This window comes from Streptomyces sp. NPDC091272, from assembly GCF_044757485.1.
Classification (GTDB): domain Bacteria; phylum Actinomycetota; class Actinomycetes; order Streptomycetales; family Streptomycetaceae; genus Streptomyces.
Genome location: NZ_JBIVVC010000009.1, coordinates 1 through 57671 on the forward strand (window position 1 = coordinate 1; position 57671 = coordinate 57671).

General features: G+C 71.1%; 47 protein-coding genes and 1 riboswitch (1 of these 48 running past the window's edge). Of the genes, 34 read left to right on the top strand and 13 right to left on the bottom strand.

Features of this window, described 5'->3' with window-relative positions:
- Positions 1-104: 104 nt before the first annotated feature.
- From ACIQM4_RS23835 to gcvT, 6 genes are all read right to left on the bottom strand, one after another.
- Positions 105-803 (bottom strand): DUF5701 family protein, encoded by a 699-nt coding sequence (locus ACIQM4_RS23835; RefSeq protein WP_401595077.1) that lies wholly within the window; start codon positions 801-803, stop codon positions 105-107.
- 117 nt (positions 804-920) lie between these two features.
- Positions 921-1781 carry a SigB/SigF/SigG family RNA polymerase sigma factor gene (locus ACIQM4_RS23840; RefSeq protein ID WP_401595080.1) on the bottom strand — a complete coding sequence of 287 codons (861 nt, stop codon included), beginning with the start codon at positions 1779-1781 and terminating at the stop codon, positions 921-923.
- Positions 1782-1962: 181 nt separating this feature from the next.
- Positions 1963-3348 carry an L-serine ammonia-lyase gene (locus ACIQM4_RS23845; RefSeq protein WP_401595083.1) on the bottom strand — a complete coding sequence of 462 codons (1386 nt, stop codon included), beginning with the start codon at positions 3346-3348 and terminating at the stop codon, positions 1963-1965.
- A 181-nt stretch (positions 3349-3529) separates the two neighbouring features.
- Positions 3530-4789: a serine hydroxymethyltransferase gene (gene glyA / locus ACIQM4_RS23850; RefSeq protein ID WP_401595086.1), complete on the bottom strand. Its 1260-nt coding sequence runs from the start codon at positions 4787-4789 to the stop codon at positions 3530-3532.
- Between the two features lie 62 nt (positions 4790-4851).
- Positions 4852-5229, bottom strand: coding sequence for a glycine cleavage system protein GcvH (gene gcvH, locus ACIQM4_RS23855; RefSeq protein ID WP_401595088.1), 378 nt, complete (start codon positions 5227-5229; stop codon positions 4852-4854).
- Between the two features lie 88 nt (positions 5230-5317).
- On the bottom strand, positions 5318-6433 hold the full coding sequence (gene gcvT / locus ACIQM4_RS23860) for a glycine cleavage system aminomethyltransferase GcvT (RefSeq protein WP_401595090.1): 1116 nt from the start codon (positions 6431-6433) through the stop codon (positions 5318-5320).
- Positions 6434-6582: 149 nt separating this feature from the next.
- Positions 6583-6679, bottom strand: a riboswitch (glycine riboswitch).
- A gap of 209 nt (positions 6680-6888) precedes the next feature.
- Here gcvT and ACIQM4_RS23865 point away from each other — a divergent pair.
- Positions 6889-7506, top strand: a complete 618-nt coding sequence (locus ACIQM4_RS23865; RefSeq protein ID WP_401595658.1) for an AAA family ATPase — start codon at positions 6889-6891, stop codon at positions 7504-7506.
- A 180-nt stretch (positions 7507-7686) separates the two neighbouring features.
- Here ACIQM4_RS23865 and ACIQM4_RS23870 read toward each other — a convergent pair whose 3' ends face one another.
- Positions 7687-8253 carry a hypothetical protein gene (locus ACIQM4_RS23870; RefSeq protein ID WP_401595092.1) on the bottom strand — a complete coding sequence of 189 codons (567 nt, stop codon included), beginning with the start codon at positions 8251-8253 and terminating at the stop codon, positions 7687-7689.
- 193 nt (positions 8254-8446) lie between these two features.
- Here ACIQM4_RS23870 and ACIQM4_RS23875 point away from each other — a divergent pair, with 193 nt between their 5' ends.
- The 9 genes from ACIQM4_RS23875 (at position 8447) to ACIQM4_RS23915 (ending at position 18471) form a co-directional block, all read left to right on the top strand.
- Positions 8447-9232 (top strand): enhanced serine sensitivity protein SseB, encoded by a 786-nt coding sequence (locus ACIQM4_RS23875; protein WP_401595094.1) that lies wholly within the window; start codon positions 8447-8449, stop codon positions 9230-9232.
- 130 nt (positions 9233-9362) lie between these two features.
- On the top strand, positions 9363-10145 hold the full coding sequence (locus tag ACIQM4_RS23880) for an enhanced serine sensitivity protein SseB C-terminal domain-containing protein (protein ID WP_401595096.1): 783 nt from the start codon (positions 9363-9365) through the stop codon (positions 10143-10145).
- A 376-nt stretch (positions 10146-10521) separates the two neighbouring features.
- Positions 10522-11520, top strand: coding sequence for an ABC transporter permease (locus ACIQM4_RS23885; protein ID WP_401595099.1), 999 nt, complete (start codon positions 10522-10524; stop codon positions 11518-11520).
- A gap of 98 nt (positions 11521-11618) precedes the next feature.
- Positions 11619-13370, top strand: coding sequence for an ABC transporter substrate-binding protein (locus ACIQM4_RS23890; protein ID WP_401595102.1), 1752 nt, complete (start codon positions 11619-11621; stop codon positions 13368-13370).
- Positions 13371-13468: 98 nt separating this feature from the next.
- Positions 13469-14467, top strand: a complete 999-nt coding sequence (locus tag ACIQM4_RS23895) for an ABC transporter permease (RefSeq protein ID WP_401595105.1) — start codon at positions 13469-13471, stop codon at positions 14465-14467.
- Complete coding sequence (locus ACIQM4_RS23900) at positions 14464-15558, top strand: ABC transporter ATP-binding protein (protein ID WP_401595108.1); 1095 nt, start codon at positions 14464-14466, stop codon at positions 15556-15558. Before ACIQM4_RS23895 ends, ACIQM4_RS23900 begins: the two co-directional genes overlap by 4 nt.
- A 20-nt stretch (positions 15559-15578) precedes the next feature.
- Positions 15579-16667: an ABC transporter ATP-binding protein gene (locus ACIQM4_RS23905; RefSeq protein ID WP_401595111.1), complete on the top strand. Its 1089-nt coding sequence runs from the start codon at positions 15579-15581 to the stop codon at positions 16665-16667.
- Between the two features lie 191 nt (positions 16668-16858).
- Positions 16859-17530 (top strand): trimeric intracellular cation channel family protein, encoded by a 672-nt coding sequence (locus ACIQM4_RS23910; RefSeq protein WP_401595113.1) that lies wholly within the window; start codon positions 16859-16861, stop codon positions 17528-17530.
- A gap of 71 nt (positions 17531-17601) precedes the next feature.
- The gene (locus ACIQM4_RS23915; RefSeq protein ID WP_401595116.1) at positions 17602-18471 is read left to right on the top strand and encodes a thioesterase family protein; all 870 of its coding nucleotides are present in this window, start codon (positions 17602-17604) and stop codon (positions 18469-18471) included.
- A gap of 68 nt (positions 18472-18539) precedes the next feature.
- Here the strand turns inward: ACIQM4_RS23915 and ACIQM4_RS23920 are convergent, their stop codons facing one another.
- A complete protein-coding gene (locus ACIQM4_RS23920; RefSeq protein ID WP_401595118.1) occupies positions 18540-18719 on the bottom strand; it encodes a hypothetical protein in 180 nt (59 codons plus the stop codon).
- A 236-nt stretch (positions 18720-18955) separates the two neighbouring features.
- Here ACIQM4_RS23920 and ACIQM4_RS23925 point away from each other — a divergent pair, with 236 nt between their 5' ends.
- Positions 18956-20125 carry a cysteine desulfurase family protein gene (locus tag ACIQM4_RS23925; RefSeq protein WP_401595121.1) on the top strand — a complete coding sequence of 390 codons (1170 nt, stop codon included), beginning with the start codon at positions 18956-18958 and terminating at the stop codon, positions 20123-20125.
- A gap of 220 nt (positions 20126-20345) precedes the next feature.
- Positions 20346-21587 carry a cytochrome P450 gene (locus ACIQM4_RS23930; RefSeq protein ID WP_401595124.1) on the top strand — a complete coding sequence of 414 codons (1242 nt, stop codon included), beginning with the start codon at positions 20346-20348 and terminating at the stop codon, positions 21585-21587.
- 44 nt (positions 21588-21631) lie between these two features.
- Here the strand turns inward: ACIQM4_RS23930 and ACIQM4_RS23935 are convergent, their stop codons facing one another.
- A complete protein-coding gene (locus tag ACIQM4_RS23935) occupies positions 21632-22306 on the bottom strand; it encodes an N-acetylmuramoyl-L-alanine amidase (RefSeq protein ID WP_401595126.1) in 675 nt (224 codons plus the stop codon).
- 75 nt (positions 22307-22381) lie between these two features.
- On the opposite strand from ACIQM4_RS23935, the gene mnmA reads away from it, so the two are divergent.
- Entirely contained in the window at positions 22382-23521 is a 1140-nt protein-coding gene (gene mnmA, locus ACIQM4_RS23940) for a tRNA 2-thiouridine(34) synthase MnmA (RefSeq protein ID WP_401595129.1), read from the top strand.
- A 51-nt stretch (positions 23522-23572) separates the two neighbouring features.
- On the opposite strand, the gene ACIQM4_RS23945 is transcribed toward mnmA, so the two are convergent.
- Positions 23573-24355 (bottom strand): alpha/beta fold hydrolase, encoded by a 783-nt coding sequence (locus ACIQM4_RS23945; RefSeq protein ID WP_401595132.1) that lies wholly within the window; start codon positions 24353-24355, stop codon positions 23573-23575.
- A 166-nt stretch (positions 24356-24521) separates the two neighbouring features.
- On the opposite strand from ACIQM4_RS23945, the gene ACIQM4_RS23950 reads away from it, so the two are divergent.
- The 14 genes from ACIQM4_RS23950 (at position 24522) to ACIQM4_RS24015 (ending at position 43611) form a co-directional block, all read left to right on the top strand.
- Positions 24522-25061: a TIGR00730 family Rossman fold protein gene (locus ACIQM4_RS23950; protein WP_401595135.1), complete on the top strand. Its 540-nt coding sequence runs from the start codon at positions 24522-24524 to the stop codon at positions 25059-25061.
- Between the two features lie 40 nt (positions 25062-25101).
- On the top strand, positions 25102-25791 hold the full coding sequence (locus tag ACIQM4_RS23955; RefSeq protein WP_401595137.1) for an SDR family oxidoreductase: 690 nt from the start codon (positions 25102-25104) through the stop codon (positions 25789-25791).
- Complete coding sequence (locus ACIQM4_RS23960) at positions 25788-26798, top strand: methionine synthase (protein WP_401595139.1); 1011 nt, start codon at positions 25788-25790, stop codon at positions 26796-26798. Before ACIQM4_RS23955 ends, ACIQM4_RS23960 begins: the two co-directional genes overlap by 4 nt.
- Before the next feature lie 78 nt (positions 26799-26876).
- A complete protein-coding gene (ligA, locus tag ACIQM4_RS23965; RefSeq protein WP_401595141.1) occupies positions 26877-29069 on the top strand; it encodes an NAD-dependent DNA ligase LigA in 2193 nt (730 codons plus the stop codon).
- A 354-nt stretch (positions 29070-29423) separates the two neighbouring features.
- Positions 29424-31688 (top strand): putative bifunctional diguanylate cyclase/phosphodiesterase, encoded by a 2265-nt coding sequence (locus ACIQM4_RS23970; RefSeq protein WP_401595143.1) that lies wholly within the window; start codon positions 29424-29426, stop codon positions 31686-31688.
- A 374-nt stretch (positions 31689-32062) separates the two neighbouring features.
- The gene (gene gatC / locus ACIQM4_RS23975; RefSeq protein ID WP_007384860.1) at positions 32063-32359 is read left to right on the top strand and encodes an Asp-tRNA(Asn)/Glu-tRNA(Gln) amidotransferase subunit GatC; all 297 of its coding nucleotides are present in this window, start codon (positions 32063-32065) and stop codon (positions 32357-32359) included.
- Between the two features lie 6 nt (positions 32360-32365).
- The gene (gatA, locus tag ACIQM4_RS23980; RefSeq protein ID WP_401595145.1) at positions 32366-33859 is read left to right on the top strand and encodes an Asp-tRNA(Asn)/Glu-tRNA(Gln) amidotransferase subunit GatA; all 1494 of its coding nucleotides are present in this window, start codon (positions 32366-32368) and stop codon (positions 33857-33859) included.
- The gene (locus tag ACIQM4_RS23985; RefSeq protein WP_362416023.1) at positions 33856-34098 is read left to right on the top strand and encodes a hypothetical protein; all 243 of its coding nucleotides are present in this window, start codon (positions 33856-33858) and stop codon (positions 34096-34098) included. Before gatA ends, ACIQM4_RS23985 begins: the two co-directional genes overlap by 4 nt.
- Positions 34099-34114: 16 nt before the next feature.
- Positions 34115-35626, top strand: a complete 1512-nt coding sequence (gatB, locus tag ACIQM4_RS23990; protein WP_401595148.1) for an Asp-tRNA(Asn)/Glu-tRNA(Gln) amidotransferase subunit GatB — start codon at positions 34115-34117, stop codon at positions 35624-35626.
- Between the two features lie 269 nt (positions 35627-35895).
- Positions 35896-38001 (top strand): phosphocholine-specific phospholipase C, encoded by a 2106-nt coding sequence (locus tag ACIQM4_RS23995; protein WP_401595150.1) that lies wholly within the window; start codon positions 35896-35898, stop codon positions 37999-38001.
- Positions 38002-38121: 120 nt separating this feature from the next.
- Entirely contained in the window at positions 38122-38712 is a 591-nt protein-coding gene (locus tag ACIQM4_RS24000; protein ID WP_401595153.1) for a GNAT family N-acetyltransferase, read from the top strand.
- A 35-nt stretch (positions 38713-38747) separates the two neighbouring features.
- On the top strand, positions 38748-39500 hold the full coding sequence (locus ACIQM4_RS24005) for a hypothetical protein (RefSeq protein WP_401595155.1): 753 nt from the start codon (positions 38748-38750) through the stop codon (positions 39498-39500).
- 234 nt (positions 39501-39734) lie between these two features.
- A complete protein-coding gene (locus ACIQM4_RS24010) occupies positions 39735-39941 on the top strand; it encodes a hypothetical protein (protein WP_401595158.1) in 207 nt (68 codons plus the stop codon).
- A gap of 64 nt (positions 39942-40005) precedes the next feature.
- Positions 40006-43611 carry an AAA family ATPase gene (locus ACIQM4_RS24015; RefSeq protein ID WP_401595161.1) on the top strand — a complete coding sequence of 1202 codons (3606 nt, stop codon included), beginning with the start codon at positions 40006-40008 and terminating at the stop codon, positions 43609-43611.
- 21 nt (positions 43612-43632) lie between these two features.
- Here ACIQM4_RS24015 and ACIQM4_RS24020 read toward each other — a convergent pair whose 3' ends face one another.
- Positions 43633-44805 carry a PQQ-dependent sugar dehydrogenase gene (locus ACIQM4_RS24020; RefSeq protein ID WP_401595164.1) on the bottom strand — a complete coding sequence of 391 codons (1173 nt, stop codon included), beginning with the start codon at positions 44803-44805 and terminating at the stop codon, positions 43633-43635.
- 108 nt (positions 44806-44913) lie between these two features.
- A complete protein-coding gene (locus tag ACIQM4_RS24025; protein ID WP_401595166.1) occupies positions 44914-45936 on the bottom strand; it encodes an aldo/keto reductase in 1023 nt (340 codons plus the stop codon).
- Between the two features lie 76 nt (positions 45937-46012).
- Here ACIQM4_RS24025 and ACIQM4_RS24030 point away from each other — a divergent pair, with 76 nt between their 5' ends.
- The 6 genes from ACIQM4_RS24030 (at position 46013) to serA (ending at position 55929) form a co-directional block, all read left to right on the top strand.
- A complete protein-coding gene (locus ACIQM4_RS24030) occupies positions 46013-46990 on the top strand; it encodes a 2-hydroxyacid dehydrogenase (protein ID WP_401595168.1) in 978 nt (325 codons plus the stop codon).
- 371 nt (positions 46991-47361) lie between these two features.
- Positions 47362-50355, top strand: coding sequence for a putative bifunctional diguanylate cyclase/phosphodiesterase (locus ACIQM4_RS24035; RefSeq protein WP_401595171.1), 2994 nt, complete (start codon positions 47362-47364; stop codon positions 50353-50355).
- 235 nt (positions 50356-50590) lie between these two features.
- Positions 50591-52441 carry an acetolactate synthase large subunit gene (locus tag ACIQM4_RS24040; protein ID WP_401595174.1) on the top strand — a complete coding sequence of 617 codons (1851 nt, stop codon included), beginning with the start codon at positions 50591-50593 and terminating at the stop codon, positions 52439-52441.
- 27 nt (positions 52442-52468) lie between these two features.
- The gene (gene ilvN, locus ACIQM4_RS24045; protein ID WP_401595176.1) at positions 52469-52996 is read left to right on the top strand and encodes an acetolactate synthase small subunit; all 528 of its coding nucleotides are present in this window, start codon (positions 52469-52471) and stop codon (positions 52994-52996) included.
- Between the two features lie 94 nt (positions 52997-53090).
- Positions 53091-54092 (top strand): ketol-acid reductoisomerase, encoded by a 1002-nt coding sequence (gene ilvC / locus ACIQM4_RS24050; protein ID WP_401595178.1) that lies wholly within the window; start codon positions 53091-53093, stop codon positions 54090-54092.
- 241 nt (positions 54093-54333) lie between these two features.
- Positions 54334-55929: a phosphoglycerate dehydrogenase gene (gene serA, locus ACIQM4_RS24055; protein ID WP_401595180.1), complete on the top strand. Its 1596-nt coding sequence runs from the start codon at positions 54334-54336 to the stop codon at positions 55927-55929.
- A 107-nt stretch (positions 55930-56036) separates the two neighbouring features.
- Here serA and ACIQM4_RS24060 read toward each other — a convergent pair whose 3' ends face one another.
- Positions 56037-57230, bottom strand: coding sequence for a PucR family transcriptional regulator (locus tag ACIQM4_RS24060; RefSeq protein WP_401595183.1), 1194 nt, complete (start codon positions 57228-57230; stop codon positions 56037-56039).
- A gap of 211 nt (positions 57231-57441) precedes the next feature.
- Between ACIQM4_RS24060 and ACIQM4_RS24065 the strand changes: the two genes are divergently transcribed.
- Positions 57442-57671, top strand: partial view of a proline dehydrogenase family protein gene (locus ACIQM4_RS24065; protein WP_401595186.1) — the beginning only. It continues 697 nt past the right edge of the window; only the first 230 of its 927 coding nucleotides appear in the window; it begins with the start codon at positions 57442-57444; its stop codon lies beyond the right edge, outside the window.

Genomic DNA, 57671 nt, shown 5'->3' on the forward strand with positions numbered 1-57671 from the left:
CTGCAGGGGGGACCCTGTGGGAGAGTAGGACGCCGCCGAACAATTATTGTGAGAGTGCCCCGTACCGGGAAACCGGTACGGGGCATTTTTGCGTTCGGGTGTTTTTAGGCGGCCTGGCCTTCAGTGGGCTGTTCTTCAGCGGCCTGGCCGGCGCCCGCTCGCTGGCCCGCCGAGGCCAGGCCGAGCCAGGTGTGGGGGTTCCCCTCCCAGCACCAGCCGAGTTTCGGGGCGCCCTTGCTGATCCAGAGGGCAGGTACGCGTTTGTCCTTGTCGCCGAGGCGGGTCCCGGCGAGGGAGTAGCAGTTGTTCTTGGCGAGCGTTTCCGGGAAGAGGGTGAGCAAGGCGATGCCTTCCTCCATCGTGAGATCCGTCCGGCCGCGGGACGCCACCGTGGCCATGGCGTCCAACGGCACCACGCCGCAGAACTCCTCGCCGCGCTCCACGTCGAAGACGACGTACGCCTCCCCTTCGGGCAGGCGCAGGGACTTCAGCGAGACGAACTGCTCCAGTTCGCCCGGCTTGTAGAAGCGCTCGATGACTCCGGGCTTGTCCTTGCCGGCCAGCGTGGTCAGCGGCACGGACTCCTCGACGGGTATGAGCGACCGGGTGACGACCAGCAGGAACGGGACCCGGCTCGCCGACGGTGCGGGCATCGACGGCGCGTGCTCCAGCACCGGCTCGCGCAGCGGTTCGAGCAGTTCGCGGAACTCGGCTTCCGTCTTGCCGGCCAGGGCCGGGTACCCCTTGTCCAGCAGGGTCTGGATCTGGCGCTCGAACTCGGTACCGGCGTCGAATGCGTTCACGTACAGCCTCTCCTCGGCAGACTTGCTGTTGCCGGACATGCTCGCACGCCCCCGGAGAAGTCCGGGGGCGTGCGGATGTGTTCAGGGAGAGGCGAGCATGCCCGTGGCGGAGCGTGTTCAGGAAGCGGCGAGCATGCCCGTGCGGAGCTGGCCGATGATGCGGGTGAGCAGGCGGGAGACCTGCATCTGCGAGACGCCCAGGTTCTCGCCGATCTCGGCCTGGGTGAGTTCCTGGCCGAAGCGCATCGACAGGATGTGCCGGTCGCGCTCCGAGAGCTGGGAGAGCAGCGGGGCCAGGGTGTGCAGGTCCTCGAAGAGTTCCATGCCGGGGTCGCAGGCGCCCATGAAGTCCGCGTACGAGACGGAGGACTTGGCGCTGTTGCTGTCGCCGGTGTCGGCGGGGAGGTCGAGGGAGCCGGCGGTGTAGCCGTTCGAGGCGACCAGGCCGTCGATGACCTCGTCCTGGGACAGGTCGAGGAGCTCGGCGAGTTCGGGGACGGTGGGGTCGCGGTCCAGGACGGAGGCGAGCTGTTCCTTGGCCTTCGCCAGCTCGGTACGGAGTTCCTGGAGGCGGCGCGGCACGTGGACGGCCCAGGTGGTGTCGCGGAAGAACCGCTTGATCTCGCCGGTGATGTAAGGGATCGCGAAGGAGGTGAACTCGACCTCGCGGGACAGGTCGAAGCGGTCGATGGCCTTGATCAGGCCGATCGTGCCGACCTGGATGATGTCCTCCATGTCGCCCGAGCCGCGGTTGCGGAAGCGGCGGGCGGCGAACTTCACCAGGGACAGGTTCATCTCGATGAGGGTGTTGCGGGCGTAGGCGTACTCGTGGGTGCCCTCCTCGAGTACGTTCAGCCGGTCCAGGAACAGCCGGGTCAGCTCCCGGGCGTTCTTCGGGGCCACCGTGGACGGGTCGTCGATCTGCGGCAGCACCTCCGGAGTGACGTTCGTCTTCGCTATGTCCTGCACTGCCGACATCGTCCCAGCCCCTTTAATCCTTGAGCCCCCGCTCTTCTGACCTTGCGTCACGCCTGCCCTCGAACAGCGGTGGCATGCACGCGCGGATGCGGGGAAACCGAAGACCCCGCACAAGCTCGACGAAACGGACGGCGCGAAGGGGCCGCCCTGCGGCGCACCGGCGTGCGCCGCAGGGCGTCTCTCAGCACTCGATGACGTTGACGGCCAGGCCGCCGCGGGCCGTCTCCTTGTACTTGACCTTCATGTCGGCGCCCGTCTCCTTCATGGTCTTGATGACCTTGTCGAGGGAGACCTTGTGGCTGCCGTCGCCGCGCATCGCCATCTTCGCGGCGGTGACGGCCTTGACGCCCGCCATGCCGTTGCGCTCGATGCACGGGATCTGGACGAGGCCGCCGACGGGGTCGCAGGTCAGGCCCAGGTTGTGTTCCATGCCGATCTCGGCCGCGTTCTCGACCTGCTCCGGGGTGCCGCCGAGGACCTCGGCGAGTGCGCCCGCCGCCATGGAGCACGCGGAGCCGACCTCGCCCTGGCAGCCGACCTCGGCGCCCGAGATGGAGGCGTTCTCCTTGAAGAGCATGCCGATCGCGCCGGCCGCGAGCAGGAAGCGGACGACACCGTCCTCGTCGGCGTTCGGCACGAAGTTCATGTAGAAGTGCAGCACGGCGGGGATGATGCCGGCGGCGCCGTTGGTGGGGGCGGTGACGACGCGGCCGCCCGCGGCGTTCTCCTCGTTGACCGCCATCGCGTAGAGGGTGACCCACTCCATCGCGTGCGCCTTGGGGTCGCCGTCGGCGCGCAGCTGGCGGGCCGAGTTCGCGGCGCGCCTGCGGACCTTCAGGCCGCCGGGCAGGATGCCCTCGCGGGACATGCCGCGTGAGACACAGGCCTGCATGACGCGCCAGATCTCCAGCAGGCCCTCGCGGATCTCCTCCTCGGTGCGCCAGGACTTCTCGTTCTCCAGCATCAGGGAGGAGATGGAGAGGCCGGTCTCGCGGGCGAGGCGCAGGAGCTCGTCGCCGGTGCGGAACGGGTACTTGAGGACGGTGTCGTCCGGGACGATCGGGTTGTCGCCCGCCACGGCGTCCTCGTCGACGACGAACCCGCCGCCGACCGAGTAGTAGGTCTTCTCCAGGAGCGGCGTGCCCTGGGCGTCGTACGCGAAGAGGGTCATTCCGTTCGCGTGGTAGGGCAGCGAGCGGCGGCGGTGCAGGATCAGCTCGTTGGGCTCGTCGAAGTCGATCTCGTGGGCGGCGCCGATCTCGGTGCCCAGCAGGCGCAGCCGGCCGGTGGCGCGGATGCGCTCCACCTCCGCGTCGGCGGTCTCGACGTTGACCGTGCGGGGGGAGTGGCCTTCCAGGCCGAGCAGGACCGCCTTGGGGGTGCCGTGGCCGTGGCCGGTGGCGCCGAGGGAGCCGAACAGCTCGGCGCGGACGGCGCTCGTCTGGGCGAGCAGGCCGTCCTTCTTGAGGCGTCCCACGAACATCCGGGCGGCCCGCATCGGGCCGACCGTGTGGGAGCTGGACGGGCCTATGCCGATCGAGAACAGGTCGAAGACCGAGATGGCCACAGCAGAACTCCTCAGAAGGGTGGCGGACGCCGTTGTCCGTCGGGCAGAACAGGTGCGGGTCCTTGCCGGGCAAGGGGCGGGGCACCGCACTCACTGTCCAGTGTGCGCGGTGCCCCGTTTTTACGTATTGCTGCCGACTGTACGAAATCCGCACGCCGACATCCAGATGAAGCGTACGGAACTACTTCAGGCCGGGGTAAAGCGGGTGCTTGTCGGCGAGGGCCGAGACGCGCTCCGAGAGGGCCTTGACGTTGTACGAGGGCTTCAGTGCGGCCGCGATGATGTCGGCGACCTCGGTGAAGTCCTCGGTCTGGAAACCGCGGGTGGCGAGGGCCGGCGTGCCGATCCGCAGACCGGAGGTCACCATGGGGGGCCGCGGGTCGTTCGGGACGGCGTTGCGGTTGACCGTGATGCCGACCTCGTGCAGGCGGTCCTCGGCCTGCTGGCCGTCCAGCTCCGAGTTGCGCAGGTCCACCAGGACCAGGTGCACGTCGGTGCCGCCGGAGAGCACGGAGACGCCGTGCTCGGTGACGTCCGGCTGGACCAGGCGCTCGGCCAGGATGCGGGCGCCGTCCAGGGTGCGCTGCTGGCGCTCCTTGAACTCGGGCGACGCGGCGACCTTGAAGGACACGGCCTTGGCCGCGATCACGTGCTCCAGCGGACCGCCCTGCTGACCGGGGAAGACCGCGGAGTTGATCTTCTTGGCGAGCTCCTGGGTGGAGAGGATCACACCGCCGCGGGGGCCGCCGAGGGTCTTGTGGGTGGTGGTGGTGACCACGTGGGCGTGCGGGACCGGGTTGGGGTGCAGCCCGGCCGCGACGAGGCCCGCGAAGTGCGCCATGTCGACCATCAGGTACGCGCCGACCTCGTCCGCGATCTCACGGAACCTGGCGAAGTCCAGCTGGCGCGGGTACGCGGACCAGCCGGCCACGATCAGCTTCGGCTGGGACTCCTTGGCGAGCCGGGACACCTCGTCCATGTCCACCTGGCCGGACTCGTCGACGTGGTACGGGACCACGTTGTAGAGCTTGCCGGAGAAGTTGATCTTCATGCCGTGGGTCAGGTGACCGCCGTGGGCGAGGTTGAGGCCCATGATCGTGTCGCCCGGCTTCAGCAGCGCGAACATCGCGGCGGCGTTGGCCTGCGCGCCCGAGTGCGGCTGGACGTTCGCGTGCTCGGCACCGAACAGCGCCTTGATGCGGTCGATGGCGATCTGCTCGACGACATCGACGTGCTCGCAGCCGCCGTAGTAGCGGCGGCCCGGATAGCCCTCGGCGTACTTGTTGGTGAGGACCGAGCCCTGGGCCTCCATGACCGCGACCGGGGCGAAGTTCTCCGAGGCGATCATTTCGAGGGTGGACTGCTGGCGGTGGAGCTCGGCGTCGACTGCGGCGGCGACGTCCGGGTCCAGCTCGTGGAGGGAGGAGTTGAGAAGCGACATCAGGCGGGTCCCTAGGGGTTCAGGCGAATCGGTTGCCGGAGCTTTTCGGTTGCCGGAGCGTTTCAGTTGCCCGAGAGCGCGGAGTACTCCTCGGCGGAGAGCAGATCGGAAGGCTCCTCGGTGACGCGCACCTTGAACAGCCAGCCGCCCTCGAAGGGGGCGGAGTTCACCAGCGACGGGTCGGCCACGACGTCCGCGTTCGCCTCGACGACCTCACCGGTCACCGGGGCGTACAGGTCGCTGACGGACTTGGTCGACTCCAGCTCCCCGCAGGTCTCACCCGCGGTCACCGTCTCGCCGACCTCAGGGAGCTGGGCGTAGACGACGTCACCGAGCGCGTTGGCCGCGAACTCCGTGATGCCGATCGTCGCGACGCCGTCCTCGGACGTCGCGAGCCACTCGTGCTCCTTGCTGTAACGCAGCTGCTGGGGGTTGCTCATGGCTGAATTCTCCTGGATGCGGGGGAGTGCTGAGGAACGGGGTCTTGACAGATGAGACGGGGGTTCGCTGCCGGGGATGCGGCGATTGTCACTTCTGGCGCTTGTAGAACGGCAGGGCGACGACCTCGTACGGCTCGTGGGCGCCGCGGATGTCCACGCCGACACCCGCCGTGCCGGGGGCCGCGAAGGCCGCGTCGACGTACGCCATGGCGATCGGCCTGCCGAGGGTGGGGGACGGGGCGCCCGAGGTCACCTCACCGACGACCTGGCCCTCGTGCACCACCTGGTAGCCCGAGCGGGGCACCCGGCGGCCCTCGGCGATCAGGCCGACGAGCTTGCGGGGCGGGGCGCTCCCGGCCCGCTCGGCCGCCGCCTCCAGGGACGTACGCCCGACGAAGTCGCCGTCCTTCTCGAACTTGACGACCCGGCCGAGTCCGGCGTCGAAGGGGGTGAGCTTCGTCGTCAGCTCGTTGCCGTACAGCGGCATTCCCGCTTCGAGGCGCAGCGTGTCGCGGCAGGACAGGCCGCACGGGACGAGACCGGCGTCGGCGCCCGCCTCGGTCAGTGCCCGCCACAGCTGCTCCGCGTGGACCGGGCGCACGAACAGCTCGAAGCCGTCCTCACCGGTGTAGCCGGTACGGGCGATCAGCGCGGGCACTCCCGCGACGGTGCCGGGCAGGCCCGCGTAGTACTTGAGGCCGTCCAGGTCGGCGTCCGTGACGGACTTCAGGATGCCGGGGGACTCCGGGCCCTGCACCGCGATCAGGGCGTACGCGTCGCGGTCGTCCCGTACCTCGGCGTCGAAGCCCTCCGCGCGGGTCACCAGCGCGTCCAGGACGGTCTGGGCGTTTCCGGCGTTGGCGACGACCATGAACTCCGTCTCACCGAGCCGGTAGACGATCAGGTCGTCGACGATGCCGCCGTCCTCCTGGCAGATCATCGTGTACCGGGCGCGGCCGAGGCCGACGGTGGCGATGTTGCCGACCAGGGCGAAGGCGAGGAGGTCGACGGCCTGCGGTCCCGTGACGGTGATCTCGCCCATGTGGGAGAGGTCGAAGAGGCCGGCCCTGGTCCGCACGGCGTTGTGCTCGTCGCGCTCGGACGCGTACCGCAGAGGCATGTCCCAGCCCGCGAAGTCGGTCATGGTCGCGCCGAGTGAGCGATGCAGGGCATCGAGGGCGGTGTGTCGGGGTGCGGTGCTCATGAGGACAAGACTCCCAGGGCATGACGACGAGGACGGTCCTCCCCATCTGTCATCGGAACCTGAGAGGTTCGCCGGGGCAACTGCGACCGGCTTGCACCTTGGGTGGGGTCACGCCGTCGTCGACAGGGTGACCCGCTTTTCAGATCTGCCTCGCCCGCGCGGTACGGGGCCTGAGAGATTCAAGGGAGGAGCTTGCTCCTTCGGCGTCCCGGGCACTGCTGCCCCGGACTCTCCCGCGCGGATTCATGCGGCCGTTGTGAAGTTGGGTGTGCGCAGGGGGTGCCTGGCGCGCACATCATTGCACGCCCCCTCCGGTCGGCAAATCGCTTGTCCCGCATTACCTTTTCTTTACACTTCTTGGGCAAGGGTTGAGTCATGTCCACAGGGGGACCACAGGGGGAGGGGTGAGGACGTTGCAGCAGTCCAGTGCGTGTGCCGCTACGGCAGCCGTAGGGGTGAAGCCGGGCGTGAGGGCGGTGGGGCCCGTGCCGGTGCCGGTCGTGCGTGACCTGCGCGACCGTGCGGGGCGCGGTCCGCGTCTGCTGATGTTCGCCGCGGGGGACGTGGTCGTCGTCTCCGGGCTGCCGGGCAGCGGCAAGTCCACCCTGATCCGCAGGGCGGTGGCGGGGGTGCGCACCATCGACTCGCAGGACGTGCGGGAGCGGTGGGAGCAGCGGATGCCGCGCTCGCTGCCGTACGCCCTCTACCGCCCGCTGGTGCGCGTCGCCCACTACGCGGGACTGCGCAGGGCGCTGCGCTCGGGCGAGAGCGTGGTCGTGCACGACTGCGGTACGCAGGCGTGGGTGCGGCGCTGGCTGGCGCGCGAGGCCCGCAGACGGGGGCGCGGGCTGCGGATGGTGCTGCTCGACGTGACGCCGGACGTGGCCAGGGACGGCCAGCGGGACCGCGGACGCGGAGTCTCCGGCTACGCCTTCGCACGCCACCGCAGGGCGGTCGGCACGCTGGTCCGCGACGCGGAGGGCGAGCGGCTGCCCGCGGGGTGCGCGTCGGCGGTACTGCTGGACCGGGAGGCGGCCGGGGCCCTGCGCGAGATCGGCTTCGAGGGGAACTGACCCGCGGGAAAGGCCTCTGGCGGGAGCTGACTTACGGGGAGGCCCCGGCGGGGGCTGACCCACGGAGAGGCCCCCGGCGGGAGCTGACCCACGGGGAGGCCCCCGGCGGGAGCTGACCCACGGGGAAGGCCCCCGGCGCTGTGCTGCCGGGGGCCCTTCGCCACGCCGTGCGCAGCTGGGTCAGAACCTCGTCCACGTGGCGGTCCGGGAGACGGTGGTCCTGGACATCAGGGCGCCGGAGAGCTTCGTCACGGAGCTGAGGGACTGGCGCGTCTTCTTCCAGTCGCCCGTGACGAGCGCCTCGACCAGGTTCTTCAGCTGTGCCTTGAGCTCGGTCCGGGCCTTGCCGGCGTCCGGCTTCGGCTCGGCGGCACCCTGGCCCCGGCCCGCCGCCGGGTCCGGCTTCGGGGCGGCGTCCCGCTCGGCGGCCGCGGGGCGGCCCAGTGCGGCGGCCAACTTGGCCTCGACCTGCGTACGGGCCTGGTGACGGCCGGCAGGGACGTCGTCGGCGTCGTCGTCGTCGAACATGGTGCGGGCGGCCTCGGCCAGCTCGTCCAGGCCCCGTACGTCCTCCAGCAGCTCGTCCAGGTCCCGCGCGGCCTCGCGCTGCTGCGCCGTCGGGGCGGAGACGGCCGGGGTGTGGTCCCCGGGGTCCACGGCCGCGACCGCGGCACCGGCCGTGCCGAGGATCAGCGCCCCGCAGAGCGACGTGGAGAGGGCGAGCGCGGCGGCCTTGTGCAGAGCCATGACGGCGGGTTCCTTCCGGAAGGACTGCGTGGGGACGACCGGTACGTCGACCCTGCCCGCCACCCTCGGACCACCAGGCACTCTCCGCAACCGGAGAGTCACTTTGTGTGTCCGTTCGGGTGTACCGACCACCGGGCACGCGCCCGGCGATAGGCTCGGCACGCAGGGCGCGAGCAGCGAGAAGGGGCAGTCCGTGGACATACCGGAGACGACGGGGCAGTACGGCGCGGCAGGCGGGTACGGGGGTGGCTGGCCCTGCAACGAGCTCGAAGAGGTGCTCGCCGCCTCGCTCGGCAGTCCCGCCGCCGGCGCCCGCCTCGTCGAGACGATCGGCCGCAGCTCCCTGTGGGTCCCGCTGCCGAACGGCGGCGGCCCCGACCAGGGACCGCTCGACCTGCCGACCACGGAGATCGAAGGGCAGGCGTACGTGCCCGTCTTCAGCTCCGAGCAGCAGTTCCGCCAGTGCGCGGGCAGCCACATGCCCTTCGCGGTCGCGCCCGCCGTGGAGTTCGCCCGCGGCCTGCCGCCGCAGCTGGGTATCGCCGTGAACCCCGGCGGCAACGTCGGCGTGCCGCTGCCGCCCCCCGCCGTCGCCGAGCTCTGCCGCACCGGGCGGACCCCGCTGGACGGGCCGGCGACCGGAGGCCGGGTGCGGCTGTTCGAGCCGGACTGGCAGGAGGAGCCGGTCGACTTCCTGGCCGCCGCCGCGGGCGAGTTCCAGCAGAGCGGTGTGGTGGTCACCGCCCGGCGGTCGCTGGCCAGCATCGAGGGCGGTGAGCCGGTGCTGTTCGTCGGCGTACAGCTGTCGTCGTGGGAGGGTGCGGACCGCAACGCGCCGATGGACGCGCTCGGCCGGGCGCTCGGCCGGGAGAGCGTGCCGTGGCCGGTGCATCTGCTGCTGCTGGACATGGCGCAGCAGGATCCGGTGGCGGAGTGGATGCTGGGGCGGGTGCGGCCCTTCTACCAAAGGGAACACTGAATGGGGAACCGACACCGATCCGGTGCCGGGAGTGCCGCTTAAGCTGGTTTGATGACCTCGCCGCACGGGGGCGAATCGTTCGAGTGCGGCCGGCGTCGACACGGTGGATCGAAGAGGGGCGGGACCCAGGGTGAGCGCGTCAGGCACCGCGGCGGCCGGACAGGTCGAGCACATGCTGCGCCAGGTGACGCCCGGACGGTTCGACGCGTACGAGGCGCTGCTGCACGCCCTGGTGAAGGGCCGGCTGTGGATGCTGCTGTGGCACGGCACGGCCGGCTCCCCCGACGCCCAGTACGGGAACATGGACGTCGAGGGCTTCGGCTACGCACCGTGTGTGACCTCCGCGCAGGAGCTCGCCGCCAGCGGCTGGAACCGGGCGTACGAGGTGGGCACCGGCATCGACCTGGCCCGCGCCCTCTACCCCGACCGCTGGGGCATCTGGCTGAACCCGCACGCCCCCGGCGGTGGCGTCGGCATCCCCTGGCTCGACCTTCGGCGCATCGCCACCGGCCTGGACCGGATGCCGGCCGGCCCCCTTCGGATGTCCGAACCCGCCCTTGAGATCCCGCAGTTCTACGCCCAGCTGGCACAGAACGCGCACCGGACGCCCGCCGTCCGCGCGCTCAGCCGCGCCTGGGTGCAGCCGGCGCTCGGCGCCCCGTACCTCGCCATCGGTCTCGACCTCTACGACACCGGCAGGCAGTCGGTGGAGGCGGTGCGGGCGATGATGCAGCAGTCCATCGGTGTCGTCCCCGACGGGCTGCCGGTGTCCACGGTCGCGATGACCGACGAGCACGACCCGGTCGGCATGTGGCTGCGCGCCAACGCCCGGCCGTTCTACGACCGCGACGCGCACGCACCCGCGCCCACCGGTGCGCCCGGCTACGGCTACCCGCCGTCGCGGGCGTACTGAACCAGCACATAAGCCACCTGCCCAAAAGCCCCTTCGGGGGTCAATTGGCATGCCCGAAAGACCAGTTGGCGGCCTGACCGCACGAAGTCATGGTCTGTCCCAATTTAGCGGTTCTGCACGGCAGTTGGCCGGTACTGCCGTAGGGTGCGCCCAATTGCCCACTGTTCGCCCCTCGTTCAGCGCCGTCCGGATACCGGAAAGCCGCAGACAGCATCACGGTTGCGCATCCATTGTCCGAGGGGTCTGGCGGCAGGTGGCACGCACATTGAAGACTCCCGGCATCAAGGGGCGTTCGCCCTGTGTTCGACAAGCTTCAGGCCGCCACTAGCGGCGAGCAAGGGCCGGTGACCGCTGGCCGAGAGGGGTCGCGACCACGATGACGGCACCACTTCACGACGCGCCGGCGGCGGAACCCGCGACGGCCGATGTCGCGGCCGGTGTGCGGGCGAAGAAGATCGAGGGCCGCTCACCGTGGCGCATCGCCTGGGTCAGGCTGAAGCGGGACAAGCTCGCGCTCACGGGCGGCATCATCGTCCTGCTGCTGGTGCTCGTCGCAGTGTTCGCCCCGGCGATCGCCGCTCTGGTCGGGCAGACGCCCGAAGGCCGTAACGAAGACCTGATCGACCCGCTGTTCGGCACGCCGATCGGTTCCTTCGGCGGCATCAGCGGCGACCACTGGCTGGGTGTGGAGCCCACCAGCGGCCGGGACGTCTTCACCCGCATCATCTACGGCGCCCGGGTCTCCCTGGTCGTGGGCTTCCTGGCGGCCGTCGTCGCCGTCGTCTTCGGCACCCTCTTCGGCACCCTGGCCGGTTACTTCGGCGGCTGGCTCGACACGGTGATCAGCCGTGTGATGGACATGCTGCTGGCCTTCCCGCAGCTGCTGTTCGTCATCTCGCTGATCTCGGTGATGCCGAACTCGATGCTCGGCCTCGAAGGAAGCGGCGTCCGGCTGCTGGCCATGATCCTGGTGATCGGCTTCTTCGGCTGGCCCTACATCGGCCGCATCGTGCGCGGCCAGGTGCTCTCGCTGCGTGAACGCGAGTACGTGGAGGCCGCGCGCAGCCTCGGTGCGGGCCGCGGCTACATCGTCGTGAAGGAGCTGCTGCCGAACCTGGTGGCCCCCATCACCGTCTACTCGACGCTGATGATTCCGACCAACATCCTGACCGAAGCCGCCCTCAGCTTCCTGGGCGTGGGCGTCAAGCCGCCCACGGCCTCCTGGGGTTCGATGCTCTCCGACGCCGTCGCGTACTACGAGTCGGACCCGATGTACATGATCGTTCCGGGTGTGGCGATCTTCGTCACCGTGCTCGCCTTCAACCTGTTCGGCGACGGCGTGCGCGACGCGATCGACCCCAAGGGGTCCCGCTGACCACCTCACCCGCTTCACCCATGCCTAAGACCAGCCCTGGTCACTCGGGCCGCATTACTCACGGAGGTTGCGAGACAGTGAAAACAACCGGTACGCGCATGCGTCGGGCCGCGGCAGTCGCGTCCTTCGCAGCTGCCACACTCCTGGTCACCACGGCCTGCGGTGGCGGCGGTGGCAGCAAGGACAACAAGGGTGGCGGCGGCGGCAAGGCGGCCGGCTTCAACGCCGGCGTCGAGAAGATCGCCAACCCGTCCGACAAGAAGGGCGGGACGCTGAAGTTCGTCGGCGTCCAGGACGCCGACTCGTGGGACACCACGATGATGTACTACGGCTTCGCGTTCGACTTCGCGCGCTACTACAGCCGTACGCTGGTCAGCTACACGGCGGCGCCCGGCCAGAAGGGCATCGAGCTCCAGCCCGACCTCGCCAAGGCCAAGGCCACGGTGTCTCCCGACGGCTTGACGTACACGTACGAGCTGAAGGACGGCATCAAGTGGGAGGACGGTAAGGAAATTACCGCCCAGGACGTCAAGTACGGCATCGAGCGCCAGTGGGCGCAGGAGGCGCTGTCCGGCGGCCCGGTCTACCTCCGCGACATCCTGGACCCGGAGAAGAAGTTCAAGGGCCCGTACAAGGACCCCAAGGGCACGGAAGCGATCCAGACGCCCACCGACAAGAAGATCGTCTTCAAGCTGCCCAAGGCGAACGGCGACTTCGAGCAGATCCTGGCGATGGCCACCAACTCGCCGGTCCGCAAGGACAAGGACACCAAGACCAAGTACGCGCTGAAGCCGTTCTCCTCCGGCCCGTACAAGTTCGACAGCTACAGCCCGAACAAGGGATTGAAGCTCTCGCGCAACCCGTCCTACGACCCCAAGACGGACGGCCTGCGCAAGGCGCTGCCGGACAACATCGAGGTCACCCTCCTCACCAACGCCGACGAGCGCGACAAGCGCCTCATCAACGGTGACGCGGACCTGGACCTGAACCAGCGCGGCATGGCCACCGCAGGCCGCACCACCGCGCTGAAGCAGCACAAGGACAACCTGGACAACCCGCAGACCGGGTTCATCTCGTACGTGGCCTTCCCGCAGAGCGTGAAGCCCTTCGACAACATCCACTGCCGCAAGGCCGTCATCTACGGCGCGGACCACAAGTCCGTGCAGAGCGCCCGCGGCGGCCCGGTCGCCGGCGGTGACATCGCCGTGAACATGCTGCCCCCGGTCGTCCCCGGTTACGACGCCAACGACGACCAGTACGGCCTGCGCACCAACGACGGTGCAGCCAACGCCGCCAAGGCGAAGGAAGAACTGAAGGCGTGCGGCCAGCCGAACGGCTTCAAGACCACGCTCGCCGTCCGTAACACGGACGAGTCCGACAAGAAGTCGGCCGAGGCCCTCCAGGCGTCGCTCGGCAAGGTCGGCATCCAGGTCGAGATCGACCAGTTCAACGGTGCCGAGGGTTCCTCGATCGTCGGCAACCAGAAGCGGGTCGTGAAGGAGGGCTACGGCATGGTCCTCTACGGCTGGGGCCCCGACTTCCCCAGTGGCCAGGGCTACGGTCTGCCGCTGTGGCACAGCGACTACATCCTTGAGAACGGCAACAACAACTACGCGTTGATCAACGACAAGAAGATCGACGAGGGGTTCGCCAAGGCCATCGCCGAGCGTGACCCGGCCACGGCCGCCAAGGCCTACGGCGAGGTCAACAAGATGGTCATGGAAGGCGCCTACTACCTTCCGCTGGCCAACATCAAGGCGGTCAACTGGCGTTCGGACCGGCTGACGAACGTCTACGCCACCGACGCCTTCAGTGGCTGGTACGACTTCGCCCAGCTGGGCGTCAAGTAACAACCCGTACGTACATCACCATCTGACGGCGTCACCCGCCGCTGGCACGAAGGGCAGGTGAAGGCAGCCGCTCCCACGAGGAGCGGCTGCCGGGCACAGTGCTGACATATCTGATCAGGCGGCTGTTCGCCGTCGCAGTGATGCTGATCGTCGTGATTCTGGCGGTCTTCTGCATCTTCTTCCTGATCCCGAAGTGGACCGGGCAGGACCCCGCGCTCCTGTTCGTCGGGAAACAGGCCGACGCGGCCGCCATCGAAGGCGTCCGCGAGAAACTGGGCCTCGGCGAGCCGATCCTGGTGCAGGTCATGGAGTTCATCAAGGGACTCTTCGTGGGCCGCACCTACACCGGTGGTGGCGACACCATCGAGTGTGCGGCGCCCTGCTTCGGCTACTCCTTCCGCACCCAGCAGGCGGTCTGGCCGATCCTTCTCGACCGGCTGCCCGTCACCCTGACCCTCGCGCTGGGGGCGGCCTTCGTCTGGCTGCTCATCGGCCTCTCCGTGGGCGTCCTCTCGGCGCTCAAGCGGGGCACCCTGTGGGACCGGTTCGCGATGACCGTCGCGCTCGCCGGCGTCTCCCTCCCGGTCTACTTCACCGGTCTGATCTCGCTCGCGATCTTCGCCTACCAACTGGGCTGGGTGAACAACGCGTTCACGGAATTCGGGGAGGATCCAGCCGCGTGGTTCAGCGGCATGATCCTTCCCTGGATCACCCTCGCCTTCCTCTTCGGCGCGATGTACGCCCGTATGACCAGGGCGTCGATGCTCGAAGTCATGGGCGAGGACTACATCCGCACCGCACGCGCCAAGGGGCTCGGTGAGCGCGCCGTCATCGGCAAGCACGCCATGCGCTCGACGATGACCCCCGTGCTCACGCTGCTCGGCATCGACCTCGGCGCCCTGATGGGCGGCGCGATCCTCACCGAGACCACCTTCAGCCTCCCCGGCCTCGGCCAGGAGGTGCTGCGGGCGATCAACAGCAAGGACCTCCCGATCATCCTCGCCGTCACGCTCATCACCGCCACCGCGGTGGTAGTCGCCAACCTCTTCGTGGACCTCTTGTACGCCGTGATCGACCCCCGTGTGAGGCTCACATGACAGACATGACCAAGACGGGGGCCGTCGGCGAGCCGGTGGCCCAGCCGCCCGCCTCCACCGCCTTCCTCGACGTACGTGACCTCAAGGTGCACTTCCCGTCCGACGACGGTCTGGTGAAGTCCGTCAACGGGCTCTCCTTCCAGCTGGAGAAGGGCAAGACCCTCGGTATCGTCGGCGAGTCCGGCTCGGGCAAGTCGGTGACCTCGCTCGGCATCATGGGCCTGCACACGGCCGGCCAGTACGGCCGCCGCAAGGCGCAGATCTCCGGTGAGATCTGGCTGGACGGCAAGGAGCTGCTGAGCGCGGACCCCGAGGACGTCCGGCGGCTGCGCGGCCGCGAGATGGCGATGATCTTCCAGGACCCGCTCTCGGCGCTGCACCCGTACTTCACCATCGGCCACCAGATCGTGGAGGCCTACCGGATCCACCACGACGTGGACAAGAAGGCCGCGCGCAGGCGGGCGGTCGAGATGCTGGACCGGGTCGGCATCCCCGAGCCGCACAAGCGGGTGGACAGCTACCCGCACGAGTTCTCCGGCGGCATGCGCCAGCGCGCCATGATCGCGATGTCGCTGGTCAACAACCCCGACCTGCTGATCGCGGACGAGCCGACCACCGCGCTCGACGTCACCGTCCAGGCGCAGATCCTCAGCCTGATCACGGATCTGCAGAAGGAGTTCGGCTCGGCGGTCATCATCATCACCCACGACCTCGGCGTGGTCGCCGAGCTCGCGGACGACATCGTGGTGATGTACGGCGGCCGGTGCGTGGAGCGCGGTCCCGCGACGGAGATCTTCGCCGCCCCGCAACACCCGTACACCTGGGGCCTGCTGGGTTCGATGCCGCGCATCGACCGGGAGGAGACCGAGCGCCTCATTCCGGTCAAGGGCTCCCCGCCCAGCCTGATCAACGTGCCGGACGGCTGCGCCTTCAACCCGCGCTGCCCGTACGCGGACGTACCCAAGGACAATGTCACCCGTACGGTCGTGCCCGAGCTGACCGAGGTCGGGGGCCGGCACTTCTCCGCCTGCCACATGACGCGCGAACAGCGGACGCGGATCTGGACCGAAGAGATTGCGCCGAAGCTGTGAGCGAGACAAAGGATTCCGAGATGACCATCCCGGAGCAGAGCACCTCCTCGCCCGAGCCGCTGCTCAGGGTCACCGACCTGGTCAAGCACTTCCCGATCCGCAAGGGCCTGCTGCAACGGCAGTCCGGCGCGGTGCGGGCGGTGGACGGACTGAGCTTCGACGTACGCCCGGGGGAGACCCTCGGTGTCGTCGGCGAGTCCGGCTGCGGCAAGTCGACGATGGGCCGGCTGATCACCCGGCTCCTCGAACCGACCGGCGGCAAGATCGAGTTCCAGGGGCAGGACATCACGCACCTCGGCGTGGGCCAGATGCGCCCGCTCCGCCGCGATGTGCAGATGATCTTCCAGGACCCGTACTCCTCGCTGAACCCGCGGCACACCATCGGCACCATCGTCAGTGCGCCCTTCCACCTCCAGGGTGTGAAGCCGGAGGGCGGCATCAAGGCCGAGGTGCAGCGGCTCCTTGAGGTCGTGGGGCTCAACCCCGAGCACTACAACCGCTATCCGCACGAGTTCTCCGGCGGTCAGCGCCAGCGCATCGGGATCGCCAGGGCGCTCGCCCTCAAGCCCAAGCTGGTCGTCGCGGACGAGCCGGTCTCGGCCCTCGACGTCTCCATCCAGGCGCAGGTGGTCAACCTGATGGAGGACCTCCAGGACGAGCTGGGCCTGACGTACGTGATCATCGCGCACGACCTCTCGGTCATCCGGCACGTCTCGGACCGGATCGCGGTGATGTACCTCGGCAAGATCGTCGAGCTGGCGGACCGCAACTCGCTGTACAAGGCGCCGATGCACCCGTACACCAAGGCGCTCATGTCGGCGGTGCCGGTGCCGGACCCGAAGCGGCGCGGCGCCAAGAGCGAGCGGATCCTGCTCAAGGGCGACGTGCCCTCGCCGATCTCGCCGCCGAGCGGCTGCCGGTTCCACACCCGGTGCTGGAAGGCGACGGAGGTCTGCAAGACGCAGGACCCGCCACTGATCGAGCTGAAGGTGGGCCAGCAGGTGGCCTGCCACCACCCGGAGAACGCGCCGGACCAGGTGCCGGGAGAGACGGTCGTGGCGGAGGCCAGGGACGCGGTGACGATCGTGGACGTCGCCAAGGACGCCTGACGCCTGCCGTCTGACGCCTGCCGTGTCTGACGACCGCCGTCTGACGCCTGCCGTCTGGTGCCTGGCGCGGCAGCAGTTGTGGCCGGAACAGCGAGGGCCGGAACCCGGACGACTGGGTTCCGGCCCTTCGGCTGTCCGGGGGGCGGTGCGGTGTGCGTCCGGTGGTGTCCTCGCGTAGGTAAGAATGTCGGGTGCTCCAGCAACTCTTCAGCCCCTCGGTCCAGCATGTGCTCGATCTCGTCGGGATCTTCGTCTTCGCGATCTCCGGCGCCCTGCTCGCGGTCCGCAAGAACTTCGACGTCTTCGGGATGGCGGTCCTCGCGGAGGTCACGGCGCTGGGCGGGGGACTGTTCCGCGACCTCGTCATCGGCGCGGTGCCCCCCGCCGCCTTCACCGACCTGGGGTACTTCACCACCCCGCTGGTCGCGGCGGCGCTGGTGTTCTTCCTGCATCCCCAGGTCGAGCGCATCCAGCTCGGCGTGAACGTCTTCGACGCCGCGGGACTCGGTCTCTTCACGGTGTCCGGCACGGCCAAGGCGTACGACTACGGACTCGGCCTGACCGCGTCGGCCGCGCTCGGCCTCGCCACCGCGGTGGGCGGCGGCGTGCTGCGGGACGTGCTGGCCAACGAGATCCCGTCACTGCTGCGCTGGGACCGGGACCTGTACGCGGTCCCGGCGATCGTCGGGGCGGCGATGGTCGCGCTCTGCATCCGCTTCGAGATGCTCAACCCGTACTCCAGCGCGCTCGCGGTGGTCACCGCGTTCTCGCTGCGGCTGCTGGCGCTGAGGTTCCACTGGCGGGCCCCCAGGGCGTGGCACCGGTCGTCGGTCAAGGCCGAGGAGCCGGACCAGGTGGGCTGAGGGGGACCGGGCGAGCCGTCTCGTACGAGAAAAGCTACCGCTCAGTAATGGTCCGGTGTAGCGTGCGGACCATGGCACAGACAACCATCGGATCCACGCCGGTCACCATCGGGGACAGCGAGTTCGACCGCGACACCGCGGTCGTACGGCGCGCCGGTGAGAGCGGCGTGTACGACGCGGAGCTCTCCCCGGGCTGGACGATCTTCCACGCCGTCAACGGCGGATACCTCCTGGCGGTCATCGGCCGCGCCCTCGCCGACGCACTGCCGCACCCGGACCCGTTCACGCTCTCCGCGTACTACTACACGCCGTCCCGGCCGGGCCCCGCCGTGGTGCGCACCGAGACCGTGCGCACCGGGCGCACCCTCTCCTCCGGCCAGGCCTCCCTCTTCCAGTACGACGAGGAGGGCCGTGAGGTCGAGCGGATCCGGGTCCTCGCCTCGTACGGGGATCTCGACGCGCTCTCCGACGACGTGCGGACGACGGCCGCGTCGCCGGACATTCCGCCGCGCGAACAGTGCTTCGGTACGTCCGACGGGCCCGCTCCGCAGATCCCCGGCAACTCCATCACCGAGCGGCTCGACCTCAGGCTGGACCCGGCGACGGTCGGCTGGGCGGTCGGCGCCCCGTCGGGCAAGGGCGAGATGCGCGCCTGGTTCGGCCTCGCCGACGGTCGCGACGCCGACCCGCTGTCGCTGCTGCTCGCGGTCGACGCGCTGCCCCCGACCAGTTTCGAGCTGGGCATCGAGGGCTGGACGCCGACCGTCGAGCTGACCACCCATGTGCGCTGCCGGCCGGCGCCGGGGCCTGTCCGCGTCTCCATCGTCACCCGCAACCTGGCGGGCGGCTTCCTGGAGGAGGACGCGGAGGTCTGGGACAGCGCGGACCGACTCGTCGCGCAGTCACGGCAGTTGGCACGGGCGCCGCGCCCGCGCCCGTAGCCGCCCGCGAGATCTGCTGCCGGCGTCAGCGGCGCCGGCCGCGGTTCGCGACTGCCCCCCGCCGTCGGTCAGCGGCGCCGGCCGCGGTTCGCGCTCCAGCCCGATCCGATGCCTGCCACGTGCAGGGCGAGGAAGGCGAGGCCGAGCAGCATGAGGCTGGTCGGCATGAAGATCTCGTTCGCCGAGATGTCGGCCGCGTTGATGATGAACGCGATGACGAAGAGCACGGCTCCCACGATTGCCAGCATCTGAAGTCCCCTTCCCTGTCCGCCGGTCGGCCACTGCCGGCCGACCGGCCCGTTTGACCCCTTACGGAATCCTTATACGGGCCGGATGCCCGTTCGCGGGCCGCTCATGCGGTGCGGAGACCGGCCGCAGTGAAGTTCGGCCGGCGCGCACGATCCCCGCTCCGGCACGCGCGCGGCCCCCGTCGCGACCCCGCCGCCCCGCCGCCCGCCCGAGGGCCTCGTACAATCGGCGCACCATGGCTTACCTCGACCACGCCGCGACCACGCCCATGCTGCCGGAGGCGGTCGAGGCGATGACCGCCCAGCTGACCGTCACCGGCAACGCCTCCTCCCTCCATGCCGCCGGACGCCGGGCCCGCCGTACCGTCGAAGAGGGCCGCGAGGCCTTCGCCGCCTCGCTCGGTGCCCGCCCCAGCGAGGTGGTCTTCACCGCCGGCGGCACCGAGGCCGACAACCTCGCCGTCAAGGGGCTGTACTGGGCACGCCGGGACGCGGACCCACGCCGTACCCGCGTCCTGGCCAGCCCCGTGGAGCACCACGCCGTGCTGGACGCGGTCGACTGGCTGGCCACCCACGAGGGGGCGCGCGTCGAGTACCTCGCCGTCGACGCGTACGGGCGCGTGCATCCGGAAACCCTCCGCGAGGCGATCGCTCGCGAACCCGACGACGTCGCCCTCGCCACCGTCATGTGGGCGAACAACGAGATCGGCACCGTCATGCCGGTCCGTGAACTCGCTGACGTCGCGGCCGAGTTCGGGGTCCCGCTGCACGCCGACGCCGTCCAGGCGTACGGACAGCTGGAGGTGGACTTCGCGGCCTCCGGGCTGGCCGCCATGACCGTGTCCGGGCACAAGATCGGCGGTCCCTACGGCATCGGCGCCCTGCTGCTCGGCCGGCAGTACACCCCCGTACCCGTCCTGCACGGCGGCGGCCAGGAGCGGCACGTGCGCTCGGGCACCCTCGACGTACCCGCGGTCGCGTCCTTCGCGGTGGCGGGCGTGCTCGCCGCCGCACGCCGGGCGGATTTCGTCAGCACGGTCGGCGGCCTGCGCGACGACCTGGTGAAGGCGGTGCGGAGCGCGGTGCCGGACGCCCTCCTCGGCGGAGACCCGGCGCCCGGCGGGCGGCTTCCCGCCAACGCGCACTTCACCTTCCCCGGCTGCGAGGGCGACTCCCTGCTGCTGCTGCTCGACGCCCAGGGCATCGAGTGCTCCACGGGCTCCGCCTGCACGGCCGGGGTGGCCCAGCCCAGCCATGTCCTGCTCGCCACCGGGACCGCCCCCGACCTGGCCAGGGGCACCCTGCGGTTCACCCTCGGGCACACCTCCACGGCGGCGGACGTGGCGGCGGTCGCCGCCGCGATCGGCCCGGCCGTCGAGCGGGCCAGGACCGCCGGGCTGAGTTGACGGACGGAGGCGGAACGGGCGGAAAGCGGAGGGTCTCTCTGTTTTGTGTAACCCTGGTCACGCTCAACCCTGAGGGCTCAGAATCGCTCTTTATACTTGAGGCCTCTGAAGCCCTCAGAAGTCGCAGAAGTCCGCGCCGCGCGTTTGGGCCGCACGACGACCCATGGAGTTCACGTTGAAGGCGACCCTCCGTTCCCGTATCACCGCGCGGATCGGGCGCATGTACCTTGCCAGGATCCAGAAGCACGGAATCAGCTCCTCGCTGCTCAACCGGCTTCCCGAGAACCTGCTGCTGCCCATGCGCCGAGACGGCCTCGACCCGGTGGCGAAGCTCTCCGCGAAGCAGACCCAGTCGCCGGTCTACCAGGTGCCGCTGCCGTTCGGCATGGACGCCTGGGTGGTCACCGGGTACGACGAGGTGAAGGAGGTCCTCAGCTCCACCGAGGGCTTCAGCAGCGACTTCACCAACCTCGCGGGCAACGCGGGCGTGGTCGACGAGCACAATCCGGGCGGCCTCGGCTTCAGCGATCCGCCGGTCCACACGCATCTGCGCCGGATCCTCACGCCGGAATTCACCATGCGCAGGCTGCGCAGGCTCACCCCGCGCATCGAGGTCCTCATCGAGGAGCAGCTCGACGCCATGGAGGCCGCGGGCGCCGGTGGCGGTCCCGTCGACCTCGTGCAGAACTTCGCGCTGCCGATACCCTCGCTCACCATCTGCGAGCTGCTCGGCGTGCCCTACGAGGACCGGCACGACTTCCAGCAGCTGGCCATGGAGCGCTTCGACCTGTTCAGCGGGGCGACCGCGCCCTTCGGTGCGATGTCGGAGTCGCTCTCGTACTTCCGCGACGTGGTGAAGAAGCAGCGCGAGAACCCGGGCGACGGCCTCATCGGCATGATCATCCGGGACCACGGCGACACGGTGGGCGACGAGGAACTGGCAGGACTCGCCGACGGCGTCCTCACGGGTGGCTTCGAGACCACCGCGAGCATGCTCGCCCTCGGCTCGCTGCTGCTCCTGCAGAACCCGGACGCCTTCGCCCGGCTGCGGGACGACGACGCGGCGGCAGCGCCCTTCGTCGAGGAGTCGCTGCGCTACCTCACCGTCGTGCAGGTGGCCTTCCCGCGGTTCGCCCGCCAGGACATCGAGATAGCCGGCGTGCGGATCCCCAAGGGGGACCTGGTGCTGTGCTCGCTGGCCGGCGCCAACCGCGACGCCTCCTACACCCCCGACAAGGGCGGCTTCGACCCGGACCGCAAGGCCTCCGGGCACCTGGCCTTCGGCTACGGGATCCACCGCTGCATCGGCGCGGAGCTGGCCCGGATGGAGCTGCGGGCGGCCTACCCGGCACTCGTGCGGCGCTTCCCCGGGATGAGGCTGGCCGTGCCGCCGCAGGAGCTGGACTTCCGGAAGCTCTCGATCGTCTACGGCGTGGATTCGCTGCCGGTCCACCTCCGGTAGGGAGGGGCCGCCGGTTCCGCTCGCGGCGGGCGGGCGGGCGGGGGCTAGGTGCGGGCCCTGGACGCCGCGCGGACCAGTGCCAGGTAGTGGTCCCAGTCCCAGTAGGGCCCCGGGTCCGTGTGGTCCGTACCGGGAACCTCCACGTGGCCGACGATGTGTTCGCGGTCGATCGGTATGCCGTACCGGGCGCAGATGCCGGCGGCGAGACGGGCCGACGACCGGTACATCACCTCCGTGAGTGTCCCTTTCTTGTGCGCGTAAGCCTCGTGCTCGATGCCGACGCTGCGTTCGTTGAAGCCGCGGTTGCCCGCGTGGTACGCCACGTCCAGTTCACGGGCCATCTGTGTGATCCTGCCGTCCCGCGCCCGGACCACGTAGTGCGCGGAAGCGGCGTGCATCGGGTCGCGGAAGACCCGGATCGCCGTGTCGTAACTGCCCTCCGTGGTGTGGATCACTATCCGGTCGATCCTGTAGTCCTCCGGGCGGTCCGCCGTCCTGAGGTTTCCCGCCGACGCCGCCACCCACCGCGCGCCCTGCTGGTCCACCGCGCCGTCCGTGCGCTGCTTGTCGACCCCCGGCACCTTCCACCAGAGCCGGGACGCCTCGTCGGCCCACACCACGGCGGCGCCGGTCACCACGACACCCGTACCGATCAGGAAGCCGCGCCGGCTCGGTTTCTTCCTCGGTGCACCCGGCTTCTTCTGCGCCGCATCCGTCATCGCGGACCCCTCTCCCCGTTCTGCACAGGTAACGCTTGGAGGTCCAGGGATGGTTCCGACTACCCTGGACGAGCTATGACCGATACCTCGCGCCCCGATGCCCCCCGCCGCCTCCGCGTCCTTGCCGCCATGTCCGGCGGGGTCGACTCTGCCGTCGCCGCCGCCCGAGCCGTCGAGGCCGGTCACGACGTGACCGGGGTCCACCTCGCGCTCTCCGCCAACCCGCAGTCCTTCAGGACCGGCGCACGCGGCTGTTGCACCGTCGAGGACTCCCGGGACGCCCGCAGGGCCGCCGACGTCATCGGCATCCCGTTCTACGTGTGGGACCTCGCCGAGCGCTTCCGTGAGGACGTCGTCGAGGACTTCGTCGCCGAGTACGAGGCGGGGCGCACACCCAACCCGTGCCTGCGCTGCAACGAGAAGATCAAGTTCGCGGCGCTCCTCGACAAGGCCCTCGCCCTCGGCTTCGACGCGGTGTGCACCGGCCACTACGCGACCGTCGTCATGAACGAGGACGGCAGCCGCGAGCTGCACCGTGCCTCCGACATGGCCAAGGACCAGTCGTACGTGCTGGGCGTCCTGGACGAGAAGCAGCTCGCGCACGCGATGTTCCCGCTCGGCGACACCCTCACCACCAAGGACGAGATCCGCGCCGAGGCCGAGCGCCGCGACCTGGCCGTCGCGAAGAAGCCCGACAGCCACGACATCTGCTTCATCGCCGACGGCGACACCCAGGGCTTCCTGGCCGGCCGGCTCGGCGGCAAGGCGGAGGGCGACATCCTCGACGAGGAGGGTGCCAAGCTCGGCACCCACGACGGCGCCTTCGGCTTCACCATCGGCCAGCGCAAGGGCCTGCGGATCGGTCACCCCGCGCCGGACGGCAAGCCGCGCTACGTGCTGGACATCTCCCCGGTGAACAACACCGTCACCGTGGGCCCCGCCGAGGCTCTCGACGTCACCGCCCTCACCGCGATCCGCCCCCGCTGGTGCGGCTCGGACCCGGCCGCCCCCGGCACGTACACCGCCCAGCTGCGCGCCCACGGCGGCGAGAGCGAGGTGTACGCGGAGGTCGTCGACGGCGAACTGAACGTCCGCTTCACGGAGCCGGTGCGCGGCGTCGCCCCCGGCCAGGCGATCGTGCTGTACGACGGCACGCGCGTGGTGGGTTCCGCGACGATCGCGACGACGGTGCGGCGTACCGGGGCCGCGGTCTGAGCGCACCGCCCGCGAAGGTGCGCGCCCCACCCCCGTGGGAGCGCGCACCCGCTATGCGGCGGCCGCGAAGAACTCCGCCAGTACCGGCGCCAGTTCGCGCGGGTCCACGTCATGGGTCTGGTGGGGCAGGGAGCGGTGGCGGCCGTCCTGCGCCGAGGTGGCGGTCAGCCGGGCGGCGTCGCGCATGACGTCCGGGCTGGCCCCGCCCGACACCACGAGCAGCGGCTGCGTCACGTCGGCCAGGCGGTCGGTGGGCACCGTGCCGTCGCCCACCACCGCGTCGTCGTACGCCAGGCTCGGGGCGAGCGCCTCGAAGGAGCGCCACACCGGGGCCCGCTTCATCTGCCCGACGAACTCGGCGGGCATCCCGACGGCGGACAGGAACAGCTCCACCGCCGCACCCCGGTGGCCCTCGTCGAGGAGCGTGTTGAGGCGCTCCGTGTACGCCGCCTTCTCGGCGCGCGTCCCGGGCACCACCGTGAACGGCGGTTCGTAGACCGCGATTCGGGGGGCCCGCAGTCCGGCCGCCGCCGCGCGCAGCACCAGGGCGCCGCCCGAGGACATCCCGTAGAGCGAGGCGCTGCCCCCCAGCTCCTCGATCAGGGCCGCGAGGTCCTCCACCTCGCGGGCCACCGCGTAGGGGGCGGTGTCGCCGCTGTCACCGCGGCCCCTGCGGTCGTACGTGACGACGCTGAACCGCGGGGCGAGGAGGTTGGCCAGCGGCTCCTCCGCCGTGCCCGTGCTGAAGGCACCGCCGACCAGGATCAGCGGCTCGCCCTCACCCGTACGCGCGTACGCGAGGGGGGTGCCGTCACGCGAAATCACTTTGCTCATACCGACTTGGACTGCGGGGGTGCGCGTAACTCATCGCTGTGCGCGAGAAGTTTTGCGAGGAGATTCGCGGGCGCTCTCCCGCGGGCCCCGCGGACGCTCCTGCGGCGGTTCCCCGGGCGCTCTCCCGCCGGTTACACCGGCACGCCCGGGGCGTAGTTTTGAGGCCATGAACATCTGTGTCTTCCTCTCCGCGGCCGACCTCGACGAGCGCTACACGCGCCCCGCCCGGGAGTTCGCCGAACTGCTGGGCAAGGGCGGTCACACCCTGGTCTGGGGCGGGTCCGACGTCGGCCTGATGAAGGTCGTCGCGGACGGCGTCGAGCGGGCCGGCGGCAGGCTGGTGGGGGTGTCGGTCGAGTTCCTCCAGGCGAGGGCGCGCCCGCGGGCGGACGAGATGGTCGTCGCGAAGGACCTGGCCGAGCGCAAGGCGCTGCTGCTGGGGAAGTCGGACGCGATCGTGATCATGGTCGGTGGTACCGGAACCCTGGACGAGGCCACCGAGATCCTGGAGCTGAAGAAGCACGGGCTGACCGACAAGCCGGTCGTGCTGCTCAACACCGACGGTTTCTACGACGGGCTCAAGCAGCAGTTCCAGCGGATGGACGAGGAGGGGTTCCTGCCCGTCCCCCTCACCGACCTGGTGTTCTTCGCGGAGGACGGGGTGGCGGCGCTCGCCTACCTGGAGGAGTCGGCAGGGGTGCGCTAGCCGGTCCCGGCCACCTGGCCGGGGTGCGAGCATGGTGCACATGGCTACTCATGTGATCACCGGGGCGGGATCGGGCATCGGCGCCGCCGTCGCCCGCCGTCTGCACGCGCGCGGCGACGACGTCGTCCTGCTGGCCCGCGACGCGGGCCGCGCCAAGGAACTCGCCGCGGGCCTGCCCGGCGCCCACACCCTCGTCGGTGACCTGTCCAACCCGGACCGGCTCTCCTGGGGGTTCTCCCACCAGAAGATGCCGGAGCGCGTCGACACACTGCTGCACATCGCCGGCGTCGTCGACCTCGGCAAGGTCGGCGACCTGGGGGTACGCGCCTGGCACAGCCAGCTCAACGCCAACCTGATCGCCCCCGCCGAACTCACCCGCCTCTTCCTGCCGCAGCTGCGCCTGGACAAGGGACACGTGGTGTTCGTGAACTCGGGTGCGGGGCTCTCCGCGGGGCCGGAGTGGAGCGCGTACGCCGCAAGCAAGCACGGCCTCAAGGCCCTCGCCGACTCGCTGCGCCACGAGGAGCACGAGAACGGGGTGCGCGTCACCTCCGTGTACCCCGGGCGCACCGCCAGCCCCATGCAGGCGAAGGTGCACTCCCAGGAGGGCAAGGCGTACGACCCGGCGAAATACATCGACGCCGAGTCGGTGGCCACGACGATCCTGATGGCCCTCGACCTGCCGCGTGACGCAGAGGTCAACGACCTGACGGTGCGGCCCGGCCGATGACATCAGAGACCAGCACCGCGAAGTGGTGGGGCCCGGCCACCGGCGTCGGCTCCATGCCCGGCGGCGACGCACGGGAGAGCGCCAGGACCGTCGTCGGCTCCTTCGAGGACTTCCCGTACCTCGCGGAACTTCCCGCGCGCGGACCCGGCGCGGACATGATCGGCCGCACCGCCGGGATGCTCGCCGAGATGTACGTCCACCTGGAGCCGAGCGGCTGGCGCTTCAGCGACCGGCCGGGGCGCGACACCCGGCGGGCCCGCTCCTGGCTCGGCGAGGACCTCGACGCCCTGGAGGAGTTCACCCAGGGGTACCAGGGACCGGTCAAGGTGCAGGCGGTGGGGCCCTGGACGCTGGCCGCCGCCCTGGAGCTGCGCGGCGGCGAGGCCTCGCTCGGCGACCCGGGCGCCTGCCGCGACCTGGCCTCCTCGCTCGCCGAGGGGCTGCGCGGCCACCTCGCGGAGGTACGGCGGCGGATCCCCGGCGCACAGGTGGTGCTCCAGCTCGACGAGCCCTCGCTGATCGCCGTGCTGCGCGGGCAGGTGCGCACCGCCAGCGGGTACCGGACCTACCGGGCCCCGGACCGGCAGGTCGTGGAGAGCGCCCTGCGGGACGTCATGGCCGTGCACGACGGACCGGTGGTCGTGCACTCCTGCGCCCCCGACGTGCCGTTCGCGCTGCTGCGCCGGGCGGGCGCCGCGGGCATCTCCTTCGACTTCTCCCTGCTCACCGAGCGTGACGACGAAGAGATCGGTGAGGCGGTCGAGGCAGGCACCAAACTCTTCGCGGGCGTCGTGCCGAGCGTGGACGGACCATTGTCAGACCCGGGCGGTAGCGTCATGGGTGTCAGGCAGTTGTGGCGCAGGTTGGGGCTCAATCCCGGACTCTTGTGCGAGTCCGTGGTGATCACCCCGACGTGCGGGCTGGCCGGGGCTTCCCCGGCGCACGCCCGTGCGGCGCTCGCCCACAGCGGCCGGGCAGCCCGGTCGCTCGCGGACAACCCTGAGTGACCGGACAGGAGAGATCCTCGCGGAGGGCACAGGGCCCTCCGCACGGGGCCGCACGCCCCGACAGGTCAACGGGAGGACATGACGGTGGCTGGCGAACAGCACGCAGCGGTACCCGCAGAGGCACGGGAGAAGCACGCGCGGCTCGCTGAGCAGATCGAGGAGCACCGCTTCCGGTACTACGTCAACGACCAACCGGTCGTCAGCGACGCCGAGTTCGACAAGCTGCTGCGGTCCCTGGAGGCGCTGGAGGAGGAGTACTCCGAGCTGCGCACCCCCGACTCGCCCACCCAGAAGGTCTCCGGGGCGTACGAGACGGAGTTCACGTCCGTCCAGCACCGCGAGCGGATGCTCTCCCTCGACAACGCCTTCGACGACGAGGAACTGGCCGCCTGGGCCGAGCGCGTCGCCGCCGAGCTCGCCGGCATCGAGTACCACCTGCTGTGCGAGCTCAAGGTCGACGGGCTCGCCGTCAACCTCACGTACGAGAAGGGCCGGCTGACCCGGGCGGCGACCCGCGGCGACGGACGCACCGGCGAGGACATCACGCCCAACGTGCGCACGATCGCGCAGATCCCGCAGCGCCTCACGGGCGACCGCGTCCCCGACCTGGTGGAGATCCGCGGCGAGGTCTACTTCCCGATGGAGGCGTTCGGCGAGCTGAACGCCCGGCTGGTGGAGGCCGGCGACAAGCCCTTCGCCAACCCGCGCAACGCGGCGGCGGGCTCGCTGCGCCAGAAGGACCCCAGGGTCACCGCGAGCCGTCCGCTGCGCATGGTGGTGCACGGCATCGGTGCCCGCGAGGGCTTCGGCATCGGCCGCCTCTCCGAGGCCTACGACCTGCTCAAGGAGTGGGGCCTGCCGACGGCCGGTGAGAACCGGGTGGTCGAATCCCTGGACGGCGTACGGGAGTTCATCGCGTACATCGGCAAGAACCGGCACTCCGTCGTGGAGCACGAGATCGACGGCGTCGTGGTCAAGCTCGACGAGATCCCGCTCCAGGGCCGGCTCGGCTCGACCTCGCGGGCACCGCGCTGGGCGATCGCCTGGAAGTTCGCTCCGGAAGAGGTCAACTCCAAGCTGATCAACATCCGGGTCGGCGTCGGCCGCACCGGCCGTGTCACTCCCTACGCACAGGTCGAACCGGTGACGGTGGCCGGCTCCGAGGTCGAGTTCGCCACCCTGCACAACCAGGAAGTGGTGAAGAAGAAGGGCGTCCTGATCGGGGACACCGTCGTCCTGCGCAAGGCGGGCGACGTCATTCCGGAGATCCTCGGACCGGTCGCGGACCTGCGGGACGGCAGTGAGCGCGAGTTCGTGATGCCCGCCGAATGCCCCGAGTGCGGGACGGCGCTGCGCCCCATGAAGGAGGGCGACATCGACCTCCGCTGCCCCAACGCGCAGACCTGCCCGGCCCAGTTGCGCGAACGGCTCTTCTACCTCGGTGGCCGAAAGAGCCTCGACATCGAGAACTTCGGATACGTGGCCGCGGCCGCGCTCACCGGACCGCTGGAGCCCGCCGAGCCGCCGCTGCTCGACGAGGGCGACCTCTTCGACCTCACCATCGAGCAGCTGCTGCCCATCAGGTCCTACGTCCTGGACCCCGACTCCGGGCTGCCCAAGGTCGACCCGAAGACCGGCGAGGAGAAGATCGCCACGATCTTCGCCAACAAGGAGGGCGAGCCCCGCAAGAACGCCCTCGCGATGCTGGAGAACATCAGGGCCGCCAAGGAGATGCCGCTGGCCCGCGTCCTGACCGGGCTCTCCGTCCGGCACGTCGGCCCGGTCGCGGCCGAGGCGCTGGCCCGCGAATTCCGGTCGATCGACCGGATCGAGCAGGCCTCCGAGGAGGAGCTGGCGGGTGTCGACGGGGTCGGCGCGATCATCGCCGCGTCCCTCAAGGAGTGGTTCGCCGTCGACTGGCACCAGGAGATCCTCCGCAAGTGGAAGGCGGCCGGCGTCCGCATGGAGGAGGAGGGCGCCGACGAGGACCGGGGGCCGCGCCCGCTGGAAGGGCTGACCGTCGTCGTCACCGGGACGCTGGAGAAGTACACCCGGGATGGCGCAAAAGAGTCGCTCCAGAATCTCGGAGCGAAAGTGACCGGTTCCGTTTCGAAGAAGACGTCCTTCGTCGTGGTCGGCGACAGCCCCGGTTCGAAGTACGACAAGGCGATGCAGCTGAAGGTGCCGGTGCTCAACGAGGACGGCTTCCGGGTGCTGCTCAGCGAAGGGCCGGAAGCCGCACGTGAAGCGGCGGTTCCGGTGGTGGAGTAACGGGAAGAACAGGGCCCGGAGGGTCACCCGTTCGGCGCATACCAGACGCCGGCGGGGGGCCGGGTCGCATTCGGGCAACAGCGGCCGACCGCTGCCCGGGAGGGCCTGGAGCGGCCTACTGTTGGGAGGTGCGCCTGTCGTGCACGGCTGTGCAACCGCTTGCTGTCTTCGCGGGGCCGTCCTCCAGGGAGTGCGCTTCCGGGGGACGGCTCCCGGGGAGCCGCCCCCCCGGAAGGAGCCGGCTCCACGGGAAGCTGCTCCCGGGGAGACCCGGGAGGCGGGGCGGGCCGTGAGGGCATCACAACAGGGCCATCTCGCGTGACACGGGCATCGCCGGCTGTGAGAGGGACGGGAATGAAACCGACCGAGAGTGCCGACCCGGCCTCGCGGCTGAGCAGTCGGTCCGCTCTGGCTGCCGCGCTGACCGGACTGTTCGGCCGCCGGGCCGCCGGGCCCCGGCCGCCGCAGTACGCCCCGCCCCCGCCCCCGCACCGGCCGCCGCTCCGGGCCACCGGACGAGGGACGCAGGCCGGAGCGCCCGACGGGCGCTCCGCGGGAATCCGGCCGCAGCTCCTGGGGCCGCTGCTGCCCGCGGTGCTGACCGGACTGGCCGCGATCGTTCTGGTCACGGGCCTCGTCCAGGACATCGGCGGAAGCCGTGCCCTGTTCCCCGGCGGCACCACCGGATGGTCCCTCGCGGTGCTGACGGGGGTCATCGTCGGCCATCTCGTGGCGCTGGGCCGGGACCGGTGGTGGGGCGGCACGGGATCGGGGGCGGCGCTCACCCTGGCCGTACTGCTGCTGTACGGATGGGTCCCGGCCGGGCTGATCAGCCTGGCCGTCGTCGTCCTGGTGGGATGTGCGCGCAGGCGCCGCTGGCGGCAGGGGGTGCTGCACGGCTCCGCCGACATCCTCGGCATCGCGGCGGCCGCCCTCACCCTGGGCCTGTTCGGCGACGTACCGACCGTGGAGACACCCTGGCAGCCGCTCGCCTGGGACTGGGGGGTGCTGCCCGAGGTGGTGCTCGCGGCCGGCACCTATCTGCTGGTGACCCGCCTGCTGCTGTGGTGCGCCCAGGCCCCGCAGCACGGCAGGCTGCCGTCCGTCGCCCGAACGGCCCTGGTGCGGCAGGGACTTGTGGCCGGCGCACTGCTCGGTATCGCGCCCCTGATCTGTGTGGTCGCCGTCGCGATGCCGGTACTGCTGCCGCTGTTCGCCGTACCGCTGATCGCCCTGGACTCCACGCTCTGGATAGCCAGGGCGCGGGCCGAGGAGCAGTTGCGCGATCCGCTGACCGGGCTGCCCAACCGGCAGTGGCTGCTGGAGCGCGCCAGGCCCGCGCTTGAGGAGGCCGAGTCGATCGGCTCCCGGGCGGCGCTGGTCCTCATCGACATGGACCGCTTCAGGTCCGTCAACGACACCCTCGGCCATCTCGCCGGTGACCGGCTGCTGTTGCAGATAGCCGACCGGCTCCGCAAGGCGCTCCCCAAGGGGGCGGAGGCGGCGCGGCTGGGCGGCGACGAGTTCGCCGTGCTGCTGCCGCGCACCGAGTCCGCGACGAGCGCCCAGCGCGTCGCCCGCCACCTGGTCGCCGAGCTGGGCTCACCGCTCGACCTGGACGGGCTCTCCCTGGTCCTGGAGGCGAGTGCCGGGGTGGCCGTCTTCCCCGATCACGCACTGGACGCGGAGGGCCTGCTGCGGCGGGCCGACGTCGCCATGTACCAGGCGAAGCGCGATCGCAGCGGGGTGGAGGTCTACGAGTCCAAGCGGGACTCCAACACCCCCGACCGGCTCGGTCTGCTGGGGGACCTCCGGCGGGCGCTGGACGCGGGGGACGTCGAGCTCCACTACCAGCCCAAGGTGCAGTTCGACGGGCAGGTCGCCGGACTTGAGGCGCTGGTGCGGTGGGTGCACCCGGAGCGCGGGCGGGTCTCCCCGGACGAGTTCATCGCGATCGCCGAGTCCTCCGGGCTGATGCCGCACCTGACGGAGTACGTGCTGGAGACCGCGCTCGCGCAGGTCGCGCGGTGGCGTGCCCAGGGACTCTTCGTGCCGGTCGCGGTGAACGTCTCGCCGCGTGACGTGCACACCCCGGGCTTCGCGGGGGCGGTCGCGGCGCGGCTGGCCAGGCACGGGGTTCCGGCGGGCTCGCTGCAGCTGGAGATCACCGAGCACGTGCTGCTGGAGGACCCGCAGCGGGCCGCGGACACCCTGGCCGGGCTGACCGGGCACGGCGTGAAGATGTCGCTCGACGACTTCGGGACGGGTTACTCCTCCCTGGTGCATCTGCGGCGGCTGCCGGTGAGCGAGCTGAAGATCGACCGGTCGTTCGTCGCGCGGCTCGCGGTGGACACGGAGGACGCGTCGATCGTGCGGTGCACGGTGGACCTGGCGCACTCGCTCGGGCTCCTGGTGGTCGCCGAGGGTGTCGAGGACGACGAGACGTGGGAGCGGCTGCGGGACCTGGGCTGCGACGCGGTGCAGGGCTGGCTGGTGGCGGCGGCGATGCCACCGGACGAGGCCACGGCGTGGCTGCTGGCACGGGGCTCGCGGGGGTGGCAGCGACCGGCGGAGCTGGCGGCTGCGGCGGCGGATTCCCTCCGGGCGGAGGGGGAGTAGGCGTCCTGGCACGGTCCGCGCCTGCCGGGGGGCCCTTCAGGGGCGCGGGGAACTGCGCGCCCGGCCCCCACCGATCCGCACGGAGTGAGACGGCCCCGTCAGGGGCGCGGGGAACTGCGCGATCAGCCACGAGGCGCCCGCGCGAAGGAATCGCACCCCGCAAGGTCGGTCCGCCGCAAGACGGGTGCGCTCCGCGCGAGGGGCCGCCCCCTTGCCCACCCGTCCCGCCCCCGGGGGGCGGCCCCGCTGCCCAAGGGAGCTGGGGGGGTGGGGAGGAAGCGGGGGTCCGGGGAACTGTTTCGCGGGGAGGGGAGGGGGACCCATAGGATTGGGCGCAACAAGCACACCGCACACCAACCCCTGAGGATCGCTGCATGCCTGGCATCACGCGCGAGGAGGTCGCACACCTCGCACGGCTGGCGCGTCTGGAGCTGAAGCCCGAAGAGCTTGAGCACTTCGCCGGTCAGCTCGACGACATCATCGGCGCGGTCGCCCGCGTCTCCGAGGTCGCCGACCAAGACGTACCGCCGACCTCCCACCCGCTGCCGCTGACGAACGTCATGCGCGCGGACGAGGTACGCCCGTCGCTCACCCCCGAGCAGGCGCTCTCCGGCGCCCCGGCCCAGGAGCAGCAGCGTTTCAAGGTGCCGCAGATCCTGGGGGAGGACTAAAACAGCATGACTGAGATCATTAGGCTCACCGCGGCCGCGACCGCCGAGAAGATCGCCTCCGGCGAACTCACGGCCGTCGAGGTCACCGAGGCCCACCTGGCCCGGATCGAAGCCGTGGACGAGAAGGTCCACGCCTTCCTGCACGTGGACAGGGAAGGGGCGCTCGCGCAGGCCCGCGCCGTCGACGCCAAGCGGGAGGCCGGCGAGAAGCTCGGCCCGCTGGCCGGCGTTCCCCTCGCACTCAAGGACATCTTCACGACGGAAGGGGTCCCCACCACCGTCGGCTCGAAGATCCTCGAAGGCTGGATCCCGCCGTACGACGCCACGCTGACCAAGCGCCTCAAGGCCGCCGACGTCGTCATCCTCGGCAAGACCAACATGGACGAGTTCGCCATGGGGTCCTCCACCGAGAACAGCGCGTACGGGCCGACCGGCAACCCCTGGGACCTGACCAAGATCCCCGGCGGCTCCGGCGGCGGCTCGTCGGCCGCCCTCGCCTCGTACCAGGCACCGCTCGCCATCGGCACGGACACCGGCGGTTCCATCCGCCAGCCCGCCGCCGTCACCGGCACCGTCGGCGTCAAGCCCACGTACGGCGCGGTCTCCCGCTTCGGCATGGTGGCGTTCTCCTCGTCCCTGGACCAGGGCGGGCCCTGCGCCCGTACCGTCCTGGACACGGCGCTGCTCCACGAGGTCATCGCCGGGCACGACCCGCTCGACTCGACCTCCATCGACGCCCCGGTCCCGCCGGTCGTCGAGGCCGCCCGCAACGGCTCCGTGCAGGGGATGCGCGTCGGCGTCGTCAAGCAGTTCCGCGGCGAGGGCTACCAGGCCGGGGTCCTCCAGCGCTTCGACGAGTCCGTCGAGCTGCTTCAGAAGCTCGGCGCCGAGATCGTCGAGCTGGACTGCCCGTCCTTCGACCTGGCGCTCTCCGCGTACTACCTGATCGCGCCCTCGGAGTGCTCCTCCAACCTCGCCCGCTTCGACGCCATGCGCTACGGCCTGCGCGTCGGCGACGACGGCACGAGGTCGGCCGAGGACGTCACCGCGCTCACCCGCGAGGCCGGCTTCGGCGACGAGGTCAAGCGCCGCATCATCCTGGGCACGTACGCGCTCAGCTCCGGTTACTACGACGCGTACTACGGCAGCGCCCAGAAGGTCCGTACGCTCATCACGCAGGACTTCGAGAAGGCGTTCGAGCAGGTGGACGTCATCGTCTCGCCGACGACGCCGACCACCGCCTTCCCGATCGGCGAGCGCGCCGACGACCCGATGGCGATGTACCTCGCCGACCTGTGCACCATCCCGACGAACATGGCGGGCAACGCCGCCATGTCGCTGCCCTGCGGCCTCGCGCCGGAGGACAACATGCCGGTCGGGCTCCAGATCATCGCCCCCGCCCTGAAGGACGACCGGCTCTACAAGGTCGGAGCTGCCGTAGAGGCCGCCTTCGTGGAAAAGTGGGGGCACCCGCTGCTTGAGGAGGCACCGTCGCTATGAGCCCCATGCCCATCAAGGCCAAGGGATTCAAGAATTCCAAGGCCGGCACGTACCTGTCGATCGGCTCCACCGCCTTCGGCGCGATCAGCGTCGCCAAGCAGGCCCGGATGGCCCGCAAGGACAATGACACGCTCCGTCTCGTCGACGCAGTTGTCTCAGCCGCCGCCATCGTCACCGGCCTCGCTCTGCTCTACCGCGAGCTGAAGAAGCTCGGCGACGACGACGTCCTGCTGGGCTGAGAGGGAAAGTTTCACCGTGACTGTCACTACCGACCTCGTGTCGTACGAGGACGCCCTCGCGACGTACGACCCCGTGATGGGTCTTGAGGTCCACGTCGAGCTCGGCACCAAGACGAAGATGTTCTGCGGCTGCTCCACGGAGCTGGGCCAGGACGCGAACACCCAGACCTGCCCCACCTGTCTCGGACTGCCCGGCGCGCTGCCGGTCGTCAACGAGATCGGCGTAGAGTCGGCCATCAAGATCGGCCTGGCGCTGAACTGCGACATCGCCGAGTGGTGCCGGTTCGCCCGGAAGAACTACTTCTATCCGGACATGCCGAAGAACTTCCAGACCTCCCAGTACGACGAGCCGATCGCCTTCAACGGCTACCTCGACGTACAGCTGGAGGACGGCGAGATCTTCCGGGTGCAGATCGAGCGCGCCCACATGGAGGAGGACACCGGCAAGTCCACCCACGTCGGCGGCGCGACCGGCCGCATCCACGGCGCCTCGCACTCCCTGCTCGACTACAACCGCGCGGGCATCCCGCTCATCGAGATCGTCACCAAGCCGATCGAGGGCGCGGGCGAGCGGGCTCCCGAGGTCGCCAAGGCATACGTGGCGGAGCTGCGCGAGGTCATCAAGGCGCTCGGCGTCTCCGAGGCCCGGATGGACAAGGGCCAGATGCGCTGCGACGTGAACCTCTCGCTGCGCCCGCACGGGCGCGAGGAGTTCGGCACCCGCTCGGAGACGAAGAACGTCAACTCGCTCCGCTCCGTGGAGCGGGCGGCGCGCTTCGAGATCCAGCGTCACGCGGCCGTGCTGAACGACGGCGGCACGATCATCCAGGAGACCCGGCACTTCCACGAGGAAGACGGCTCGACGACGTCCGGTCGTATCAAGGACAACGCCGAGGACTACCGCTACTTCCCCGAGCCGGACCTGGTGCCGGTGGCTCCCGCCCGTGAGTGGGTCGAGGAACTGCGGGGCGGCCTCCCCGAGATGCCGCGCGTGCGCCGCAACCGGCTCCGCGAGGAGTGGGGGGTCAACGAGCACGACATGCAGTCGATCCTCAACGCCGGCGCGGTCGACGCGATCGTCGCGACGATCGAGGCCGGCGCGGACTCGGCGTCCGCCCGCAAGTGGTGGATGGGCGAGCTGGCGCGCAACGCCAACGAGACGGGCCGGGCGATCGACGAACTGCCGATCACCCCGGCGCAGGTCGCCCGCGTCACCGCCCTGGTCGCCTCCGGCGATCTGAACGACAAGCTGGCCCGCCAGGTCATCGAGGGCGTCCTCGCAGGTGAGGGCGGTCCCGACGAGGTCGTCGAGAAGCGCGGCCTGAAGGTCGTCTCGGACGACGGGGCACTGGGTACGGCGGTCGACGAGGCCATCGCGTCCAACGCGGCCATCGCGGACAAGATCCGCAGCGGCAAGGTCGCGGCGGCGGGTGCACTCGTCGGCGCGGTCATGAAGGCCACCAGGGGCCAGGCGGACGCGGCACGTGTGCGCGAGCTGATCCTGGAGAAGCTGGGCGTCGAGGGCTGACACCCGCAGTACGAGTGGTACGTCACGAGGGGCCCCGGTCGAGATCCTGCGACCGGGGCCCCTCGGCGTCACCCGGGTGATGAACCATCAGCCATGGGGGCCTCTGTCCTCACCAGGAACGAAGCAGGGCCCCTGCGTCCTCACCAGGAACGACGCTTGGACTTGTGGGACGGCCGCTTGGACGTTCACCGACGATCTTGACCAGGTACTTCTCCGGTCCACCCGGCACCAGTACTTTCCGGGCATCACCACCGACCCGGGAGGACCCCATGGCCACTGATCTCACCCGCCGCCGCCTCTTCGCGATCGGCGGCGGAGCGCTCGGTGCCGCAGCCGCGGGCTCGCTGCTGCCGCCATCGCTGCAGGCCGCCATCGCCGCGGAGCGCCCCGCGTCCGGCGGGCTGCGTGCGATCAAGCACGTCGTCGTGCTGATGCAGGAGAACAGGTCCTTCGACCACTACTTCGGCACCCTGCGCGGCGTACGCGGCTTCGGGGACCGCAACGCCATCGAGCTCCCGGACGGCAAGCCCGTGTTCGACCAGCCGGGCTCGCTCACCCGGGTGCTGCCCTTCCCGGTGCGCGACGCCGCCGAGGCGCAGAAGAAGGACCTCCAGTACATAGGCGACCTCGACCACTCGTGGGACGGCGGCTCGAAGGCCTGGGGGCAGGGCTGGATGAACGGGTGGGTCACCGCCAAGACCGGGGCCACCATGGCCTACTACGACCGCCGCGACCTGCCCCTGCACTACGAGCTCGCCGACACCTTCACCATCTGCGACGCCTACCACTCGTCCATCCACACCTCGACGAGCCCCAACCGCAACCACCTGTGGAGCGGCTGGACGGGGTTCGAGGCCGACGGCAGCCGGGCCGTGACCAACGCCGCGTACGCGGAGGGCAGCCACCCCGGCTACCCCTGGCCGACGTACGCCGAGCGGCTGGAGAGGGCGGGCCGCAGCTGGCAGACGTACACCGAGTGGGAGAACTTCACCGACAACAACATTGAGTTCTTCACCAGCTTCAAGGCGATCGCCCGCAAGGCGCTGGCCAGGACCGGTGACCACACCTTCATGGAGTCCTTCTACGCGAAGGTGCGCGACACCGCCGACGCGGCCGAGCGGGCCAGGCTGCTCGCTCTCCTGGAGGAAGGCGTGGCCACGCTCACCAAGAGCGAGCGCTCCCTCTTCGAGCGGGGGCTGCGCCGCGGCGAGACTGGCAGCCTGGCCAAGAACTTCCGTGCGGACGTCGCCGCGGGCAAGCTCCCCGAGGTCTCCTACCTGGTGCCGTCGGCCGTCGACTCCGAGCACCCCGGCGCCTCCTCCCCGGTCGCCAGCGCCTCGCTCGTCTACCAGGTGCTGGACGCGCTCGGTTCGCACCCCGACGTGTGGCGGCACACCGCGGTCCTCATCAACTACGACGAGAACGACGGCTTCTTCGACCACGTGCCGCCGCCGGTGCCACCGGCCGACAACACCGACGAGCGCTGGAAGGGCAGGCCCACCGGGCTCGGCATCCGCGTACCGATGCTGGTCGTCTCGCCGTGGACGGTGGGCGGGTACGTCTGCTCCGAGACCTTCGACCACACCTCGGTGATCCGCTTCCTGGAGAAGTGGACGGGCATCCGCGAGCCCAACATCACCCCCTGGCGCCGCCAGGTCACCGGCGACCTGACCTCCGCCTTCGACTTCGATCGCGCCCACCGGCAGCCTTCGGTGGACCGGCCGGGCCCGGTGCCGCCGTTCACCGGGCGCTGGCGTCCCGTGCCCCCGGCGGTGCAGCACATGCCGGTGCAGGAGCCGGGGGTGCGGCGCGCGCGGGCCCTGCCGTACCAGCCGGACGTGCACGGCAGGGTCGCCCCCGACGGCGGGTCCCTGCGGCTGTCCGTCAGCAACACGGGCCGCGCCGGCGCGCACTTCGCGCTGTACCCGTACGCGGGCGAGTTCGCCGTGCCGCAGCACCTGGACGTACGGGGCCGTGCGGACTGGACCGTGCCGCTGGCCAAGGACGCGTACCGCTTCACGGTCACCGGGCCGAACGGTTTCCGCCGCGAGTTCGCCGGGATCCGCGCGGGTACGGCGGAGGTGGCCAGCCGCATCGAGGCCCGCGACCGGGACCTGCACCTGACCCTGGCCAACCGGGGCCGTACGGCGGTCACCTTCCTGGTGCAGCCGCTGGCCTACGCCGACGAGGACGACCTCGACGTACGGCGTCCGCGCAAGGTCACCGTCCGGCCGGGCCGCAGCCGCAGCATCGTCCACTCCGCCGACGACGCGCACGGCTGGTACGACCTGGCGGTCACCGTCGAGGGCGAGCCCGCCTTCCGCCGCCGGCTGATGGGGCACATCGAGAACGGCAGGGCGAGCGTCTCGGGCTGAGCCGACGGGCGGGGCCCCGTGCTGCCGGGCCGGAGCACGGGGGGTCGGCCGTACGTGCGAAGATCCCGGTTGCGTGCCGTGGCAGCGGCGCGCGACCGGCAGCGAGGAACGGGGAGCGGGATGTTCGGCATCGACCTGGACGACGAGGGCGCGGCGGTACTGCGGCCACTGGAACCGTGGCGGGCGGAGGAGTTCCTGGCCCACATCGACCGGGGCCGGGAGTACATCGGCCGGTACATCGGGATGCCCGACATCAACCAGGACCTCCCGTCCGCGGGCCGCTTCCTGCAGAACTACGCGGAGAAGACCGCGGCCGACGCCGGGCAGATCTTCGGCATCTGGCTCGACGGGACGCTCGTCGGAGGGCTCATGTTCCGGCTCTTCGACGCGAAGGCCGGCACCTGCGAGATCGGCTGCTGGCTGGAGCCCACGGCTGCCGGGCGCGGCCTGATCACCAAGGCGTGCACGGTGCTGATCGACTGGGCGGTGGACGGCCGGGGCATCCACCGCGTGGAGTGGATCGCCGACGCGGAGAACACCGCGAGCCTGGCCGTCGCCAAGCGGCTGGGGATGCGCAAGGACGGCATGCGCCGGGAGGCGTACTTCTACCGGGGGACGCGGCACGACGAGGAGATCTGGTCGGTACTGGCCCCGGAGTGGCGCGAGGCACGTGCGGGACGCGGGGTGCGGGCGGGTCGTGGGCCGCGTTAAGAGGTCTCTCAGATAGGACCCCTAGCGTGCGGCACATGAATGCCACTCCCCGCACCGAGGCCAAGAACGACGCCGCCGCCGAGGCTTCCGCCGCGGCGGAAGGCAAGAGCGAAGCGGACGACCGGACAGCGCAGACGGACACGGCCGACACGACCGGCAAGGTCGGCAAGGTCGGGACCGAGAAGGCCGCCAAGGCCGGGACGACCGGGACGTCCGGGACGAAGACCGTCGGCGCGTCGTCGCAGGCCGCCCCGGCCGCGCTCGACACCGACGGCTCCGTCAAGGACGCCGACGACGCGGATGACGTCGACGACGACTCCGACGACGACGCCCTCTTCGTACTCGACGAGGAGCCGTCGGCCAAGCCCGCCTCCGCGGCGGCCGGCGCGGGCGCGATCGTCTCCGCGGGACTCGCGCTCTCCGCCCTCACCGGCACCTGGAGCGGCTCGATCCTCGCCGAGCGCGAGAAGGTCGACAGCCAGCTCCACCTCTCCCAGTCCAGCGATGTCACCGCCCAGATCGAGGGCCTCTACGGCAACGGCTGGCACATGACGGCCCTGGTCAACGGCGGCTTCGCCCTGCTGGCCCTGCTGGTCGGGATCGGCGTCCTGGTGGCCCTGCGCCCCGCGGCGTCGGCGCTCAAGGCCGCCACGCCGAGCCCGGTCTGGATGCGCGCGGTCGCGTGGGGCGGTGTGGCCCTGGCGATCCTGGGCCTGATCGTCTCGGCCGGAATGTACTTCGACCTGTTCGCGTCCCTGCCCACGGCCCCGGCCGCCCCGGCCGCCTAGGGCGTCCTCGCCTCCCCCCGTACCGCATCGGCGCCCTGCGCACCCCCTGACCGGGGTTGCCCAGGGCGCCGAGCGCTTTCAGGGGGGCCTTAGGGCGCCGGGCTCCTCGGGTCCGGCGCCCTAAGGCCCCCCTGCGGCCCGAACATGCGGCACTCTCCCGATGTGCCGGCACCCCCTGGGAAGCGAGAGTTGAGGCATCGCAGGAGGCCACAACAACCCATCGGGGAGCAGCAGATGTTCGAGTACGAGATCCAGCAGAGCCGGCACGCCGAACTCGTCGCGCGGGCCGACCGGGCCCGGCTGGTCCGCCAGGCCCGCGAGGGGGCGAAGGCGGCCAGGGCGGCCAGGGCGGACAAGGGCGCCGACGGCGGCCGTGGCGGCAAGGGGCCGCGGGCCGGGGCGGGCAGGACGCTCCGGGACCACTTCACCCGCGCGGCCTGACGGGCTGCCCGTCATGCGGACAGCGGGTGACGCCGTCCCGAATCCCTGTGCGATGCTCGGCGGCGTGGAGACCAGGTCTGTCAGTCCCGTGTTCGTCGGCCGCAACAGCGAACTGAACACGCTCACTCATGCGCTCGCCCGCGCCGCCGCGGGCGAGCCGCAGGCGTTGCTGCTCGGCGGTGAGGCCGGGGTCGGCAAGACCAGGCTCATCGAGGAGTTCCTCGCGGGCGCGGCCGGACAGCCCCTGGCCCCTGCGGACGCGGCTTCGACGCTCCGGCCCACCGGCCGACCGCCGGGCGACGCCCCCGCATTCCCCGCGCCCCCCGCATTCCCCGCGCCCCCCGCGTTCCCCGCGCCCTCCACCGCATCCCCCGCAGCCCCGGCGCATGCCCGGCCCCTGGCCCCTGCAGCCCCGGCGCATGCCCGGCCCGGGGACACCGCCGGCGCCTTCGCGTACGCCCGGCCCCTGGACCCTGCCAACGCCTCCGCGCTCACCGGGCACGTGGACCCTCCCAACGCTTCCGCGCTCACCGGGCACGTGGACGCCGCCAACGCCTCCGCGCACACCCGGCCGTCCTTCGACCCTGCCCGTGTCCCGGCGTACGCCCAGCCTGCCCCCGTTCCGCCGCCCGCCGAGGCCCACCGCTGGGCCTCCGTGCCCGTCGTCGCCGTCGGGGGCTGCGTCGAGATCGGTGCCGAAGGACTGCCCTTCGCCCCCTTCTCCGCGGCCCTGCGCACCCTGAACCGACTCCTTCCCGACGAGCTGGCCGCCGCGGCCGCCGGCCAGGAGGAGGAACTCGCGCGTCTGCTACCCGAGTTGAGTGAGACCCCTTACGGCCCGTACGGCCAGCCGGGGGCGCCGGGCCGCAGCAGCGGCGAGGACGCCACCGCCCGTCTCTTCGAGCTGACCGTCCGCCTCCTGGAGCGCGTCACCGCGACCCGTACCGTCGTCCTCGTACTTGAGGACCTGCACTGGGCCGACGCCTCCACCCGGCACCTGCTCTCCTACCTGCTGCGCACCCTGCGCAGTGGTCGGCTCGTCGTCGTCGGCACCTACCGCGCCGACGACATCCACCGCCGCCACCCACTGCGTCCCCTCCTGGCCGAGCTCGACCGGCTGCGCACCGTCCAGCGCATCGAGCTGCCCCGCTTCAACCGCGACGAGGTGCACCGCCAGCTCACCGGGATCCTGGGCTCCGCACCCGAACCCGCCCTGGTGGACGAGGTGTTCGGCCGTTCCGACGGCAATGCCTTCTTCGTCGAGGAGCTCGCGGTCTCGATGGGCAGCGGGTGCCGCACCTCCCTCACCGACTCGCTGCGCGACCTCCTTCTGGTACGCGTCGAAGCGCTCCCCGAGGACGCCCAGAAGGTGGTGCGGATCGTCGCCGAGGGCGGCTCCACCGTCGGGTACCGGCTGCTGCTCGCGGTCGCCAGGCTCAGCGAGGACGACCTGATCGAGGCACTGCGGTCGGCCGTCGGGGCGAACCTGCTGCTGGCCGCGCCCGGCGGCGACGGTTACCGGTTCCGGCACTCCCTCGTGCGCGAGGCGGTCAGCGACGACCTGCTGCCCGGCGAGCGCTCCCGGCTCAACCGCCGTTACGCCGAGGCGCTGGAGGCCGACCCCGCTCTCGTGTGCGCCGAGGAGCGCGCCACCCGCCTGGCCAGCTACTGGTACGCCGCCCACGACGCCGCGAAGGCGCTGCCCGCCGTGCTGCGCGCCTCGGTCGAGGCCCGCAAGCGGTATGCGCGCTCCGAGCAGCTGGGTCTGCTGGAACGGGCGTTGGAGCTGTGGGAGGACGCGCCCCAGGAGGTGCGCGACACCCTGCGGCCGATCGACTACGCCGAGGCCTACCCGGCCTGCGGGTGCGGCCCGGCCAGCACCGCGCTGCGCTACCTCGACGTGATGGCCGAGGCCACCGTCGCCGCCCGCCTCGGCGGTGAACGCGAGCGCGCCCTGAAACTCGCCAAGCGCGCCCTGCGGATCCTCACCGAGGAGACCAGACCCGGCGTGAAGCGGGAGTCCGACCCGCTGCGCGCCGCCTGGTTCTGGGTCCAGCGCTCCAAGTCGGTGGTCGGCCTCGCGCGCGGCGACGGCTGGGAGGAGCTGGCCACCGCCCAGGAACTGCTGCGCGGCCTGCCGCCGTCGGCCGTGCACGCGGACATCCTGACGCAGGTCGCGGGCTGGTCCATGCTGCACGAACCCGGCCCCGCCGCCGTCGCCACCGCCGAACAGGCCGTCGAGTACGCCCGGATGGTCGGCGCCCAGGACACCGAGCTCCACGCCCGGCTCACCCTCGGCGGCCTGATGATCGACTCGGGGGACGTCGAGGGGGGCCTCGCCGAGGTGTACGAGGTGCGTGAGCGCGCCCTCGCGCAGAACGCCGTCACCGTGGTGAACCGCTGCCACACCAACGTGCCCTCCCATCTGGAGGCCATCGGGCGGTCCCGCGAATCGGTCGCACTGTGCGAGGAGGGGATCGCCTACGCCCGCGCGCACGGTCTGCGCGAGGGCGAGCACTGGGTGCGCGGCAACCAGTCGGAGTCCCTCTTCTCACTCGGCCGTTGGGACGAGGCCGCGGCGAACTCGCTGTTGACCGAACGCGCCACCTCGCCCACCGTCAAGCCGCGCGCCGCCGCCGCGTTCTGGCAGTCCGCACTCGCTCTCGCCCGCGGTGAACTCGCCGAGGCGAGCGAGCAGTTGCGCAACGCGGCCCACCACTACGGGCCGCACGACCGGATGCCCCAGCACCAGCTTCCCCTGCGGCGGCTGACCCTCGCCATCGCGGCCCACGAAGGGCGCGTCGCGGACGCCCGCGCGGAACTCGTACGCGCCGCGGCGGACGGTTTCCGGATCGGCACCCACCGGTTCGCCTGGCCGCTGCTCGTGGAGGCAGCGGTCATGGAGGCCGAGGCCCGGGAGGTGCCCGCAGCCGACGAGGGCAGGGACGAGGCCGTCGCCCTGATCCGCCACCACGCGAAGCGGCTGGCGACCGGGGCGCCGGTCTGGGACGCCTACCAGGCCTGGGTACGCGCGGAACTCCTGCGCGCCGAAGGCCGGGACACCCCGGACGAGTGGGCGGTGGTCGGCACGGCCTTCGAGCCCCTGGAGCGCCCCTACGACCTGGCCCGGGTGCGGCTGCGCCACGCCGCCCGTCTCCTCGACACCACCGCCACGCCCCACGGCCCCGCCAGGGGCGCCGCCGGGCGCGCCGCCGAGGCGTGCGCCGACCGCGCGCCCGTCCGTCAGGTCGGCGCCGCCCAGGACCGGCACGCCGACCGGGTCCCCGACCGGGCCGCCGACCGGCAGCGGGCCGCCGAGCTGCTCCGGCTGGCCGGGGCCGTGGCCGAAGGGCTCGGGGCCCGCCCGCTGGCCGAGCGGGTGGCCGAACTAGCCAGGCGGGCCCGGCTCACCACGGCCCCCGCACAGAGCGCGCCCGCCGCGCCGCAGCCCGCCTTCCACCTCACCCCGCGCGAACGCGACGTCCTGCGGCTGGTGGCGGACGGCCGCACCAACCGGCAGATCGCCGAGGCGCTGTTCATCTCGCCCAAGACGGCGAGCGTGCACGTCTCCAACATCCTCGCCAAGCTGGAGGTGACCGGCCGTGGCGAAGCGGCAGCCGTGGCCCACCGGCTGGACCTCTTCGGCGCGGCGGCGAAGGCCGCGGGCTGAGCCCGGCGCCGTGCGTGGCGGCTACTTCACCCGCACCTTGAGAATCCGGTCGTCGCCCGGCTCCGGCGTGCCCCGGGAGTCCGTCTCGTTGGTGACCACCAGCAGCTCGGCGCCGCCCGGCGCCAGTACGGTCCGCAGCCGCCCGTACTTCTCCGTGAGGAAGGCCTCCGGCGCGGCCACCGGCTTCGCGCCGTCCAGCGGGATCCGCCACAGCCGTTCGCCGCGCAGCCCCGCCATCCACACGGACCCCTGGGCGAAGGCGATCCCGCTGGGGGAGGCGTCAGAGGTCTTCCACTGGGCGACGGGATCGACGAAGCCGGCCCGGTGCTCCTGCCCCTCCACCTCGGGCCAGCCGTAGTTCTTGCCCGGTTCGATGAGGTTCAGCTCGTCCCAGGTGTCCTGGCCGAACTCCGCCGCCCACAGCCGCCGGTCCTCGTCCCAGGCGAGGCCCTGCACGTTGCGGTGGCCCAGCGAGTACACCACCGAGTCGGCCGCCGGATTGCCGTGCACCGGCTGCCCGTCCGGCGTCATCCGCAGGATCTTGCCCGCGAGGGACTTCGGATCCTGCGCCAGACCGCGCTCGCCGGTCTCGCCCGTGCCCGCGTAGAGCATCTTGTCCGGGCCGAAGGCGATCCGGCCGCCGTTGTGGACGGTTCCCTTCGGGATGCCCTTGAACACCGTGTCCGCCGCGCCCAGTTGCTGGCCCGCGGGGCGCTTCTCGTCGTAGAGCATCCGGGCGATGCGGTTGTCGGACTCGGTCGTGAAGTACGCGTAGACCTGGTGGTCCGTGGCGTACGAGGGGGAGAGCGCGAGGCCCATCAGGCCGCCCTCGCCCGCGGGGGAGGCCCCCGCCACCCGCCCCACCGCGGTCGCCTTCCCGCTCTTCGCGTCCACCCGGGTGAGGGTTCCCTCGTCGCGGGAGGAGACCAGCAGGTCGCCGTCGGGCAGGGCGACCAGCCCCCAGGGGGACTTGAGGTCCTTGGCGACGGTTGCGGTCACCGTGGCCGAACCCTTCGCGGGCGCGGCCTTCGTGCCGGTCGTGGCCGACGGGACCGCGCTGCCGGTCGGTTCACCGGGTGGTGCGGAACTCCCCTTGTCCGCGGGCGGTCTGCCCGCGGGCCCTCCCTCGGAGCACCCCGCCACGAGCAGGAGCGCCGCGGCGGTCAGCGCGGCTGGCACAGCGATACGTCGCACGATGGATCCCTTCGATCGACAGGCTCCTACCGTTCATACACCGCTCCCGCCGCCGGAGTTCCCGATCCGGGCCGACGGCCCCCGGCAAAGAATCCGGCCCCGCGGAGCTCAGTCCCAGGAGCCCTGGGCCGCCGGCAGCTCGCCGATCTCCGCCAGGTCCGCCGCGGTCAGCCTCAGCTCCGCCGCCTTCGCGTTCTCCGCCACCCAGCCGGCCTGCTTCGCGCCGGGCACCGGGATCACGCTCCGGCCGCGCGAGAGCACCCACGCCAGCGCGACCTGCGCCGCGGTGACCTCGGGACCGTGCCGCCGCGCGATCCGCCGCAGCCCGGCCACCACCGGCTGGTTCGCCGCCATCATCTCCGCCGTGAACCTCGGGTGCCTGGCCCGTACGTCGTCCGGCTCGAAGCCCTCGCCCGGCGTCAGGGTTCCCGTCAGGAACCCGTTTCCCAGCGGCATCGCCGCCACCAGCCCCACGCCCCGCGCCTCGCACCACGGCAGCAGCGCCTCCAGCGCCTCCGGCGACCACACCGAGAGCTCGGCCTCCACCGCGCTCACCGGAAAGACCTGCTGCACCCGCTCCAGCTGGCGGATAGTGCCCTCGTGCAGCCCGCCCACCACCGGTCTGCCGACGCCCGTGCCGGAGCGCCGCGACGCCCGCGCCCCGACCGCGCACAGCCCCAACGCCCGTACCTTTCCGGCCCGTACGAGATCGGCCATCGCGCCCCAGGTCTCCTCGACGGGGATCTCCGGGTCCGCCCGGTGCAGCTGGTACAGGTCGATCACATCGGTCTGCAGCCGCCGCAGAGAGGCGTCGCACGCCCGGCGCACATAACCGGGCCTGCCGTTGGCCACGATGTGCTGCTCACCCACCAGGAGCCCGCACTTGGTGGAGACGAAGGCCTCCGACCGCCGCTCCTTCAGCACTCGTCCGACAAGCAGCTCATTGGTGAAGGGCCCGTACATGTCGGCGGTGTCGAGCAGGTTCGCCCCTCGGTCGAGCGCCGTGTGCAGCGCGCGCACCGACTCCTCGCCGCGCTGCCGGGACCCGGTGTACGCCCAGCTCATCGGCATGCAGCCGAGCCCGATCGCGCCCACTTCGAGTGCCGTTGCCCCGATTGTCCTGCGCTCCACCTTGCCCGTACCCCTCCGTCTGCCGCACCCCAAACTAACCGTTGCTGGTCAGGCGCTTTCGCATAGCCTCCTGACCATGACCTCGTACGACAGTGACACCCGTCCCGCCGACGTCTGGCTGCCGATGGAACCGGCCGGGATCGACGGCCTTCCCGACGCGGCGCAGGCCGGTCTGCGCTACCACGTCTGGGACGGCGGGCCGGACTTCCCCGCGGACCCCGCCGACTGCGCCTTCTACGTCGTCCCGTACATGAAGGGCGCGGCGACCGCGCGCCGGCCGCTGCCCCTGATGACCTCGCTGCGTGTCGTGCAGACGCTCACCGCGGGCGTCGACGACCTCCAGGGCGCCCTGGAGCCCGGCCCGCACTCGGGCGTGCAGCTGTGCAACGCCCGCGGCGTCCACGAGGCCAGCACCGCCGAGCTCGCGCTCACCCTCGTCCTCGCCTCGCTGCGCGGCATCCCCCGCTTCGTACGGGGCCAGCAGGAGGAGGACTGGCGCTCCGGCTTCTACCCGGCGCTCGCCGACAGGTCCGTCCTGATCGTGGGGTACGGGTCCATCGGCGCGGCCGTCGAGGACCGGCTCGTTCCCTTCGAGTGCGCGCGGGTGGCGCGCGTCGCGCGCTCCGCACGCACTACGGAGCGCGGCGCGGTGCACGCGTTCACCGACCTGCCCGCGCTGCTTCCGCAGGCGGACGTGGTGATCGTCTGCACCCCGCTCACCGAGAGCACCGCCAAAATGGTCAACTCCGGCTTCCTGTCCCGGATGCGGGACGGCGCCCTGCTGGTGAACGTCTCCCGCGGCCCCGTCGTCGACACCGCCGCCCTCCTCAAGGAGCTGGAGACGGGCCGCCTGAGGGCCGCGCTCGACGTCACGGACCCGGAACCGCTGCCGGCCGGCCACCCGCTGTGGCACGCACCCGGTGTCCTGATCAGTCCGCACGTGGGCGGCAGCAGCTCCGCGTTCGCGCCCCGGGCCAGACGGCTCGTCACCCGCCAGCTGTCCCGCTACGCGGCGGGGGAGCCCCTCGCCAACGTCGTCCAGACGGTCGGCTGAGCCCTGGAGCGGCTCGTCCGGACCAAACGAAAGACCCTGACCCACCGGGGCACCGCCCGCCCGAAAAGTCCCCCGTCGAACACGCTCCGGAGTGGTTTGGACGCATCCAGTTCCCGTAAGCCCACAGGCAGTTACGGAGCGTAGAGGAAGTATGTCCCTGAGTGACCGGTCTGGTGTATCGTCCCGACCTAGGGGCTGCGCCAGGCACCACACCCATGGCGCTGGGGAGCACGACGGAGACTGCAAGGGGGGCGACGGGCGATGCACGGCCAATGGAGAGACGATCCGACGCGGCAGAGTCACCGCAGGGCAGGTCCTGGGGCGGCGGTCCGCCCCGGCCACCTGAAGAAACCCCCGGCCAGGGAGGCCCGGTGAGTGCCCCCGGGGCGGTGCTGACCCGTCGGACGATCGCCGGCAAGAGCGCCGGCGGACCGGGGCTGCTGCCCCAGATCCTGCTCGCCGTGGTCTGCGGAGGATACGCCGCGGGCTCGGCGCTCGGCTGGGGTTCGACCCAACTGGCACTCATCATGGGTGACTTCGGGCTCGCCGCGGCGGCCTTCGTCGCCGCGGTCTCCTGTTACTTCTACGCGCGGACCAGGGAAAGCCGCTTCAGGCCCGCCTGGCTGCTGTTCTCCGTCTCCTCCCTGATGGCGGCGGGAGGAAACGCGGTCTGGGGCTGGTACGAGGTGGTGCTGAGGCGCCCGGTGCCGGCCCCTTCGCTTGCCGACTTCTTCTTCCTGCTCTTTGGTCCGCCCGCCATCGTCGGCCTCCTGGTCCTGGCCAAGCGGCCCGTCACCCGGGCCGGCTGGGTCTGTCTCGCGCTGGACTCCTGGCTGATCGCGGGCTCGCTGCTCACCCTCTCCTGGAGCCTCGCCCTCGCGCACACCGCGGACTTCAAGGGTGCCAACGTGGCCCACGCCGCGCTCTCGCTCGCGTATCCGCTCCTCGACATCGCGCTCGTCAGCATGGTCCTGGCGCTGCACTTCCGCCGCTCGTCGGCCAACCGGGCCGCGATCAACACCGCGATCGCGGCCCTCGCCATGACCGTGCTGTGCGACGCCCTGTTCACCTCGCCGCTGCTGCGCGAGAACTACCACTCCGGGCAGATCCTCGACGCCGGCTGGTTCGCCGGCTCACTGCTCCTCGCGTACGCCCCCTGGGGGGTGAGCCGCGCGGCACACCTGCGCGACAACGCCTCCCCGCACGGGCAGCACGCACCCGGCGCGCACCGACCGCCGCACGACCGGCGCCCGCCGCGCGGGCAGCACGCCCCGCAGGGCCCCGGCACCAGGACCCCGCAGGGGCGGGCAGCGGCCGGCCGGGTCCCCAGCCGGCCCATCGCCGGCTCACTGGCCGCACTCACCCCGTACCTCGCCGCGGCCGTCTGCGTGCTCGGCATCCTGTACAACGTCATGGACGGCCACAAGCTCGACCGGGTGGTCCTCTTCACGGGCTGCACGGTGGTGCTGGCGCTGGTGGTCCGCCAGGGCATCATGCTCGTCGACAACATCGCCCTGACCCAGGAGCTGGCGCAGAAGGAGAACCACTTCCGCTCCCTGGTGCAGGGCTCCAGCGACGTCATCATGATCGCCGCCCCCACCGGCATACTGCGCTACGTCAGCCCCGCCGCGTCCGGCGTCTACGGCCGTGACGCCGACGAGCTGGTCGGCTCCGAGCTGGCCTCGATCATCCACCCCGCCGACCTGGGCCCGGTGGTCCACGAGGTCCGCCGCTTCCTCGCCGCCTCCCCCCTCGACGAGCCCACCACCCGGATCGAGTGCCGCTTCAAGTCCGGCACGGGCGAGTGGCTCAACGTCGAGTCGACGGTCAACCGGCACCAGGGCGGCCTGATCTTCAACAGCCGCGACGTCACCGAACGGGTCCGCCTCCAGGCCCAGTTGCAGCACAACGCCGAACACGACCCGCTCACCGACCTCCCCAACCGCGCCCTGTTCACCAAGCGGGTCCGCCAGGCCCTCACCGGACGCCGGGCCACCGACCCCGGCACCGCGGTCCTCTTCATCGACCTCGACGGCTTCAAGGCGGTGAACGACCGCCTCGGCCACCAGGCCGGCGACGAGCTGCTGATCCAGGCGGCCCGCCGGCTCCAGGACTCGGTGCGGGCCCGCGACACCGCGGCCAGGCTCGGCGGTGACGAGTTCGCCGCCCTGATCCTCGGCGACGGCACCCGCGACCAGGCCGCCCGCGAGTACCAGGTGCACGAGATCGCCGACCGGCTGCGGCTCACCCTCTCCCAGCCGTACAAGGTGGACGGCAACGATGTCCGGGTGGCCGCCTCGATCGGGGTCGCCTTCGCCGAGCCCGGCATCACCCCCACCGACCTGATGCGCAACGCGGACCTCGCCATGTACCGCGCCAAGGCGGCGGGCAAGGACCGGGTCGAGCTGTACGCCCCGCAGATGCAGGCCGAGGTCGTGCGGCGCACCGAACTGGCCACCCGGCTGCGCACCGCGCTGCACGACGGCGAGTTCGCCCTGCTGCACCAGCCGGTGGTCAGCCTGGCCACCGGCCGGGTCGCCGCCGTCGCGGCCCAGGCCCGCTGGCGCTCCGCGCAGGGCATCCTGTTCACCCCGGCGGAGTTCCTGCGCGTCGCAGACGACAGCGACCGCACCGCCGAGCTGGGCCGCTGGCTGCTGGAGGAGGCGGTCGAGCAGGCCGCCGAGCGCAACCGGGCCGGCCACCCCGTGCCCGTCACCGTCCGGCTCACCGCCCGCCGGCTGCTCGACCGGTCGCTGCCGCTCGGCTCCGTCGAGTCCCTGCTGACCCGGCACGGGCTGGCGTCCGGGGCCCTGGTCATCGAGATCACCGACAGCGACCCCCGGGTCTCCTTCGACGACCTCGAACAACGGCTGAGCGCGCTGCGCAGGCTCGGCGTCCGGATCGCACTGGACGGGTTCGGCAGCGGTTACGCGGCCATCAACGCCCTGCGACGGCTGCCCATCGACGTACTGAAACTGGACCGTGGCCTGGTCGAGGGCGTGGTCGAGTCGGCCAGGCTGTACAAGATCACCAGCGGTCTGCTGCGGATCGCCACCGATCTGGGGATGCAGTCCGTGGCGGACGGCGTGGACCTCCCCGACCAGGTGCGGGTGCTGCGCGCGATGGGCTGTACGCACGGGCAGGGAATGGCGTTCTCCGGACCGCTCGACGAGTACCGGCTGCGCCGCGCCCTGGTGCGCGGCGACTATCCGGTGCCGGGCGGCGAAGGCAGCGCGCTGCCCGTCCTGACCGGGGCGCAGGGCGCCGTGCCCCTCCCGGTCCGGCGCCGCGGCGCACCCTCGGCGGACTCGTTCACACATCCGCCATTGCGCTCAAATACTGAGACGCCCGTCCCACCCACTTGACACGCCCGGTGCGCCGGAGGGAGGGTCAATGCCATGCGCACCCGAATTCTCGTACTTGGAAAGCGCGTCGGCTGAAGCACGGTTCATGGCTGAACCGGCTTGTCTCCCCCCGACGCGCTCCCCTCGCTTGCCTCACGGCACGAGGGGTTTTTTGTTGCACCGGCACTTTGCAGAACCCTTGGCTCACCTCACCAGACCCTCAGCTCACACCCTCAGCTTCGAGAAGAGAATGCCGATGACCGAGCAGGCCACCGGGGCCCACCATCCGCAGCCGCGGCCCCGTCAGACCGGACCCCACACCAGCCCGATCGAGCACGTGACGGGCGCGCAGTCGCTCATCCGGGCGCTCGAAGAGGTCGGGGCGGACACGGTGTTCGGCATCCCGGGCGGCACGATCCTGCCGGCGTACGACCCGATGATGGACTCCACCCGGGTCCGGCACGTGCTGGTGCGGCACGAGCAGGGCGCGGGGCACGCGGCCACCGGGTACGCCCAGGCCACCGGCAAGGTCGGGGTCTGCATGGCCACGAGCGGCCCCGGTGCGACGAACCTGGTCACCCCGATCGCGGACGCGATGATGGACTCCGTGCCCATGGTGGCGATCACCGGCCAGGTCGTCTCCAAGGCGATCGGCACCGACGCCTTCCAGGAGGCGGACATCTGCGGCATCACGATGCCGATCACCAAGCACAACTTCCTGGTCACCGACGCGGCCGACATCCCCCGCGCCATCGCCGAGGCCTTCCACATCGCCTCCACCGGCCGGCCGGGCCCCGTCCTCGTCGACATCCCCAAGGACCTGCTCCAGGCGCGGACCACCTTCTCCTGGCCGCCCGTCAACGACCTGCCCGGCTACCGGCCCGTCACCAAGCCGCACGCCAAGCAGATCCGCGAGGCCGCCAAGCTGATCACCGCGGCCAAGCGGCCCGTCCTGTACGTCGGGGGCGGCGTCCTCAAGGCGCGCGCCACCGCCGAGCTGAAGGTCCTCGCAGAGCTCACCGGAGCGCCCGTCACCACCACACTGATGGCGCTCGGCGCATTCCCCGACAGCCACCCGCTGCACGTCGGAATGCCGGGCATGCACGGTGCGGTCACCGCCGTCACCGCGCTCCAGAAGGCAGACCTGATCGTCGCCCTCGGCGCCCGCTTCGACGACCGCGTCACCGGCAAGCTGGACAGCTTCGCGCCCTTCGCGAAGATCGTCCACGCCGACATCGACCCGGCCGAGATCGGCAAGAACCGCGCCGCCGACGTGCCGATCGTCGGGGACGCCCGCGAGGTCATCGCCGACCTGGTGCAGGCCGTCCAGGCCGAGCACACCGAGGGCAACACCGGCGACTACAGCGCCTGGTGGAAGGACCTGAGCCGCTGGCGCGACACCTACCCGCTGGGCTACGACCTGCCGGACGACGGTTCGCTGTCGCCGCAGCAGGTCATCCAGCGCATCGGCGAGCTCGCCCCCGAGAACACCGTCTACGCCGCGGGCGTCGGCCAGCACCAGATGTGGGCCTCGCACTTCATCCAGTACGAGAAGCCCGCGACCTGGCTCAACTCCGGCGGTGCGGGGACGATGGGGTACGCGGTCCCGGCCGCCATGGGCGCCAAGGCCGGCCTGCCGGACAGCACCGTCTGGGCGATCGACGGCGACGGCTGCTTCCAGATGACCAACCAGGAACTCACCACCTGCGCCCTGAACAACATCCCGATCAAGGTCGCCATCATCAACAACGGCGCCCTCGGCATGGTCCGCCAGTGGCAGACGCTGTTCTACAACCAGCGCTACTCCAACACCGTCCTGCACAGCGGCCAGGACTGCGACGGCAACGAGGCCAAGGGCACCCGCGTCCCCGACTTCGTCAAGCTGTCCGAGGCGATGGGCTGCTACGCGATCCGCTGCGAGCGCCCCGAAGACCTGGACAAGGTCATCGAAGAGGCCAACTCGATCAACGACCGCCCGGTCGTCGTCGACTTCATCGTCCACGAGGACGCCATGGTGTGGCCGATGGTCGCCGCCGGCACCTCCAACGACGAGGTCCAGGCCGCCCGGGGCGTCCGACCCGACTTCGGCGACAACGAAGACGACTGAGTGAGCGACAAGAGCAGAGAGAGAATCATGTCCAAGCACACGCTCTCCGTCCTGGTGGAGAACAAGCCCGGCGTCCTCGCCCGCATCACCGCCCTGTTCTCCCGACGCGGCTTCAACATCGACTCGCTCGCCGTCGGGACCACCGAACACCCCGAGATCTCGCGCATCACCATCGTGGTGAACGTGATCGACGCCCTGCCGCTGGAGCAGGTGACGAAGCAGCTCAACAAGCTCGTCAACGTACTGAAGATCGTCGAACTCGAGCCCGCCGCTGCGATCCAGCGTGAGCTCGTCCTGGTGAAGGTCCGCGCCGACAACGAGACGCGCTCCCAGGTCACCGAGATCGTCCAGCTGTTCCGCGCCAAGACCGTGGACGTGTCGCCCGAAGCCGTGACCATCGAGGCCACCGGCGGCGCCGACAAGCTCGAAGCGATGCTCAAGATGCTGGAGCAGTTCGGCATCAAGGAGCTCGTGCAGTCGGGGACGATCGCCATAGGGCGTGGGGCGAGGTCCATCACGGACCGCTCGCTCCGGGCCCTCGACCGCTCGGCGTGAATCCCCGGGCTCTCGGATACCGAGACCCGAAAACTTCCCTCCACCCGCCCGCCGTACGGTGGGTCGCACAACCCGCACACATAGGAGAAACCCAGTGGCCGAGCTGTTCTACGACGCCGACGCCGACCTTTCCGTCATCCAGGGCCGCAAGGTCGCGGTTCTCGGTTACGGCAGCCAGGGCCACGCCCACGCGCTGTCGCTCCGTGACTCGGGCGTCGACGTGCGCGTCGGTCTGCACGAGGGCTCCAAGTCCAAGGCCAAGGCCGAGGAGCAGGGCCTGCGCGTCGTCACCCCGGCGGAGGCTTCCGCCGAGGCGGACGTCATCATGATCCTGGTGCCGGACCCGATCCAGGCCCAGGTCTACGAGGAGTCCGTCAAGGACAACCTCAAGGACGGCGACGCCCTCTTCTTCGGCCACGGCCTGAACATCCGCTTCGGCTTCATCAAGCCGCCGGCCGGTGTCGACGTCGCCATGGTCGCCCCCAAGGGCCCGGGTCACCTGGTGCGCCGTCAGTACGAGGAGGGCCGCGGCGTTCCGTGCATCGCGGCCGTCGAGCAGGACGCCACCGGCAAGGGCTTCGAGCTGGCCCTCTCCTACGCGAAGGCCATCGGCGGCACCCGCGCCGGCGTCATCAAGACGACCTTCACCGAGGAGACCGAGACCGACCTGTTCGGTGAGCAGGCCGTTCTCTGCGGTGGCACGGCCGCCCTGGTCAAGGCCGGTTTCGAGACCCTGACCGAGGCCGGCTACCAGCCGGAGATCGCCTACTTCGAGTGCCTCCACGAGCTGAAGCTCATCGTCGACCTGATGTACGAGGGCGGCCTGGAGAAGATGCGCTGGTCGGTCTCCGAGACCGCCGAGTGGGGCGACTACATCACCGGCCCCCGCATCATCACCGCCGACACCAAGGCCGAGATGAAGAAGGTTCTGGCCGAGATCCAGGACGGCACCTTCGCGAAGCAGTGGATGGACGAGTACCACGGCGGCCTGAAGAAGTACTCCGAGTACAAGAAGGCCGACGAGGACCACCTGCTGGAAACCACGGGCAAGGAGCTCCGCAAGCTCATGAGCTGGGTGAACGACGACGAGGCGTAAGCCTCACGGGGGGAGGGCCGCGGTGTGCGACACCGCGGCCCTCCTGCCTCATGGACACCGTGTCCACCCTCGGACGGGTGATCCTTCCGAACGGGCGGACAACGCACCCGTCCGCAGCACTACACTTTCGAACCACATCCACGCGTCAGGCCCACAGCGTCGTGCGTCTTCCACGCGGTAGCCACCTCCACCGCCTGCGGCCGTCGGGACGGCCGTCCGCAAAGGACCAGTGAGGACTCACGTGAGCACTGCCAAGCCTGTCGTACTCATCGCTGAAGAGCTGTCGCCCGCGACCGTCGACGCCCTGGGGCCGGACTTCGAGATCCGGCACTGCAACGGAGCCGACCGCGCCGAACTCCTGCCCGCCATCGCCGACGTGGACGCGATCCTCGTCCGCTCCGCGACCAAGGTCGACGCGGAGGCCATCGCCACCGCGAAGAAGCTGCGGGTCGTCGCCCGCGCCGGCGTCGGCCTCGACAACGTCGACGTCTCCGCCGCCACCAAGTCCGGCGTGATGGTCGTCAACGCACCGACCTCCAACATCGTCACCGCCGCCGAGCTCGCCTGCGGCCTCATCCTCGCCACGGCCCGCAACATCCCGCAGGCCAACTCCGCGCTGAAGAACGGCGAGTGGAAGCGCTCGAAGTACAGCGGTGTCGAGCTGGCCGAGAAGACCCTCGGCGTCGTCGGCCTCGGCCGCATCGGTGCGCTGGTCGCCCAGCGGATGTCCGCGTTCGGCATGAAGGTCGTCGCCTACGACCCCTACGTGCAGCCCGCGCGCGCCGCCCAGATGGGTGTCAAGGTCCTCACCCTCGACGAGCTGCTCGAGGCCTCCGACTTCATCACCGTGCACCTCCCCAAGACCCCCGAGACGCTGGGTCTGATCGGTGACGAGGCGCTGCACAAGGTCAAGCCGACGGTCCGGATCGTCAACGCGGCCCGTGGCGGCATCGTCGACGAGGCCGCGCTGTACTCGGCGCTCAAGGAGGGCCGGGTGGCCGGCGCCGGCCTCGACGTGTACGCGAAGGAGCCCTGCACGGACTCCCCGCTGTTCGAGCTCGACCAGGTCGTCTGCACCCCGCACCTCGGCGCGTCGACCGACGAGGCCCAGGAGAAGGCCGGTATCGCGGTCGCCAAGTCGGTGCGCCTCGCGCTCGCCGGTGAGCTCGTCCCCGACGCGGTCAACGTCCAGGGCGGCGTCATCGCCGAGGACGTACGCCCCGGCCTGCCGCTCGCCGAGAAGCTCGGCCGGATCTTCACCGCGCTGGCGGGCGAGGTCGCGGCCCGCCTCGATGTCGAGGTGTACGGCGAGATCACGCAGCACGACGTCAAGGTGCTCGAACTCTCCGCGCTGAAGGGCGTGTTCGAGGACGTCGTCGACGAGACCGTGAGCTACGTCAACGCCCCGCTGTTCGCACAGGAGCGTGGTGTCGAGGTCCGCCTCACCACCAGCAGCGAGTCCACCGAGCACCGCAACGTGGTGACGGTGCGCGGCACCCTCACCGGCGGCGAGGAGGTCTCGGTCTCCGGCACGCTGGCCGGCCCGAAGAACATCAAGAAGATCGTGGCCATCGGCGAGTACGACGTGGACCTGGCGCTCGCCGACCACATGGTCGTGCTGCGCTACCAGGACCGCCCGGGTGTCGTCGGCACCGTAGGCCGGGTCCTGGGTGAGGCCGGTCTCAACATCGCGGGGATGCAGGTCGCCCGCGCCGACGCCGGCGGTGAGGCCCTCGCGGTCCTGACCGTCGACGACACCCTCCCGCAGCCCGTCCTGAACGAGCTGGCCGAGGAGATCGGCGCGGCCTCGGCCCGTTCGGTCAACCTGGCCGACTAGTACCCCGCACGCGGGCCCTTCGTACCCCCGCTCCGGACGCACGTACGACACAGGCGTCCGGAGCGGGGGTACGCCGCGTTACGCACCCGCACGCGCACTTACGCCCCTCAGAGCCGTGCCGCCTTCAGGGACATGTGCAGCAGCAGCCGGTCCTCGCCCTCGTGCAGGTCGAGGCCGGTGAGCTGTTCCACCCGGGACAGCCGGTAGTAGAGGGTCTGGCGGTGGATGTTCAGGGCCGTCGCCGTGCGGCCCGCCTGGCCCGCGCAGTCGAGGAACACCTCGGCGGTACGGGCGAGTTCGGCGTGCGCGGGGGTGAGGAGCGGACTCACCGCCGGGTCGACCGGGTGACCCGGCCCGCTGTCCGGGAGCGCGGCGAGCAGCCGGTACGGGCCGATGGCGGACCACTCCGCGACGGGGCCGAGGTGCGGTCTGGCGAGCGCAGCACGCGCGGCCGCGGACGCCTCGCGCCAGGCGGCGGGCAGAGCGGCCGGGCTGCGTGCGGCGGTGCCGATCCCGACGGCCACGACGGACTGGTCCGCCTCCGCCGCCGCTCCCTTGGGCGGCGCCGCCAGCAGCGCCGACGCGGCCGTGCGGGCCGGCCCCAGGTCCGCCCCCGCGGCCAGCCTGACCAGCACCGCCAGCCGCGGCCCCGAGGCGCCGGGCGCGGGCACGAGCGTGAGTGCCAGGGCGGCCGGCACCGTACGCAGCCCCGGCAGGGCCGCCGTCCACGGCGCGGCGCACAGCAGGGCGTAGGGGCCGCCCGCCCCCAGTGGCCCCGACAGGGCGGTGAGCGCGGCCTCCCTGCGGTCCTCGGACTCGGAGGTAAGCAGCGTGAACAGATGGGGGCCGAGGTCGGCGCGCGCGCGTGCCTCGTCGGCGAGCTGGGCGCCGATCCTGGCGCAGACGGCCATCGCCGCGTCAAGGTCCGCGCGGGCGAGCTCCACGTAGGGCGGCGTCGGCGAGGGCGCGTCCCCGGCCAGCAGCCACACGTACCCGAAGACCGTGCCGCGGTGCCGCACCGGCAGACACAGCCGTCCGCGCAGCACCCCGGCCGCCGGGTCCGCCGGAATGCGTACGGGCCCGGTCGCCGTCGCGATGCCGAAACGCTCGAACCAGGCCTTGACCTCGGCGGTCGAGCGCCGGGTCAGGATCGACCGGGTGCGGACCGGGTCCATCGCGCCCGCGTCCTCGCTGTCGTGCGCGCCGAAGGCGATCAGCCGGAAATCCCGGTCCTCAAGGGTGGCGGGCGCTTCGAGGAGCGCGGAGATCTCGTCGACGAGATCCTGGTAATCGGCGTTCACCGCCCCATTCTCGCACCGGCGGACCGCTTTCTCAGACATTTGTATGAGAAGCGTCCCCCGGATGCGTGACAGCTGTCCGTGGTCCAGGCTCGGCGCGATGCCTAGATTTCACCGTGGCCATCCGTGCCGTCCCGGCCCTGCCTGCAAGAAGCCGGTGGACGGCAGCTTCGCCGCTTCTTCAACGTTCGAGCTTCGTCAGTGGAGGTGCCCCGTGCTGGGTCCCGTGATCCTCGCCGCATCGCGCAGCGACCAGATGCGCCGTTTCGTCTCGGCCGCGCCTGGCACCAAACAGGTCGTGAGCCGGTTCATCGCCGGTGAGTCCGTCGACCAGGTCGTACCGATCGTCGTGGACGCCGCGGCCAAGGGCCTGGAGGTCACGCTCGACGTCGTCGGTGAGGACATCACCACCGCCGAGCAGTCCCACGCCGCCCGTGACGCGTA

Bases quoted from the DNA above. Each gene is read 5' to 3' on its own strand.
- ACIQM4_RS23840 (WP_401595080.1), bottom strand. From the start codon at position 1,781: ATGTCGGCAGTGCAGGACATAGCGAAGACGAACGTCACTCCGGAGGTG.
- glyA (WP_401595086.1), bottom strand. From the start codon at position 4,789: ATGTCGCTTCTCAACTCCTCCCTCCACGAGCTGGACCCGGACGTCGCC.
- gcvH (WP_401595088.1), bottom strand. From the start codon at position 5,229: ATGAGCAACCCCCAGCAGCTGCGTTACAGCAAGGAGCACGAGTGGCTC.
- gcvT (WP_401595090.1), bottom strand. From the start codon at position 6,433: ATGAGCACCGCACCCCGACACACCGCCCTCGATGCCCTGCATCGCTCA.
- ACIQM4_RS23870 (WP_401595092.1), bottom strand. From the start codon at position 8,253: ATGGCTCTGCACAAGGCCGCCGCGCTCGCCCTCTCCACGTCGCTCTGC.
- ACIQM4_RS23885 (WP_401595099.1), top strand. From the start codon at position 10,522: ATGACGGCACCACTTCACGACGCGCCGGCGGCGGAACCCGCGACGGCC.
- ACIQM4_RS23890 (WP_401595102.1), top strand. From the start codon at position 11,619: ATGCGTCGGGCCGCGGCAGTCGCGTCCTTCGCAGCTGCCACACTCCTG.
- ACIQM4_RS23900 (WP_401595108.1), top strand. From the start codon at position 14,464: ATGACAGACATGACCAAGACGGGGGCCGTCGGCGAGCCGGTGGCCCAG.
- ACIQM4_RS23905 (WP_401595111.1), top strand. From the start codon at position 15,579: ATGACCATCCCGGAGCAGAGCACCTCCTCGCCCGAGCCGCTGCTCAGG.
- ACIQM4_RS23915 (WP_401595116.1), top strand. From the start codon at position 17,602: ATGGCACAGACAACCATCGGATCCACGCCGGTCACCATCGGGGACAGC.
- ACIQM4_RS23920 (WP_401595118.1), bottom strand. From the start codon at position 18,719: ATGCTGGCAATCGTGGGAGCCGTGCTCTTCGTCATCGCGTTCATCATC.
- ACIQM4_RS23925 (WP_401595121.1), top strand. From the start codon at position 18,956: ATGGCTTACCTCGACCACGCCGCGACCACGCCCATGCTGCCGGAGGCG.
- ACIQM4_RS23930 (WP_401595124.1), top strand. From the start codon at position 20,346: ATGTACCTTGCCAGGATCCAGAAGCACGGAATCAGCTCCTCGCTGCTC.
- ACIQM4_RS23935 (WP_401595126.1), bottom strand. From the start codon at position 22,306: ATGACGGATGCGGCGCAGAAGAAGCCGGGTGCACCGAGGAAGAAACCG.
- mnmA (WP_401595129.1), top strand. From the start codon at position 22,382: ATGACCGATACCTCGCGCCCCGATGCCCCCCGCCGCCTCCGCGTCCTT.
- ACIQM4_RS23945 (WP_401595132.1), bottom strand. From the start codon at position 24,355: ATGAGCAAAGTGATTTCGCGTGACGGCACCCCCCTCGCGTACGCGCGT.
- ACIQM4_RS23950 (WP_401595135.1), top strand. From the start codon at position 24,522: ATGAACATCTGTGTCTTCCTCTCCGCGGCCGACCTCGACGAGCGCTAC.
- ACIQM4_RS23955 (WP_401595137.1), top strand. From the start codon at position 25,102: ATGGCTACTCATGTGATCACCGGGGCGGGATCGGGCATCGGCGCCGCC.
- ACIQM4_RS23960 (WP_401595139.1), top strand. From the start codon at position 25,788: ATGACATCAGAGACCAGCACCGCGAAGTGGTGGGGCCCGGCCACCGGC.
- ligA (WP_401595141.1), top strand. From the start codon at position 26,877: ATGACGGTGGCTGGCGAACAGCACGCAGCGGTACCCGCAGAGGCACGG.
- ACIQM4_RS23970 (WP_401595143.1), top strand. From the start codon at position 29,424: ATGAAACCGACCGAGAGTGCCGACCCGGCCTCGCGGCTGAGCAGTCGG.
- gatC (WP_007384860.1), top strand. From the start codon at position 32,063: ATGCCTGGCATCACGCGCGAGGAGGTCGCACACCTCGCACGGCTGGCG.
- gatA (WP_401595145.1), top strand. From the start codon at position 32,366: ATGACTGAGATCATTAGGCTCACCGCGGCCGCGACCGCCGAGAAGATC.
- ACIQM4_RS23985 (WP_362416023.1), top strand. From the start codon at position 33,856: ATGAGCCCCATGCCCATCAAGGCCAAGGGATTCAAGAATTCCAAGGCC.
- ACIQM4_RS23995 (WP_401595150.1), top strand. From the start codon at position 35,896: ATGGCCACTGATCTCACCCGCCGCCGCCTCTTCGCGATCGGCGGCGGA.
- ACIQM4_RS24000 (WP_401595153.1), top strand. From the start codon at position 38,122: ATGTTCGGCATCGACCTGGACGACGAGGGCGCGGCGGTACTGCGGCCA.
- ACIQM4_RS24005 (WP_401595155.1), top strand. From the start codon at position 38,748: ATGAATGCCACTCCCCGCACCGAGGCCAAGAACGACGCCGCCGCCGAG.
- ACIQM4_RS24010 (WP_401595158.1), top strand. From the start codon at position 39,735: ATGTTCGAGTACGAGATCCAGCAGAGCCGGCACGCCGAACTCGTCGCG.
- ACIQM4_RS24030 (WP_401595168.1), top strand. From the start codon at position 46,013: ATGACCTCGTACGACAGTGACACCCGTCCCGCCGACGTCTGGCTGCCG.
- ACIQM4_RS24040 (WP_401595174.1), top strand. From the start codon at position 50,591: ATGACCGAGCAGGCCACCGGGGCCCACCATCCGCAGCCGCGGCCCCGT.
- ilvN (WP_401595176.1), top strand. From the start codon at position 52,469: ATGTCCAAGCACACGCTCTCCGTCCTGGTGGAGAACAAGCCCGGCGTC.